At 67.3% G+C, this 44,807-nt stretch carries 41 protein-coding genes and 1 riboswitch; of the genes, 20 read left to right on the forward strand and 21 right to left on the reverse strand.

The annotated features are described in order from the left end of the window. On the forward strand, positions 1 to 202 hold a 202-nt coding region (locus VGI62_RS12860; protein WP_331504891.1), incomplete at its 5' end, for a hypothetical protein. A 69-nt stretch (positions 203 to 271) separates the two neighbouring features. Here VGI62_RS12860 and VGI62_RS12865 read toward each other — a convergent pair. From VGI62_RS12865 to VGI62_RS12880, 4 genes are all read right to left on the reverse strand, one after another. Then, positions 272 to 910 (reverse strand): SCE4755 family polysaccharide monooxygenase-like protein, encoded by a 639-nt coding sequence (locus tag VGI62_RS12865; RefSeq protein ID WP_331504892.1) that lies wholly within the window; start codon positions 908 to 910, stop codon positions 272 to 274. 103 nt (positions 911 to 1,013) lie between these two features. Beyond that, on the reverse strand, positions 1,014 to 2,897 hold the full coding sequence (uvrC, locus tag VGI62_RS12870; protein WP_331504893.1) for an excinuclease ABC subunit UvrC: 1,884 nt from the start codon (positions 2,895 to 2,897) through the stop codon (positions 1,014 to 1,016). Positions 2,898 to 2,970: 73 nt separating this feature from the next. After that, positions 2,971 to 4,278, reverse strand: a complete 1,308-nt coding sequence (locus VGI62_RS12875; RefSeq protein ID WP_331504894.1) for an amidohydrolase — start codon at positions 4,276 to 4,278, stop codon at positions 2,971 to 2,973. Positions 4,279 to 4,297: 19 nt separating this feature from the next. Continuing rightward, positions 4,298 to 6,085, reverse strand: a complete 1,788-nt coding sequence (locus VGI62_RS12880; protein ID WP_331504895.1) for a long-chain-acyl-CoA synthetase — start codon at positions 6,083 to 6,085, stop codon at positions 4,298 to 4,300. Between the two features lie 657 nt (positions 6,086 to 6,742). Here VGI62_RS12880 and VGI62_RS12885 point away from each other — a divergent pair. Both VGI62_RS12885 and VGI62_RS12890 read left to right on the forward strand, forming a co-directional pair. Further along, entirely contained in the window at positions 6,743 to 7,591 is an 849-nt protein-coding gene (locus VGI62_RS12885) for a hypothetical protein (RefSeq protein WP_331504896.1), read from the forward strand. A gap of 174 nt (positions 7,592 to 7,765) precedes the next feature. Next, the gene (locus VGI62_RS12890) at positions 7,766 to 9,292 is read left to right on the forward strand and encodes a sensor histidine kinase (protein ID WP_331504897.1); all 1,527 of its coding nucleotides are present in this window, start codon (positions 7,766 to 7,768) and stop codon (positions 9,290 to 9,292) included. On the opposite strand, the gene VGI62_RS12895 is transcribed toward VGI62_RS12890, so the two are convergent. Beyond that, positions 9,267 to 11,300, reverse strand: coding sequence for a winged helix-turn-helix domain-containing tetratricopeptide repeat protein (locus VGI62_RS12895; protein WP_331504898.1), 2,034 nt, complete (start codon positions 11,298 to 11,300; stop codon positions 9,267 to 9,269). The genes VGI62_RS12890 and VGI62_RS12895 overlap by 26 nt on opposite strands. Before the next feature lie 205 nt (positions 11,301 to 11,505). Between VGI62_RS12895 and VGI62_RS12900 the strand changes: the two genes are divergently transcribed. After that, positions 11,506 to 11,946, forward strand: a complete 441-nt coding sequence (locus VGI62_RS12900) for a hypothetical protein (protein WP_331504899.1) — start codon at positions 11,506 to 11,508, stop codon at positions 11,944 to 11,946. Positions 11,947 to 12,027: 81 nt separating this feature from the next. Here the strand turns inward: VGI62_RS12900 and VGI62_RS12905 are convergent, their stop codons facing one another. Then, complete coding sequence (locus tag VGI62_RS12905; protein ID WP_331504900.1) at positions 12,028 to 12,438, reverse strand: hypothetical protein; 411 nt, start codon at positions 12,436 to 12,438, stop codon at positions 12,028 to 12,030. 37 nt (positions 12,439 to 12,475) lie between these two features. After that, positions 12,476 to 12,709 carry a hypothetical protein gene (locus VGI62_RS12910; RefSeq protein ID WP_331504901.1) on the reverse strand — a complete coding sequence of 78 codons (234 nt, stop codon included), beginning with the start codon at positions 12,707 to 12,709 and terminating at the stop codon, positions 12,476 to 12,478. Positions 12,710 to 13,017: 308 nt separating this feature from the next. Here VGI62_RS12910 and VGI62_RS12915 point away from each other — a divergent pair, with 308 nt between their 5' ends. Next, positions 13,018 to 13,230 (forward strand): hypothetical protein, encoded by a 213-nt coding sequence (locus VGI62_RS12915; protein WP_331504902.1) that lies wholly within the window; start codon positions 13,018 to 13,020, stop codon positions 13,228 to 13,230. 18 nt (positions 13,231 to 13,248) lie between these two features. Here VGI62_RS12915 and VGI62_RS12920 read toward each other — a convergent pair whose 3' ends face one another. Continuing rightward, positions 13,249 to 14,667 (reverse strand): M20/M25/M40 family metallo-hydrolase, encoded by a 1,419-nt coding sequence (locus VGI62_RS12920; protein WP_331504903.1) that lies wholly within the window; start codon positions 14,665 to 14,667, stop codon positions 13,249 to 13,251. 138 nt (positions 14,668 to 14,805) lie between these two features. On the opposite strand from VGI62_RS12920, the gene VGI62_RS12925 reads away from it, so the two are divergent. After that, positions 14,806 to 15,003 carry a hypothetical protein gene (locus tag VGI62_RS12925; RefSeq protein ID WP_331504904.1) on the forward strand — a complete coding sequence of 66 codons (198 nt, stop codon included), beginning with the start codon at positions 14,806 to 14,808 and terminating at the stop codon, positions 15,001 to 15,003. Here the strand turns inward: VGI62_RS12925 and VGI62_RS12930 are convergent. The 4 genes from VGI62_RS12930 to VGI62_RS12945 form a co-directional block, all read right to left on the reverse strand. Continuing rightward, a complete protein-coding gene (locus VGI62_RS12930) occupies positions 15,000 to 15,746 on the reverse strand; it encodes a pentapeptide repeat-containing protein (protein ID WP_331504905.1) in 747 nt (248 codons plus the stop codon). The genes VGI62_RS12925 and VGI62_RS12930 overlap by 4 nt on opposite strands. A 139-nt stretch (positions 15,747 to 15,885) precedes the next feature. Further along, on the reverse strand, positions 15,886 to 17,721 hold the full coding sequence (gene thiC, locus VGI62_RS12935) for a phosphomethylpyrimidine synthase ThiC (protein ID WP_331504906.1): 1,836 nt from the start codon (positions 17,719 to 17,721) through the stop codon (positions 15,886 to 15,888). 40 nt (positions 17,722 to 17,761) lie between these two features. After that, positions 17,762 to 17,868, reverse strand: a riboswitch (TPP riboswitch). A 53-nt stretch (positions 17,869 to 17,921) separates the two neighbouring features. Beyond that, a complete protein-coding gene (locus tag VGI62_RS12940; RefSeq protein WP_331504907.1) occupies positions 17,922 to 18,200 on the reverse strand; it encodes a hypothetical protein in 279 nt (92 codons plus the stop codon). 110 nt (positions 18,201 to 18,310) lie between these two features. Then, complete coding sequence (locus VGI62_RS12945; RefSeq protein WP_331504908.1) at positions 18,311 to 19,066, reverse strand: VOC family protein; 756 nt, start codon at positions 19,064 to 19,066, stop codon at positions 18,311 to 18,313. Positions 19,067 to 19,157: 91 nt separating this feature from the next. Between VGI62_RS12945 and VGI62_RS12950 the strand changes: the two genes are divergently transcribed. The 6 genes from VGI62_RS12950 (at position 19,158) to VGI62_RS12975 (ending at position 23,932) form a co-directional block, all read left to right on the forward strand. Beyond that, positions 19,158 to 19,979: an enoyl-CoA hydratase-related protein gene (locus VGI62_RS12950; RefSeq protein WP_331504909.1), complete on the forward strand. Its 822-nt coding sequence runs from the start codon at positions 19,158 to 19,160 to the stop codon at positions 19,977 to 19,979. Positions 19,980 to 20,283: 304 nt separating this feature from the next. Then, complete coding sequence (locus VGI62_RS12955) at positions 20,284 to 20,982, forward strand: Crp/Fnr family transcriptional regulator (protein WP_331504910.1); 699 nt, start codon at positions 20,284 to 20,286, stop codon at positions 20,980 to 20,982. An 81-nt stretch (positions 20,983 to 21,063) separates the two neighbouring features. Further along, positions 21,064 to 21,432 (forward strand): hypothetical protein, encoded by a 369-nt coding sequence (locus VGI62_RS12960; RefSeq protein ID WP_331504911.1) that lies wholly within the window; start codon positions 21,064 to 21,066, stop codon positions 21,430 to 21,432. A gap of 39 nt (positions 21,433 to 21,471) precedes the next feature. Beyond that, a complete protein-coding gene (locus tag VGI62_RS12965; RefSeq protein WP_331504912.1) occupies positions 21,472 to 22,473 on the forward strand; it encodes a D-cysteine desulfhydrase in 1,002 nt (333 codons plus the stop codon). After that, a complete protein-coding gene (locus VGI62_RS12970; RefSeq protein ID WP_331504913.1) occupies positions 22,473 to 23,192 on the forward strand; it encodes an aspartate/glutamate racemase family protein in 720 nt (239 codons plus the stop codon). Before VGI62_RS12965 ends, VGI62_RS12970 begins: the two co-directional genes overlap by 1 nt. A 2-nt stretch (positions 23,193 to 23,194) precedes the next feature. Beyond that, positions 23,195 to 23,932, forward strand: a complete 738-nt coding sequence (locus VGI62_RS12975; protein WP_331504914.1) for an EF-hand domain-containing protein — start codon at positions 23,195 to 23,197, stop codon at positions 23,930 to 23,932. On the opposite strand, the gene ypfJ is transcribed toward VGI62_RS12975, so the two are convergent. The 7 genes from ypfJ to VGI62_RS13010 form a co-directional block, all read right to left on the reverse strand. Beyond that, positions 23,933 to 24,793, reverse strand: coding sequence for a KPN_02809 family neutral zinc metallopeptidase (gene ypfJ / locus VGI62_RS12980; protein WP_331504915.1), 861 nt, complete (start codon positions 24,791 to 24,793; stop codon positions 23,933 to 23,935). Between the two features lie 64 nt (positions 24,794 to 24,857). Next, positions 24,858 to 25,214 carry a hypothetical protein gene (locus tag VGI62_RS12985; RefSeq protein WP_331504916.1) on the reverse strand — a complete coding sequence of 119 codons (357 nt, stop codon included), beginning with the start codon at positions 25,212 to 25,214 and terminating at the stop codon, positions 24,858 to 24,860. A 42-nt stretch (positions 25,215 to 25,256) separates the two neighbouring features. Then, on the reverse strand, positions 25,257 to 25,814 hold the full coding sequence (locus tag VGI62_RS12990) for a tetratricopeptide repeat protein (protein ID WP_331504917.1): 558 nt from the start codon (positions 25,812 to 25,814) through the stop codon (positions 25,257 to 25,259). 122 nt (positions 25,815 to 25,936) lie between these two features. After that, positions 25,937 to 26,848, reverse strand: coding sequence for a DMT family transporter (locus VGI62_RS12995; RefSeq protein ID WP_331504918.1), 912 nt, complete (start codon positions 26,846 to 26,848; stop codon positions 25,937 to 25,939). Positions 26,849 to 26,879: 31 nt separating this feature from the next. Next, complete coding sequence (locus VGI62_RS13000) at positions 26,880 to 27,389, reverse strand: GNAT family N-acetyltransferase (RefSeq protein ID WP_331504919.1); 510 nt, start codon at positions 27,387 to 27,389, stop codon at positions 26,880 to 26,882. A gap of 10 nt (positions 27,390 to 27,399) precedes the next feature. Next, positions 27,400 to 27,852, reverse strand: a complete 453-nt coding sequence (locus tag VGI62_RS13005; protein ID WP_331504920.1) for a cupin domain-containing protein — start codon at positions 27,850 to 27,852, stop codon at positions 27,400 to 27,402. Further along, positions 27,849 to 28,358: an RNA polymerase sigma factor gene (locus VGI62_RS13010; protein WP_331504921.1), complete on the reverse strand. Its 510-nt coding sequence runs from the start codon at positions 28,356 to 28,358 to the stop codon at positions 27,849 to 27,851. Before VGI62_RS13010 ends, VGI62_RS13005 begins: the two co-directional genes overlap by 4 nt. Positions 28,359 to 28,562: 204 nt before the next feature. Between VGI62_RS13010 and VGI62_RS13015 the strand changes: the two genes are divergently transcribed. The 3 genes from VGI62_RS13015 to VGI62_RS13025 all read left to right on the forward strand — a co-directional run bounded on the left by VGI62_RS13015 (position 28,563) and on the right by VGI62_RS13025 (position 30,637). Further along, the gene (locus VGI62_RS13015) at positions 28,563 to 28,946 is read left to right on the forward strand and encodes a YciI family protein (RefSeq protein ID WP_331504922.1); all 384 of its coding nucleotides are present in this window, start codon (positions 28,563 to 28,565) and stop codon (positions 28,944 to 28,946) included. After that, positions 28,943 to 30,193, forward strand: coding sequence for an RNA polymerase sigma factor (locus VGI62_RS13020; RefSeq protein ID WP_331504923.1), 1,251 nt, complete (start codon positions 28,943 to 28,945; stop codon positions 30,191 to 30,193). Before VGI62_RS13015 ends, VGI62_RS13020 begins: the two co-directional genes overlap by 4 nt. A 69-nt stretch (positions 30,194 to 30,262) precedes the next feature. After that, positions 30,263 to 30,637: a hypothetical protein gene (locus VGI62_RS13025; RefSeq protein WP_331504924.1), complete on the forward strand. Its 375-nt coding sequence runs from the start codon at positions 30,263 to 30,265 to the stop codon at positions 30,635 to 30,637. A 2-nt stretch (positions 30,638 to 30,639) separates the two neighbouring features. Here VGI62_RS13025 and VGI62_RS13030 read toward each other — a convergent pair whose 3' ends face one another. Next, positions 30,640 to 32,607 (reverse strand): CocE/NonD family hydrolase, encoded by a 1,968-nt coding sequence (locus VGI62_RS13030; RefSeq protein WP_331504925.1) that lies wholly within the window; start codon positions 32,605 to 32,607, stop codon positions 30,640 to 30,642. A gap of 74 nt (positions 32,608 to 32,681) precedes the next feature. Here VGI62_RS13030 and VGI62_RS13035 point away from each other — a divergent pair, with 74 nt between their 5' ends. The 5 genes from VGI62_RS13035 to VGI62_RS13055 are packed head-to-tail and all read left to right on the forward strand — an operon-like array spanning position 32,682 to position 43,280. Beyond that, positions 32,682 to 33,434 carry a VOC family protein gene (locus VGI62_RS13035; RefSeq protein WP_331504926.1) on the forward strand — a complete coding sequence of 251 codons (753 nt, stop codon included), beginning with the start codon at positions 32,682 to 32,684 and terminating at the stop codon, positions 33,432 to 33,434. Beyond that, complete coding sequence (locus tag VGI62_RS13040; RefSeq protein ID WP_331504927.1) at positions 33,388 to 35,325, forward strand: efflux RND transporter periplasmic adaptor subunit; 1,938 nt, start codon at positions 33,388 to 33,390, stop codon at positions 35,323 to 35,325. Before VGI62_RS13035 ends, VGI62_RS13040 begins: the two co-directional genes overlap by 47 nt. A 52-nt stretch (positions 35,326 to 35,377) precedes the next feature. Further along, positions 35,378 to 38,500, forward strand: a complete 3,123-nt coding sequence (locus tag VGI62_RS13045; RefSeq protein ID WP_331504928.1) for an efflux RND transporter permease subunit — start codon at positions 35,378 to 35,380, stop codon at positions 38,498 to 38,500. Next, positions 38,497 to 41,829 carry an efflux RND transporter permease subunit gene (locus VGI62_RS13050; RefSeq protein WP_331504929.1) on the forward strand — a complete coding sequence of 1,111 codons (3,333 nt, stop codon included), beginning with the start codon at positions 38,497 to 38,499 and terminating at the stop codon, positions 41,827 to 41,829. Before VGI62_RS13045 ends, VGI62_RS13050 begins: the two co-directional genes overlap by 4 nt. After that, positions 41,826 to 43,280 carry an efflux transporter outer membrane subunit gene (locus VGI62_RS13055; RefSeq protein ID WP_331504930.1) on the forward strand — a complete coding sequence of 485 codons (1,455 nt, stop codon included), beginning with the start codon at positions 41,826 to 41,828 and terminating at the stop codon, positions 43,278 to 43,280. Before VGI62_RS13050 ends, VGI62_RS13055 begins: the two co-directional genes overlap by 4 nt. A gap of 159 nt (positions 43,281 to 43,439) precedes the next feature. Here the strand turns inward: VGI62_RS13055 and VGI62_RS13060 are convergent. Next, on the reverse strand, positions 43,440 to 44,807 hold a 1,368-nt coding region (locus tag VGI62_RS13060; RefSeq protein WP_331504931.1), incomplete at its 5' end, for a PQQ-binding-like beta-propeller repeat protein.

The following is a 44,807-nucleotide window of genomic DNA, read 5'->3' on the forward strand; positions in this document are numbered from 1 at the left end:
CAAGGGCGACCTGGAGCTGGCCCTGGCCGACTATGCAACCGCCCTTCGCCTACGCCCACAGCTAGCCACCGCCCGCTTCGGCCAGGGCCTGGCGGAGCTGCGCCTCGGCCGCGAGGCCGCGGGGCGCTCGGATATGGCGACCGCTGAGGCCGCCCAACCAAAGGTCGCCGCCGCCTTCGCGAAGTACGGCTTGGCTCCTTAGGGCCGGCTTGGCGCCCTCCCCCGCCACTGGAGGGAAGACCGACGGGGATGCGCCCTCGGCGCGGTTCCCCTAGCGCTTCTTCGACTTCTTGGCCTTGCTCTGCCCGGGCCAGCCGGCGTCGATCGGCAGTTTCGGGTTGGCGGTGATCTTGAGGTCCGCGCAATGGTGGTAGGTGAATCTGCCATCGGGGTTGATCGGGTGCTCCTCCATGAACTGGATCACCTGCAGGGAGCAGTGGTCGCAATTGATGTTCGGGACCTTCACATCGGTCTCGAATTCCTGCCCGGCCTGACGCACGTGGTGGTCCCAAAGTCCATCCACCAGGACAGGGGGTTTGGGGGCGGGGTCGATCTTGGCGGAAACCGACAGGGGCCCGCGCGGCCCATCGCGCGTGATGTCTTCCGGGTCAGCCGGCAACTCGGAGCGATCCAGGACCGAAAGCGCCAGACGGAAATGCCCGGGATGATAGATGGTCTCGTGGACCTTGACGTGCAGGAGCTCACCGCCAGTGACAGGGGTGACGACGCCGGTGGGCGTGCCGGCGCTGGCGCTCGTGCCGCCGCAGGGCCCGAGCTTTTGCGGATCGCCCAGCTGGTTCTCCTCGATCGCCGAGTTTGGCTGCATGAGGATGAAATGGGCGGATCCGGTCGCAGGCGCGGCCAGGATCACGACGCCCGCCGCCAGGCCCGCAAGAACCCGTCGCTTCATTTTAGGAATCCCCCCGATTGTCCGAGCAGGCTAGTGCGAACCGCGCCCTTCGAGGAACCTTAAAATCTGCGCCCGCGAACGTGGCTGATGCGCAGCGCCGGCCTCACCCCTTGCGGAAGAAGCCATAGATTCGTTCTGCGAGGGGCGCGCTGACACCTTCCACCTTCAGCAGGTCCTCAACGCTCGCCCGGCTCACGCCCCGAGCGGACCCGAACGCGTGCAGCAACGCCCTCTTGCGGCCGGGGCCGACGCCCTCGATCTCGTCGAGCGGATTCTTCTTCATTTCCATGCTGCGGCGCGTGCGGTGGGTTCCGATTGCAAAGCGGTGGGCTTCGTCGCGCAGGCGCTGGAGGTAGTAGAGAACCGGACTCTTGGGTTCGAGCATGAAGTAGGGCTTGCCGGGGATAAAGAACCGCTCAAGGCCCGCGTCCCGGTCGGGACCCTTTGCGACGCCGACCACGGGGATGTCGTCGACACCGAGGTCGGCCATAACCTCCATCACCGCGGAAATCTGGCCGGCGCCGCCGTCGATGAGCACCAGGTCGGGGCGCGGCGGAGCCTCGCCGGCCTCCTCCTCCTTGACCAGGCGGCCGAAACGGCGACGCAGCACCTCCTTCATCATCCCGAAGTCGTCGCCCGGCGTGATGTCGGTCCCCTTGATGTTGAACTTGCGGTACTGCGACTTCTGGAAGCCGTCGGGGCCGGCCACGATCATGCCGCCCACCGCGTTCGTCCCCATGATGTGGGAGTTGTCGTAGACCTCGATCCGCTCGGGGTTGGCTTCCAGGCCGAAGGCTTCGCAGACGCCGGCCAGCAGTTTGGTCTGGGCCGAGCTCTCGGCCATTTTTCGTCCCAGCGCCTCGCGGGCGTTGGTGAAGGCATGCTCGACCAGGCGGCATTTCTCACCGCGCTGCGGTCGGCTGATCTCGACCTTGCGGCCGCCCTTAAGGCAGAAGGCCTCAGCGAGCAGCTCCTTCTCGGCCGGCTCGACGTTGGTGAGGATCAGCTTGGGGATGGGCTTGTCGTCGTAGAACTGACCCAGGAAGGCGGCCATCACCTCCGGGTCCTCGTCTGACCTGTCGGCGCCCATTTGCGGCATTTTGGGGAAGTAGGCGCGATTGCCCCAGTTCTGGCCCGCGCGGAAGAAGAACACTTGCACGCAGGCCTGACCGCCCTCGGCGTGGAGAGCGAACACGTCGGCCTCGCTAACCGTCTCGGGATTTATCTGCTGTTCCTGGGCGATGGACGCCAGCGCACGGATGCGGTCGCGCAGCCGCGCCGCGCGCTCGAACTCCATCTCGTCGGAGGCGGCCTGCATCTCGCCGGCGATCTTGGCCATGACGGCCCGGGACTTGCCGCGCAGGAAGTCGCCGGCCTCATCCACCAGGGCGTTGTAGTCCTCCAGACTGACCAGCCCGGTGCACGGCGCCGAGCAGCGGTGGATCTGGTGCAGCATGCACGGGCGCGTGCGGCTCTCGTAGACGCTGTCCGAACAGGACCGGAGGAGGAAGGCCTTCTGAAGCGTGTTCAGCGTGCGGTTCACCGCATTGGCGCTGGCGAAGGGCCCAAAATAGTCGCCCTTGATCGTGCGCGCGCCACGGTGCTTGCGAAGCTGGGCGGCGGCATGCTCGCGGCGAATGACGATCTCGGGGAACGATTTGTCGTCACGCAGCAGGACGTTGAAGCGGGGTTTCAGCTGCTTGATCAGATTGATCTCAAGCAGCAAGGCGTCGGTCTCGGTGCGGGTGGTGACGAACTCCATCGCCCGCGTCAGGTCGACCATGTGGGCGATGCGCTGGGTGTGAAACCGGCCCTGCGCGTACTGGACGACGCGCTTCTTCAGAGACCGCGCCTTGCCGACGTAGAGCACCTCGCCCTCGTCGCCGATCATGCGGTAGACACCCGGCCGATCCGGCAGGCGCTTGACCTCGTCCTTGATAAGCGCTGCGCCCTTCAGCGCAGGCGGGGCGGCGATGTCGTCGGGCATCGGGCGAATATAGGCGAGTCCGACGAAGCGTGCAGGGTTGCCTGCTCCGCGTCGTCAGCGCTTTGGGAGGCGCTCAGCTCTTCATCGCGTCGAGGACGGCCAGGGTCATCGCCTCGACGGCGAAGCGGATGGTGGGCTCGGGGGTCGGCGCGAACTGCGGGGTGTGGTTGGCCGGGACGGGAACGCCCTTGGACTTGGCCTCGGCGATGACCGCCGGGTCCAGCCCGCCGAAGCTCCAGAACAGCGACGGCACGCCGGCGACGATGAATTCGGAATAGTCCTCCGAGGGATTGCCCGGCGCGGGCTCGTAGCGAGCGCGATCGCCGAACGCGGCCTTGAACACCTTCTCGGCCTTGGCGGTGACCGCCGCATCGTTGACCAGCAGCTTGCCGCCCGGGATCAACCGCACATCGGGCTCCGGCGCGCCGGACATCATGGCGACGGCGTCGGCCGTGCGGCGGATGCCTTCCAGCAGCTTCTGCCGCACCGCCTCATCGCGAGTGCGGATCGTGCCGCGGACCAAGGCCTGGTCCGGAATGATGTTGGGCGCGCTGCCGGCCTGGATCGAGCCGATCGAGATGACCCCGAAGGCATTGGGGTCCTTCTCGCGGCTGATCACCGTCTGCACCGCCTCCACGAACCGAGCGGCCTCGACCACCGGGTCGATGGAGACGTTTGGCATCGAGCCGTGGGCGCCGCGGCCCTTGAAGGTGATCTCCAGCGAGTCCGAGGCGGTATTGTAGATGCCTGCGCGGTAGCTGAGCGTACCGTAGGGTTCTGGGCCAACATGCTGCGCGAAGCCGATATCCGGCTTGCCGAAGCGACGGAAGAGCCCGTCGTCAAGCATCGCCCTGGCGCCTTGGGTGGTCTCCTCGGCCGGCTGAGCAATGAACATCAGCGTGCCATGCCACCGGCTCTTCATGGCTACCAGTTGCTGCGCGGCGCCCACCCAGGCGGCCATGTGAATATCGTGACCGCAGGAGTGATCAACAGGCGTCGGCTTGCCACGGTAGTCGGCGACGACGTGACTGGCGTAGGGCAAGCCGGTCTTCTCTTCCATCGGCAGGGCGTCGAGTTCGGTGCGCACCATCACCATCGGGCCGGGGCCGTTCTTGTAGATCGCCACGACACCGGTCTTGCCGACGTGCTCGGTGACCTCGAAGCCAAGCGCGCGCATCTCCTCGGCGAGCAGGGCCGCGGTGCGGGTCTCCTGAAGCGCGAGTTCGGGATGAGCGTGGATGTCCTTGTAGAGCGCGTCGAGGTGGCCGTAGGCCTTGTCGAGCCCCGCCTGGATCTGGGCCTCTTCTTTGACCAGGTCACGGGCTTCCGCGGCGGACGCAAGGACCAGCGACGCGGTGAGCGCGGTCAGAAATTTCAGCATTTTTGCCCCCTAGGCGGTCTCAGAGCTTCACGGCGCCGGCGGCGATCTTCTCGTGGACGCCCTTGGTCACCTTCACATAGCCGCGTTTGAGGTCGTTGAAATAGATCGGACCCTTGATTTTCGCCGGATCGTAGCCGTCGGAGATCAGGTCCATCTTGCGAACCTTGAAGGTGCCGGTGGTGGCGATGACGGGCAGGATGCGGACGAACAGGGGCTGAGCGTAGTGCGGCAGCACGCGGGCCACCTCCTCGCCGAACGCCTTGATGTCGAACTCCGGGCTGACGACCAGGCCCGCCATGCCTGCGCGTCCTTCTGCGCCTTCGACGGTGACGCCGTAAACATTGGCCTCCAGCACGCCCGGAAGGGTCTGCAGGCGTTCGGCCACCTCGTTGGTGGAGACGTTCTCGCCCTTCCAGCGGAAGGTGTCGCCGATCCTGTCGACGAAGAAGAAGTAGCCGTCAGCGTCGGTCTTCATCAGGTCGCCGGTCGCGAACCAGGCGTCGCCCTTTTCGAAAACGTCGTGCAGGACCTTTTTCTCCGAGGCCGCCTTGTCGACGTAGCCGGTGTATTCGGAACGGGCGTCCGCGCCGATCTGACCGATGCATTCGCCGATCTGTCCCGGACCGGCCTCGATGCACAGGCCGCCCGGTCCCCGGATCGGCTCCTCCTTCTCGACGTCGAACAGCACCAGGCGGATGTTGAAGCGGTTGCGCAGCCACTTGGGCGCACGGCCGATGGCGCCATCGCGGCCATCGAAGTTGAACATCGAGACATTGCCTTCGGTCGAGCCGTAGAACTCGAGGATCTCCGGGATGTGGAAACGCTGCCGCATCATCGGCCAGATATCGGGGCGCAGGCCGTTGCCGAACGCCAGGCGGATCCTGTGCCGGGCTTCGTCCTCGATTGGCGGTTGGTTGACCAGGTATCGGCAGAGCTCGCCGATGTAGACGAACATCGTGCAGCCCTCGTCGGCCGCCTCTCCCCAGAAGTGGCTGGCCGAGAATCGTCGGCGGAGAAAAACTGACCCGCCGGTCAGCAAGGCGGCGCCGAGAGCGCAGAGACCGCCGGTCGCGTGGTAGAGCGGCAAGGCCACGTAGATGCGGTCGGACTCCTTGGCGTCGGTCGCGCCGGCGAAACCGCGCATGTAGAGCTGCGCCCGAACGTGGGTGATGCGCGCGGCCTTCGGCATGCCCGTGGTGCCGGAGGTGAAGATCAAAAGGGCAGTTTCGCGCGCAAGGATACCTTCGCGGACGGCCTTGTCCGGCGGCAGCTGACTGCAGCTCTTCAGCGCCTGGACGAGGTCGCGCTGATCGCCGTGAGCGGGGCCAAGCACCCACTGCGGCAGCGGCTTGTCGAGCAGCGGGCGAGCGGCCTCGAAGACGGGCGATGTCTCGGCGTCAACGATGACGCAGGTTGCGGCGGAGATATTCAGGCAGTGGGCCAGCGCCAGGTCGGCGAGCTGGTTGTTGATCAGGGCGGTGACCACGCCAATCTTCGAGAGGCCATACCAGATCGTGAAGTATTCCAGCCGGTTGGGCATGAAGAGGGCCACAGTCTGGCCGCGGCGCAGGTTCAGGCCCTTGCCCCAGTGGGCGATACGGTTGGCCATGGCGTCGAGCTCGCCATAGGTCACCGTGCGGCCCTCGAAGGTCATGGCGACGTTGTCGCGCCACTCTTCGACAGCGGCCTGGATGTCGTCGCAGACCAGGTTGGCGCTGTCGGGCGCGATCGACTTCACCGCCTTGAGCGTCCGATTTAGCCCGCGCAGGAAACGCCACTCGCGCTGGAGCTTGGCCTTGAGCGGCATCCGTACCTCCGACTACGCCGCAACTAGCGGATGCGCCGCGCGACCGGTCAAGTTCTTGGCGCGCACACAGGACTCAGCGCTCCGAGGGGCTGCACGACCTGAGGCGCCCACGCCACAAATCCTTAATCAAACCTTTACGAAAACCGTTCCCAGGCCGCCTGGCGCGAGTTGGCCAACGCAAGACCGATGTCGGCACAGCTGACCTCGCGGCGGCGCAGTTCATCGACCACCCACGCAACTGGGTGCGCTTGCCACGCCACCAGGCCGGGGCCGGCTATCAGCTTCTCCCATCTCGTGCTGAGACTTGATGCAGAACGAGCATTAGAAGGTGGCCGGAGCCTTCTCACCAAACGGGCTAACGTAGGGCCCACGCTTGGCGGCCTTGGGCCATGAAGAGCTCCTGTCGGACCAGGCCGAGCGAGAGCAATAGATCCATCCCCCACCCCGGCCAACCAGACCGGTCTCGCTCGGTATTAGAATAACCCCCCCGAATCGCGCTATGCTTGTGTAATCGCATAATATCGTCTCGATGAATGGATAGTCGACAGGCGGCTCAACGAGCCCCAATGGTCAAGCTGAGCTTTCCCTGACTTCGGAACCGACACGGCCCGTCGTCGTTCGGTCAGTCTGACACTATCCCCATGAAGGGACCTGACAATGAGTACCAATTTCTCCGCAACTCCCGACGACAAGCCGAACAACAGCGAGGCGGACAGCCCGATGTTCGCGCCGGTCCCTGCTTGGGAACGGGGTAAGAAACGCCGCGGCTTGGGGGGCGGTCGCACGGGCCGTGTGGCCGAGGAGCCGAGAAGCTTCGCTTCCGATCCGGATGAGCGCCTGGCAGCGCGCGAGAGCATGGTCCGCGAGCCCACATGGCCGGCGCCCGACGCCATCGCCCCTGACGGCATCGTCTACGAGCGGCTGGAAGAACCCGCCGATGGAGTCTTCGCCGGTACGCCGGTCTACGCCGACGCTGCGTCGCGCAAGGGCGGCATCGCACCGGTCGCGATCGCCGCGGGGATCATCATGCTGGGCGGCGTGGCCGCGGCGGGCTGGTACTTCACTCAGTCGCATAACACAGGCTTGGCCCAACTTACCCCTGGCCAGGCCGTGACCACGACCACGACAATCGCCCCGGCCCCGACAGCTCCGGCCGCGAGCGCCTCCTTGGCAGCCACGCCTGAAGTGGCTCCGACGACGCCGAGCGCGCCGGCCGCCGCGGCTGCCTCACCGACCAACCCGACGGCCGCGACAGCGCACGAATCAGCCGCCACTCCGCCCCATCATGCGCTCGCGCCTCGCGCCGCCCCTGTCAGTCGCAGCGCCGGCGATACGGCCACCGACGCGAGCGCGACCTTGCCGGCCGCGCCGCAGCCCTACCAGGGGCAAGCGACCTCGCCGGCGCCAACCGCCGCGCCGGCCACGACGCCGGAACCGGCGACCAGCACGCCCGCGCCGTCGACAAGCACGACGCCTCCGCAGGCGTCGCAACCCCCGCCGCAATAGCGATATTTCCGTTGGGGAGGGGGCCGCTCCTGGGGAAGGAGCGGTCCTCTCTTTTTTTGCGCGCCTGGGGACAGGGCGGCCGCTGAGTGCCCGACACAAGGCGCCGATTGCTGACGACAATCGGTGGTCGGGCGCCTAATCATCCGGCCAGGGTGGTGCTTTCGGGGGGCGCGCGTGGCCGATCTGACATTCCTGGACGGCGGCGGCGAAATGGGCGCTTACCTGCGCGCCCACGACTGGGGGGCGACCAGTCTGGGGCCGCCGGAGAACTGGCCGCAGGGCCTGCGGACCGCGGTCCGCCTGCTGCTGAACACCGGCCACCCGATGTACATCTTCTGGGGGCCGGACGGGGCGTGCCTCTACAACGACGCCTACAGCCTCTCGATCGGGCCGGAACGGCACCCCGGATCAATCGGCCGCCCGGCGCGGGAGATATGGGACGAGATCTGGCACATCATCGGCCCGCAAATCGCCCAGGTGATGGCCGGTAAGGGCGCCACCTGGCACGAAAACCAATTGGTCCCGATCACCCGGCGCGGGCGGCGCGAGGAGGTCTACTGGACCTACAGCTACGGTCCCATCGACGATGGCGGCGCGCCAAACGGCGTGGGCGGAGTGCTGGTTGTGTGCACCGAGACCACCGCCCAGGTGCTGAACGAGCAGCGGCTGGAGACCGAACTCGAACGCCAGCGAAGCCTGCTGCAACAGATGCCGGGTTTCGTGGCGGTGCTGAACGGCCCCGATCATGTCTTCAGCTACGTCAACGAGGCCGCTAGCCGGCTGGGCGGGGCAAGAAGGTTCCTGGGGCGCACGCTGCGCGAGGCCTTCCCGGACCTCGAAGGCCAGGGCTTCTTCGAACTCCTCGACCGGGTCTATGTGAGTGGTGAACGCTTCGCCGCCGGCCCCATCCCGGCGAACCTTGAGGGCGAGACCGCGCAGCGGTTCATCGACCTCCTCTGCGAGCCGATCCGCAACGCCGCGGGCACGGTCACGGGAGTCTTCGTTGGCGGCTACGACGTCACCGAGCACGAAAGGACGCGAAGCCGCCAGCGGCTGCTGATCGAAGAACTGAACCACCGAGTGAAGAACACGCTGGCCACCGTTCAGTCGATCGTCGCCCAGACCTTCCGCGCCCGGGCGCTGCCGGCCCGCGCCCGCGAAGACGTTGAAGAGCGTCTGATGGCGCTGGCCCGCGCCCATGATCTCTTGACCCAGGAAAACTGGGAAGGCGCGGACATCGCCGATGTGGTCGCCCAGGCGGTGACGCCGTTTGCTTCATCCGGCGCCGGCGGCTTCGACATTTCCGGGCCTAGCTTGCGGCTGACGCCGCATCGCGCGCTGGCCATCGCCATGGCGCTGCAGGAGCTGACGACCAATGCGGTGAAGTATGGCGCCCTGTCGCATCCGGAAGGACGGGTCTGCATCCGCTGGTCACTGCATCCAAGCGCCGACGAGCCCGACGAAACGGTGCGCGTGTTGCGCCTCAACTGGATCGAGACAGGCGGGCCGCCCGTCGTCCCGCCCACCCGGCGGGGTTTTGGTCTACGCCTCCTGCAGCAGGGTCTCTCACATGAGCTCGATGGGCGGGCGACCGTGACCTTCGGGCCGGCAGGCCTGGAGTGCGAGATCGTTTCCCACCTGACCACGATCGGATCCGGCTCACCCCCGGCAGCGCTCATCCCCAATCCGGATCCCGTTTGAAGGCCCCGGTCGTCTGGCCGGCGGCGCGGCAGGCGCGGCGCGACTTGATGAGTTCGGCTAGACGTGCGTCGCTCCGCCAAAGCGCGATGTAACGAGGATCGCTGCGCATCGGCTCCGGAAACTCAGTCGGGCCGTAGGGCAAGGACCCAACCCAATAGAGCGAGCGAGCGGCGAGCGCGCGGGCCAGGAGATCGAGGGCGCGATCCGTCGCGCCAGACCAGGCGTATTCCATTGCGTAGATGAACAACAGGTCGACGCTCGCCCGGCCCTGCTGGGTCGCAGCGGCGCTTTTTCCGCCGCCGTCGAAGGCCGCAACGTCCGCGTCAACGAGGGCCAGAAGCGCGGCGGGCGCACCGCGCAAGGCGGCGAGTGCTGCGTCCGTCCGCGTGACGAGGGCGGCGATCGCGGGAGGCATCCTGCGGCCCCGCCAGAGTTGGTCGGTCACCTTGGCCTTTAGGCCACGCAACGCCCCGAGGTTCTCCTCGGCGAGATGCATCAGATAAACCTCGCGGATCAGGAAGGCGTTGGCCGGGCCGGCCGCCAGCTCGACATCGTAGCGCTTGAGCGCGGCGTCCCGCTCGCCCGCAAGGTACAAAAGCCGCGGTAGCGCCACCCGGTGATAGGGGTTCTCGGGGTCGAGCCGAAAGACCTCGCGAGCATGGACCAGGCCTTCGCGCGCCCGCCCGAGTTCGGCCAGTTCATAGCCAAAGGCCCAGTGGGCTTCCGTCAGGTTGGGATTGGCGGCGAGCGCGCGGCGGAAGAGGTTCTCGGTCTCGGCCCAGCGCCACTCGAAGCGGCGGTAGTAGTCGCCAAGCGCGGTCAGCGCAGCGGGGTCGTTGGGATCGGAGACGAGCGCGCGGCGGATGATGTCGGCCGCTGCCGCCGCACGTTCGGCGGCGGTGACCGGTTTGGCGGCGAGCGCGCGAGTCCAGCCGTTGCGGGTGAGATTGGCGACGATGAGCATGGCGCCGACGTCGCCCGGATCGGTCCGCAGCGCCGCCTGCGCCAGATCCCACGCATGGTCCGCCGCATCGAGCCCCTCGGCGTCGCGGCCGACCATCCGCGACGTGCGGCTACGCTCCAGAAGATCCTCGGCCTGCATCACGTTGCGGAAGACCCGCGGATCGCGCGCGCGCAGGGCCGGCGGCGCGCGCAGGCGGTCAGGGCCGATGCGGCCCGAAAGCGCCTCGAGCGCGGCGGCCGACGCGGCGTCCAGCAGATGGAAAAGATCGTCCACCCTGCCGTCCTGGGTCTGGCTCCAGACCTCCACGCCGGCTTTGGGGTCGACGAGTTCCAGGCTGATCCGCACCAGGTCAGCGCTCTCGGTCACCGCGCCGCTCAGTAGCAAGTCTGCGCCGAGCCGCGAGGCGATCTCCGCCCCACTCAGCTTCTCTTCGGACAAGGATGAGGACGAGGTGTCGGCGATGATCCGAAGGCCGCCGACCCGGCAAAGCGCATCGCGCACGGCCCGGCTGGCGCCCATCGAGAGATAGGCGGCCTGGGGGTCGCCGCTCAGGTTGGTGAACGGCAGGACCGCCAGCGTCAACGGTTCGTGCGGCGCTGGGCGCTTTCCGCCGCGCAGCAGCACCGCGGCGCCGCCCGCGAGCACTGTGACAAGGGCGCTCCCCGCCAGCACCGTGCGTCGGCCAATGCGAAGCGGCTTGCGCCGGCCTTCCACCACGACACCCGCCTTGGCCGGCGTCAGCCGATATCCCACGCGCGGAATGGTCTCGAGCTCGTAGGCGAGACCATCCAGGCGATTGGCGAGCCGCCGCAGCTGGACCATCACCCGGGTGATGGCGTCATCGCCAACGAAGCGGCCGTCCCAGCACTCAAGGATCAGCGCTTCACGCGAAACGACCGCGCCCTGCGCTTTGGCGAGAACCACCAGCACCTGCATGACGCGCGGCTGCAGAACCTGGCGGTCCCCCGGCCACGCCGCCATACAGGCCGGCGGAAACACTTCGAGCACCCCAAGATGGAACGTCGCTTCGGCAGCGAGATCCATTACGCCTTCCCCCACACAAGCCGTGCCACGCTAGCACAGCGCACGGGGACCGCCAGCGCCTCGTCGAACCTCGTTCGGCGCCCAGATCGGTGACAGATCGGCATGCGATCGGCGATAGATCGTCCCGCGGCCCTTTCGCGTCACCGATCCTCGTGTCCCCGTGCCGGCGCCGGTTCGACCGGCTGAAAACATTGGGGAAACGATGATGAAACGCTTCGCTGCAGCCCTGCTGCTGTTGTGCGCACCGGCCGCAGCCCACGCCGCCGACAACTTCACTTTCTCGGGCATGACCAAGGGTATCGACGGCGTGCGCGCGCCGGCGCAGGGGCCCCAGTTCCTGGGCGCTCAGGTGTTCAGCTACAGCACCGACGTTGTCTACGCCAACGGTCAGAAGGAGACGATAACCGGCAAGTGCGGTGGCTGGAAGAACCCGCCCGGCGCGCAGTTCGACCAGTCGGGCGTCTGCAATTCTCCCGGCAACTACACGATGCAATACAGCTGCCAGCCCGAGACCGGGAAGCCCGGAGCGAACTGCTGGGGTTACCTGGTCGGGGCGCCGGAAGGCCGCTACAAGGGCCGCACCGGCCTCGTCACCTACCGTAACGCCGACGGCGGAAACGTCGGGGTCGGGCGCTGGAACGATTGAGGCGAGGCGACCCCGGGCGGCTGAACCGCCCGGGGTTGCTCCACGGCCTCGCCTGACCGACCGGGGACTGCGACGGGCGTCCTAGAAAAATGCGCTGAGGAACGCCGCCGCCTGGTCGGAGACGCCGATGATCTTGTTGGTGGCCTGGCGATAGAATTTGAAGTTGAGCTCGGAGCCGGGCTGGCCGTCGTTCCAGTCGGTGAGAGGCTTCAGTTCACTTCGCCCCAGCGGTCGCAGGGCGAGCGCGGTGCGACGGACGGTGACGCTCACGCGCGGCGTTTGCCGGGTCAAGCCGGGCGTCCGTGCAATCGCTTCGGCAGATGTTACGACGCCGCGTGCGACGAGGCCACTTCCGCCCTCATTCTCGCTCGCGAATAGGAAAACAGTATCGCCAACAGCGATGCGCTTGCCGCCGTACATCGTCTTCTGCGCGATAAACGTGAAAGACGCAGCCTCGGGATCCCTGACTTCGGCCTTGACGGCGAACGCCATGGTTCGCTTCCCGCCGGCGTCGCTTTCGACCACCTGCCTAACGCCCGATAAGCCCAAGCTCGGGGACGCTGACATAGCGGCCGGCGAGGCTGCCGTCGCGGAGGTAAACTTCAATCTCGGTGGCCTGGCCAACGTCGGAATAGCGCTGGGCAAGTGCGCGGGCCGCGTTTTCGGCTTCCGCGCCACTCAAGAACATCATGCCGTTCTCGAGGGTGTCGCCCTGAACGCTCCAACCGGCCTGTGCGGCCCGGATGGAGATTGTGAAGCTCATCGTCGCGCTCCCTGGTGAGGGCGCCTAATAGGACGCGGACGTGTCGGGTTGATGACGGGATCGGGCCGACTTTGGGTGGAAGCGGCGCCGCGACAGGCCGCCGTTTTGGCAGGACGCGGCGTGCGCCTTTGAGGGTTTACCCCGATCTTCAGACTCGGGGCTCCCGGCGTAACGTGCCGGCCGGGCAACCTGGGAGGTGTCTGCGTGAGACTTCCTGTGTCAACCAGCCTCGGCGCCGGCAGTGATGAAGCGTTTTGCGCCGGGGTGTTTTTGCGGGTCAAGTGACGAATGCTCTAGCCGGTCCAAACATGGCGCGGACCCTCGGCCTGCTGCTGATCGCCGCCGGCGTCGTCTGCGTCGCAGCCTTCACCTGGGACTACCACCGGTCCATCACCTACATGCAGAAGGATTTCGCCGCCATCGCCATGACCGGCAGGGTGCGGACGTCGAGTTACGCGATAGCCTTCGTGGTGATGCTGATCGGCGTCGCGGCCTTTGCGTCGGTCTTCGTTCGATTTTAGACCGGCGACAGCACCTCGCTAACGAGGCCGCTTGGCGTGATCGGCGAGGATCAGCGCGGCGGCGGCTGTGACCTTCTGGCCGGTGGGCAGGTGGATGAATTCGTTGGGGCCGTGGGCGTTGGAATGGGGTCCAAGGACGCCGGTTATCACGAACTGCGCGTTCGGGAACTTCTCGCCCAGCATGCCGATGAAGGGGATGGTGCCGCCTTCGCCCATCAGCGCCGCTTCACGGCCGAACGTCGCTAGTGACGCGCGTTGGACGGCGGCCTCCAGCCACGGCGCGAGCGGCGGGGCGTTCCAGCCGGGGCTGGCCTGAGTCTCCTCGAAGGTTACCTTGGCGCCCTGTGGCGGGTCGATGGTGAAGGTGTCGGCAAGCGCGCGGGCGCAGGCGTTCGGGTCGGCGGTAGGCGCCAGCCGCACGCTGAGCTTGAGCGTCGTGCTTGGGCGCAGAACGTTGCCGGCGCTCATCGGCGCAGGCAGGCCGTCGGCGCCAACCACGGCGAGCTGCGGACGCCAGGTGCGGTTCAGGACAAGCTCAGCGCCGTCACTGACGATCGGTGCGGTCGCCCCGGCAAAGGGAAACTTCCGCCAGACCTCCTCGCCCAGCGCCTTGGCCGCGACCTCGGCCTGGGCCACCCGCTCGGCCGGTATATCAACGTTGAACACCGATGGCAGGATCCGGCCTGTGGCGGAATCCTCCAGGCGGTCGAGCAGGGCGCGGGCGAGGCGGAAGCTGTCGGGCGCGACGCCCGAGGCGTCACCGGAATGGACGCCCTCCTCCAGCACCTGGACGCTCAGCAGGCCGCCGGCCAAACCGCGCAGCGAGGTTGTGAGCCAGAGCTGATCGTAGTTCCCGCACCCCGAGTCGAGGCAGATCACCAGCGAGGGCGAGCCGATGCGCATAGCCAAGTGCTCGACGTAGAATGGCAGGTCGAAGCTGCCACTCTCCTCGCAGGCCTCGATCAGCACCACGCAGCGGCCGCGCCTTACGTCCTGGCGTGCGAGGCCGACCAGCGCGGCCACCGAGGCGTAGATCGCATAGCCGTCGTCGGCTCCGCCGCGGCCGTAGAGGCGCTCACCCCGGATCACAGGCGCCCAGGGTCCAAGGCCTTCCGACCAGCCGCTCATCTCCGGTTGCTTGTCGAGGTGACCATAAAGCAGGACGGTGTCGTCGATCTCCCCCGGCGCTTCGATCAGGATCACCGGGGTGCGGCCGGGCAGACGGACGATCTCCAGGGTGGCGCCCGGAAGCTCGGTCAGTTTTTCCCGCGCCCAGCCGGCCATATGTTCGACCGCTGCGTCGATATGGCCGTGCGCGGCCCAGTCGGGGTCGAAGTCCGGCGATTTGGCGGGGATGCGGATGTAGTCCACCAGGGCCGGCGTTATCTCGTCGCGCCAGAGGTCGGCGGTGAACTGGTTAAGCGCTTGGGCGTCCATGGCGGCCTCTCGTTGCTGTCGTCCGAGGGCCCCCGTGCGCCCCGATGCCGCATCGCAGCATTGCGCAGGGGTTCGGTAAGACTTCTACGGCTTCAGTTCGCGTGTCGCATTAGCATCCAAGCCTGTCCGGGAACCACAATGATCACGTCGAAGGAACTCATCGATTGGGCGACGGCCTCGCTGGTCGTGATAAGCGGCGGGCTGGCCGGTCACTATGCGGCCATAGGCATGAACCCCGTGCAGTGGGCGGGCGCGGCCACGGCGGTGCTGGGCTCGGTGACGGTGGCCGTGGCGGTGCGCATCTGGACGCCTGCGAAAGCCAAGGCGCAGGACTAATCGGCGTAAACGTCGAGGCCCATCGCAGAGAGCAAGGTGTGCTGCTGGGCGAGCGTGATCTTCAGGCCTTCGTAGGACCCGAGCGCGGCCAGGCTGAGGCCTGAGACCTCCGCACCACGCAGATCCGCTCCGGCCAGCTTGGCGCCGGCGGTGAGCGCCTGGAAGAAATCGCATCTCGTAAGATCGACGCCTTCGAGGTTCGCCTCGGTCAGGTCGGCTTCGCGCAGGCTGGAGCCCGATAGGTCGCAGGTGGCCAAATGCGCTTCAGACAGGTCGGCCAGCTCCAGGTTGCAGGCCGCAAAGGTCGCCGCCGTGCGGACCACTTTGGCCCCAAAGGCGCGGGAGAAATCCGCGCGGTGGAAGCGCGAGCCCCTGAGGTTCGTGGCGGCGAAGATCACCGCCCAGAGGCTTGTCCGGTCGATGTCGGCGAAGGAGAGGTCGCAGGCCTCGAACCTTGCCTGGTCGAGCTGCGAGAAAACGACCTGGACGCCTGAGTGGCTTTCGGGGTCGGCGAAATTGCACCGGGTGAAGGTCGCTTCCCTGAGATCGGCGTGGGCGAAACGACAACGGGTGATGCGGCAGTCGGTGAAACGCGCGCCCTGCAGGATCACCGCCGAGAGCTGCGTGTCGACAAGAGTGCAATCGGTGAGCGCAAGGTCAGTGAGGTCGCGCTCGGCGAAGTCGTACGCCGAAAGGTCCAGGCCCTCGTAGACGCCGCCGGCAGAGAGGTCGGGGAGGTCCATCGGCAAACCCTCGGTGTCGTCCCGTTAGCCGCGCCAGCGACGTTCCAGGAGGCATGAACGCTGGCCGCCGGCCGATCAAGCGCAAGCGTGAACGCAGCGTTCAGAACGCGACGCGTCGTCATCTTCGGCGCCGGACACCCTACCCGGGGGGCGCTACCGGCACCTGGATCTCGCCGCCGAGGTCGTGGAACTTCTGGGCCATCTGTTCCAGCCCGGCGTCGACCTCATTCTGGGCGCGGGCTGCGTCGCGGATGTCCTGGCTGATCTTCATGGAGCAGAACTTCGGGCCGCACATCGAGCAGAAGTGGGCGGTCTTGAAGGCCTCCTTGGGCAGGCTCTCGTCGTGGTATTCGCGGGCCGTCTCTGGATCGAGGCCGAGGTTGAACTGGTCCTCCCAACGGAACTCGAAACGGCTGCGGGAGAGCGCGTCGTCCCAGGCCCTGGCGGTCGGGTGGCCCTTGGCGAGATCGGCGGCGTGGGCGGCGATCTTATATGCGATGACCCCTTGCTTGACGTCCTCGCGATCGGGGAGGCCCAGGTGCTCCTTGGGCGTGACGTAGCAGAGCATGGCGGTGCCGAACCACCCGATCATCGCCGCGCCGATGGCGCTGGTGATGTGGTCGTAGCCGGGAGCGATATCGGTGGTGAGCGGGCCGAGCGTGTAGAACGGCGCCTCGTGGCAGTGCTTCAGCTGCTCGTCCATGTTGGCCTTGATCTTGTGCATCGGCACATGGCCGGGGCCTTCGATCATTGTCTGGACGTTGTGCTTCCAGGCGATCTTGGTGAGCTCGCCCAGCGTACGCAGCTCGGCGAACTGGGCCTCGTCGTTGGCGTCGGCGATCGAGCCGGGCCGCAGACCATCGCCCAGGCTGAACGAGACGTCGTAGGCCTTCATGATCTCGCAGATCTCTTCGAACCGCTCGTAGAGGAAATTCTCGCGATGGTGGGCCAAGCACCACTTGGCCATGATCGAGCCGCCGCGCGAGACGATGCCCGTGACCCGTTTTGCGGTGAGCGGGATGAACGGCAGCCTGACGCCGGCGTGGATGGTGAAGTAGTCGACGCCCTGTTCGGCCTGCTCGATGAGGGTGTCGCGAAACACCTCCCAGTTCAGGTCTTCGGCGACGCCGTTGACCTTTTCCAGCGCCTGGTAGATCGGCACCGTACCGATTGGGACCGGGGAGTTCCTGACGATCCAGTCGCGGATGTTGTGGATGTTGCGGCCGGTCGAGAGGTCCATGACCGTGTCGCCGCCCCAGCGGATCGCCCAGACCATCTTGTCCACCTCGTCGGCGACAGTGGAGAGGACGGCGGAGTTTCCGATGTTGGCGTTGATCTTGACCAGGAAGTTTCGGCCGATCGCCATCGGCTCGAGCTCGGTGTGGTTGATGTTGGCCGGGATGATGGCGCGGCCGGAAGCCACCTCGTCGCGGACGAACTGCGGCGTGCAAAGGTCGGGAATCACCGCGCCATAAGGCTCGCCGTCGCGGATGGTCGGGTCGCCTTGCCGGCGGCGCAGATTTTCGCGGATGGCGACAAATTCCATTTCAGGGGTGATCACCCCCCGACGGGCGTATTCGAGCTGGGTGACGTTGGCGCCCGCTCGGGCGCGGTAGACGCGCCGCGGCGCGGAAAATTGCGGGGCCAGGTGCTCGCCCTTCGCAAAGCCGTTGTCCTCGGGCTTCACCTGGCGGGGGTGCTCGACGATCTCCACGTCGCCGCGGGAGACGACCCAGGGCTCGCGGGTCTTCGACAGTCCCTTCTCAATATCGATGGTCGTGGTCGGGTCGGTGTAGGGGCCGGATGGGTCATAGAGGGTGAGCGCCGGCTCGTCGGCCGAGGGATGGACGGCCACCTCGCGGAACGGAACGCGGATGTCGGGCCACAGCTGCCCGGGCTGGTAGACTTTGCGCGACCCAGGACGCTCACCGGTTGGAATCTGGGCAGGCTCAAGTTGTCCGGTAGGCTTGTTCATCGCTCGCGGCCTCGTTCATGTGAACGGACCATGCGCGTCAGGTCGGAACCTCTTCCTTCCCTTCGCCGGCATGACCCGGATCAGGTTCGACGGGTCGCGGGATCACCCGCCTCTCAGCCGCTTTGCGCGGCCCCCCGAGGAGGTTCGGAGATTAGGCCCTATGCGGTTCCAACGAAAGACCCCATCCCCTCAAGATCACATTACGACAGCTGGAAGGCGTCCTGATCGTCGGCAAGGATCTCCTCGGCTATCATGCCGATCCCGGCGGGACCGGCGGCGGGCAGGTTGATCAACCTGCCGTTTCGGTCCTGGACCACGACCTCGCAGGCGTCGCCGCACGCCAGGTGCGCGCGAACCAGAATATCGGTCGCGGCGAGCGCATCGGTCAGAGCTATGAAGTCCAGCTGGGTGCTGTCGTTGCTGGACAGGCGCCAGCGCCGGCCGATGCGGAAGATGCCATAGCGCTGCACACTGGCCATTACGCGTATCCTCCCAAGAACGGCCAGCTTATGCGCACCTCGGCCCGACACAGTCTGTCGGTTTCCCGAAGTTACGGCGATATTTCTTCGCCTGCCCGAGGGTCCGAGAATCAAGCCTGCACAAGATTTACTCTGGCTCCGGATAGGGTGATCACGCCATCTGCGCCGGCCAGCCCGCGCGCCCCGGCGCTCGCAGCGACTGCGGCTGGATCGCGTACGGCGACGTCGAAGCCGCCGAGGCCCTCGCCGCGCCCGTCGCGAACGGCGACGAAGCGGATCTCCCCGCCGTCCAGCGCGATCCGCCAACCCTCCCCTGCTTGCGCGGGCTTTCGGCCCAGCACCTCTCCCCAGCGCCGCGCCATGCCTCCAGGATCGTCGGCTTGCAGCTCGGCGCCGATAAGCCCCACGGACGTGTCGGTGCGGACGTGGTCGCGCCAGCCCGGTCCGCCCCACTCCCAGCGATCCCAGGGATCCATGTAATCCAAGGAAAGGATCGCCCCGCCGATGTCGCGCGGATGCACATGGCTCATCGCAACCTTGCCGTCCTGGAAGTCGGCCTGCTCGACGACACGGGCGTTGGCGGCCGCGATGCGGGCGCGCGCCTCGGCGATATCCGGCACCTGGAGGATGACCATGTAGCCGCCGTCGCCGCCGCGCTTCTCCAGCAGCCGACCCGCAGTTGTGCCCTCCTGCTTGGGTGAGACGACCTCCAGAAAACTTTCGCCGACCGGGAACACCGCGTTCTTCAGGCCGAACTTGCCCACGCCTGGATCGTCATAGGCGTAGTCGAGACCCAGAACCGCCCGGATATCGTTCTCGGCCGCGGCAAGGTCCTTGGCCACCAGGGCGATCTGTCGAAGGCGCATAGGTCGAGCTCCCCAAGGTTGGGCGAAGCCTCAGGCTTCCGTTCCATCAGCGTCAAGGCCTAGTGTCCGAAAACCCACGGGAGGAACCGCCATGGCTCAACGCGACACCGGAACACCCGACCTGCTGGCCGATCTGGCCGATGGCGTACTGACGCTGACCCTCAACCGCCCGGCGGCCCGCAACGCGATGAGCGACGACATGAACCAGGCGCTCGCCCGCCAGCTCGCCGCGGCGGAGCTCGACGGCGACGTGCGTTGCGTTGTGCTGACCGGCGCCGGCCAGGGCTTCTGCGCCGGCGGCGACGTGAAGGGCATGGCCGATCGCAACGCCGCCGGCGGCGCGGGCGCCAGTATCGACCACGCGATCCATCGCCAGCGGGTCAACCAACGAGGGACGGCGGGGAAGCTGTTCTCGATGCCCAAGCCGACAATCGCGGCTTTGCCGGGCGCCGCGGCCGGGGCGGGCCTGTCGCTGGCGCTCGCCTGCGACCTGCGGATCATGGCCAAAACCGCATTCCTCACCACCGCCTTCGCCCGCGTCGGCTTGGCCGGCGACTATGGCGGCACCTACTTCCTGACCCAGCTGGTGGGCTCGGCCAAGGCGCGGGAGCTCTACTTCCTCTCCGAGCGGGTCAGCGCCGATGAGGCCCTGCGGCTGGGCCTGGCCAACTGGGTCGTGGAACCCGACGAGCTGGTCTCCAGGACCCGCGAAATCGCCAAGCGCCTGGCCGCCGGGCCCGCGGTCTGCTTCCGCTACATGAAGGAGAACCTAAACCGCGCCATGGGCGGCGATCCGGACGAGTGCCTGGACATGGAAGTCACTCACCATGTCCACTCCGCCCAGACCGCCGACCACCGCGAGGCGGCCAAGGCCTTCGTCGACAAGCGCGAGCCGGTGTTCACCGGGCGCTAGTCGCAGCGCTCCGAATCCGCGGCTGGTGAAAATCGACCTCCCCATCGACAGGGGAGATCAGCGGAGCTTGGTGATCGCCCCGGCGGTCCAAGTCTTTCAGCGAAGACGGCGCTTCGCCGACATCAATCAATGTCTACTGGCGAACGTTATGAATATCCGACATTTATTTCCCAGTTCCCGCGTTCACTTTCTCGGTCACACAAAGAAAATGGCCTAATTCCTATATTTTGCCTTGGGATTCTTCCGACAATTGGCGCACAAGTCCCGCCAGAACGCCGCGCGCCCTTCGCGGTGAGGGGCGGAGATGCACTTCCGGAATTTCCTCCTTCGCGCTCTCGACGACAACGACGCTGCCTTCATTAGGCCCCAGCTCAGGGAAGCGAGCCTTTCTCGAGGGCAGCCGCTCTATGAGCCGGGCGATCACGTAGACACCCTTTATTTTCCGAGCAGCGCCTGCGTCTCTGTGGTGACGGTGATGCGTGACGGCAAGGCCGTGGAGACGGCCAGTGTGGGCCGCGAGAGCGTACCGGCCCTGCTCGACGCTCTCACCGACCGCCCCACCACCTCACGGATATTCGTTCAGGTGGGCGGGGCGGCGCTGACATTGTCGTCCGCGGTCTATCGCAGCCGCCTGACCCTCAGCCCCTCGCTGGTCGGGCTGAGCCTGCTGCACGCCCGTGGCCTTGCCCAACAGGCGGAACTGGGCGTGGGATGCAATATCTCCCACCCGGCGGAGGGACGACTGGCGCGCTGGCTCCTGATGACCCAGGACCGCATAGGCGGGGACGTGCTGCCCCTGACGCAGGACTATCTGGCGGTGATGACCGGCGTGCAGCGTACGACCATCAGCTTGATGGCCGCCGCGCTGAAGGAGGCGCGGATCATCACCTACTCCCGGGGCCAGGTGACCATCCTCCACCGAGCGGCGCTGATCGCGCACGCTTGCGAATGCTACGAATTGAGCGAGCGGCAATTCGAGGAATTGCGGGGCGTCGAACCCTGAGGTCCGACCGAAGTCCGTTCAGCGACGGTTCACCGGGACAAGCGCAGGCGTGATAGATTATCGGCCGCCAGGAGGTGTCCTATGAAGATCGCCCTAGCCCTGATCGGTTCGGCCTTCGCGCTGGCCCTCGCCCTGCCTGCGCAGGCGGCGGATCCTGGCGGCTCCTGCATCAACATGCGCAGCATCCGCAACCATACGACGGACGGGAACAACACCCTCTACTTCGACGTCTCGGGCCGATCGGTCTATCGCGCGACCATGCACAACAACTGCTTCGTGGCCACGACGTCGTCGGACCCGATCGTGCTGCGCGATCGCCCGAGCACGGGACGCATCTGCACTGCGCTGGACCTCGACGTCACCACGTTGAGCAGCCGCTGCATTGTCGACAGCCTGACCCGGCTGACGCCTGAAGAGGTGGCGGCCATGCCGAGGCGTCTGAGGCCTTAGGGACTGTCCCTTCGCCGAGGTTCGATGTAGGGCCAAGGCATGCATCTCGCCCGCTTCAATCCCGTCCGCTTCGCCCACCTGCCCACTCCGCTGGAGCCCCTGCCCAGGTTGACCGAGGCCCTGCCGGGCCCCGACCTCTGGATCAAGCGCGACGACTGCACCGGACTGGCCGGGGGCGGCAACAAGACCCGCAAACTCGAGTACCTGCTGGGTGACGCGCTGGCCAACGACGCCACGACGCTGGTGACCCAGGGCGCGGTGCAATCGAACCACGTGCGACAGACCGCGGCCGCCGCGGCCCGCTTCGGCCTGGACTGCGAGATCATCCTGGAGGAGCGCACCGGCTCCAACGCCGTCGACTACACCCAGAACGGCAACGTGCTGCTTGACGAGCTGATGGGGGCCCACATCCGCCGCGCGCCGGGCGGAACCGACATGAACGCCGCGCTCGCCGAGGTCGCCGCCGAGGTCGCTGAGCGGGGCGGGCGGCCCTATGTGATCCCGGGGGGCGGCTCGAACGTGATCGGGGCCCTGGGCTATGTCGAATGCGCCATGGAGATCGTCAGTCAGGCCAACGAGCTGGGATTGGAGATCGACCGGATCGTCACCGCCACCGGCAGCGCCGGCACCCACGCGGGTCTTGTGGCCGGCATCGCGGTGATGGGCGCCGACATCCCGGTGCTGGGCATCGGCGTGCGCGCGCCGAAGGCGGCGCAGGAAGACAATGTCTTCAAACTGGCGGTCGAGACGGCCGACCTGCTCGGCCACCGCGACCGGGTGACCCGCGATATGGTGATCGCCGATTGCGACTACGTCGGCGACGGCTATGGCCTGGTGGACGAGGCGGTGATCGAGGCCCTGAAGCTGGCGGCGCGGACCGATGCGATCCTGCTGGACCCGGTCTATACCGGCAAGGCGATGAAAGGGCTGATCGCGCTCTCCAAGGCGGGCGCCTTCGACGGTGAGACCGTGGTCTTCCTGCATACCGGCGGTGCGCAGGGGCTGTTTGGCTACCAGTCGGTGCTGGAGGGGCGCCTCTGATGGCCGAAGGCTCGAGCGACACCTCGCTGGCGCTGGGCGTGCTGGGCGGGATGGGGCCTGCCGCGACCCTGGACTTCCTGACCAAGCTGCAGTCGTTCACGCCCGCCAAAACCGACCAGGACCACATCCGCGTGTTGGTGGACATCAACCCGAAGGTCCCGGACCGCAACCTCGCCGGATCGGGCGCAGGGCCCGTGCTGGCGGAGATGGCCGGCGCGCTCGCCGGAGCCGGCGCCGACGTGCTGGCGATCGCCTGCAACACCGCCCACGCCCATGCCGACCTGATCCAGCGGGCGAGTGGCCTGCCGCTGATCGACATGATCGAGACCGCCTCCAGCGCCGCCCGCGACAGGGGCGCGCGGCGGGTGGGCGTGCTCGGGACCAAAGTTGCGCTGCGGCTCTATCGCGAATACCTGGCGGCCCAGGCGATGGGGCTGGTCACCCTCGAGCCCCGGCGGCAGGACGAATTCATGGCGACGATCTACAAGATCAAGGCTGGCGACACCGGACCTGGCGTGCGGCGCGAAATGGCAGACTATGCCGCCGACCTGGTCGCCGGTGGCGCAGACGCGCTGATCGCCGGCTGCACCGAGGCGCCCCTCGCCATGGGGCCGAAGGACGTGCGCGTGGCGTTCATCGACCCCGGCGAACTCCTGGCGCGGCGTTGCGTGGCGGTGTGCCTGGGGCTCGAACCGGCGCCGGCGGCATTGGGAGCATAAGGATGGCGCGGAAAACACTGGCGATCGCGGGCATTGCGGCGAGTGTCGCGACGGGACTGGCTGTCGCCCAGCCGGCCCCCGGCGGCGCCAATCTGGTCGGCGGCTTCACCCAGCTCTTCATCAGCCCTTGTGGCGAGCCTTATCGCGGTCGGCCTGGAGAACCCTATCCGGTGGCCCTGTGGTTCAAACAGGCCGACCTCAATCACGACGGGGTCATAGACAAGGCCGAGTTCCGCGCCGATCACGCGGGGTTCTTCGATGCGCTGGACTCCGACGGCAATGGCGTCCTCGACGGGACGGAAATCGGCTTTTACGAGCACAAAGTCGTTCCCGACGTCTTCGGGCGCGAGGAGCCGCGGCTGGGCGCGCTCAGCCCCGCAGGGAGGGATGGCGCGCAGCTCATCCTGGCGCAAATTAACGGCCAGCCGCACGGGGACCTGAGCGGGATCCCCAGCGGAGCGGGGGCCCAGGGGCCGATAAGCGGCTTGAACTCGCAGCGCCGGCAGCACGAGGTCATGGAGGGCGCAGCCGCCTACACGCTGCTGAGGGAAGCCGAACCTCTGATGGCGGCCGACACCGACCTGGACGGACGCATCACGAAGGAGGAGTTCCTCGCCGCCGCCGACCGGCGCTTTGCGCGCCTGGACAAGAGAGGCGACGGCAAACTGACCCTCGACGAATTGCCCAGGACGGTCGCCCAGGTCGAGCTGGAAGACCGGGCGCGTCGCGCCAAGCGGTGACTATAGCTTCGCGGCGCTGAAGGTGTCGCAGGCGGCGGGGTCGCCGGTGGTCAGGCCGACGTTGAACCAGTGCATCCGTTGGGCGGAGGTCCCGTGGGTGAAGCTGTCGGGGACGACCTGGCCGGTGGTCTCGCGCTGCAGGGTGTCGTCGCCGACGGCGGCCGCCGCGCGCAGGCCATCCTGGATATCCTTGGGATCGAGCGCCACCTTGCCGCCGGAGACCTCGGCGGCGTGGGCGGCCCAGACGCCGGCGAAGCAGTCGGCCTGAAGCTCCAGCCGCACCGAGCCCGAGCTCTCGCCCCGGGCGCCGAGCCGGCCGACTTGGCGGTCGGTCCCCAGCAGGGTCTGTACGTGATGGCCCATCTCGTGGGCGATGACATAGGCCCGCGCCGCCTCCCCCGACGCGCCGAAGCGTTGGTTGAGCTCCTGCCAGAAGGCGAGGTCGAGGTAGACCTTGTGGTCCTGCGGACAATAGAACGGCCCCATGGCCGACTGGCCGAGGCCGCAGCCGGTGACGGTCGAGCGGTCGTAGAGCACCTCGGCGGCCGGCGGTCGGTAAGTGCTGCCATTCTGGCGGAAGATCTGGGTCCAGACCTCGTCGACCGAAGTAGCGACGACGTCGACGAAGCGGCCCTCCTCGTCGGTGGGCGCGCCGCGGACACCGGCCTGCTGCTGCTGGACCGCGCTTTCAGGGCCCGCGCCACTGACGGCGTCGAGCGTCTGCTGGGGGCTGACGCCGAACACGAAGTAGCCGATGAGCGCCAGGACCACGCCGCCGATGCCGAGACCGCCGACACCGACCGGCCCAAGTCCGCGTCGATCCTCGATGTTGCCGGACTCGTCGCCTTCTTCCCACTTCATCGGATCACCTTCGCTTTCCGGGCCTCAACGGTAACGCGATCTTTGGCGAGATGCTCCGCCGCAGTCAGCGCCGATTGTCGGCGGCCGCGCGGACCCGGGCGTTGGAGGCGGCGAGCGTCGCGTCGGGGATCATCGCAAGCTGGCTGATATCGATGACTGGCGCCGGCCCGCCGGAGGGCGCCCCCACGGTGGGCAAGGGCGGCGCGGCGCGCAGCGCGGCGATGTCGCTGAGCGCCTGGTTGGTCTGCGTGCGCGACTGCAGTGCGGATAGCTCGTTGGTAATCACGATGTCGCGGCTTCGCGCCGCTTGGATCTCGGCGGTCAGTTCCGCGTCGCGGGCCAGAGATATCGCGCGGTGGTCCTGGGCGCCGGCCGCCGCCGCCCAGCTGAGCGCCACCAGCAAGACCAGGCCGCCACGCATATTCAACTCCTCTGCCCCGGACGGGCGGCCGGAAGGGCTCGGCTAGTCCTTCCGCTCCACGTGGAAGCGGGTGAGTTCCTGTTTCGGCGCGGCCCAGTCAGGGCTGAGCTCGACCGCCTTCTGGTAGTCGAAGTAGGCCGATTTGATATCGTCCAGGCCCTCGTAGGCCAGGGCGCGGTTGTAGTAGGCCTTGGCGGGCTCGTCACAGCCGAACTGGATGCCCTTGTTGAGATCGGTCAGGCCGTCGGCATAGCGATGCTCGCCGATCGAGGCTGCGCCGCGGTTGACATAGGCCTCACCCAGGTCAGGCTTCGTTCGCACGGCCTGGTCGAAGTCCTTGGTGGCGGCGGCGAAGTCCATGCGGCGCATCTTCAGGACGCCGCGGTTCACATATGTGCCGGCGCGGTCGCGGGCGTCGAGCGTCTCTTCCTCAAGCGCCTTTGTGCAGATGTTTTCAAACCGGATCTCGGAACGGCCGCTGAGCGCCGCCCTGGAACAGGCTTCGGCCTGCCCGCCGCCGATCACTGTCACCGCCGCCCTGGCTCCGGTGGCGGTCGCCAGCGCGGCAAACGCCACCGCGCATAGAATGAGCCGATTCATCAGCTTCGCTCCTTGCACGCCGGCGCGCAGATCACGCGCCGCGTACCGGCGTTCCGCTCAAGAATCCTCCCACAACAGACGGCTGTCAACGCGAAGCTGACGCTAGGTCAAGGCGGCTTGGGTCACACCACCGCGACGCTCGCCGATCGCCGGCGGACCAGTTCACGATGCAGGATGTAGACGCCGCTCGCGGCGACCACGAGGGCGCCGACCACGGTGGCGGCGCGGGGGAGTTCGCCCCAGACCAGGAACCCGATGGCCGTGGCCCAGATCAGCTGCGTGTAGTCGAAGGGCGCTACGACACCGACTGGCGCGAGACGGATCGCCTCGGTGAGCAGGAGCTGCCCGACCCCGCCGATCAACCCGCCCAGCACCAGGAGCGCGAAGGTCAGCGGGTCCGGCGTCACCCAGTTGAAGGCCGAGCCGACGAGACCCAGGACAGCGCCGGCGGCGGTGAAGTAAAAGACGATGGTCGGGCCCTTCTCGGTCGCGGCGATCTGGCGGATGGCCACCATGGCGCCGGCCGCCCCCACTGCGCTCCCGAGCGCCAGCGACACGCCCACCAGGTTCATGTGCCCCGGTTGCGGCCGCACCATGATCAGCACGCCCAGGAAACCGACGATCACGGCCCCCCACCGGTGCCGCCCGATCGGCTCGCGCAGGACCAGCGCGGAAAGGGCGGTCATGAACAGCGGCGAGGCGAAGTTGAAGGCGGTCGCCTCGGTGAGCGGCAGGTGTTGCACGGCCGAGAAGCCGCAGACCATGCCGAAAAGACCGATCGCACTGCGAGTCAGGTGGCCGATCGGGCGGCGGGTCCGAAGCACCGAGAAATGCGTTGTGCGCCAGATGTAGAGGCCGAGCGGGACGAAGGCGAAGAGGTTGCGGAAGAAGATGATCTCGAAGACCGGCACACCGCGCTGGCCGGTCCACTTCACGATCGCCGAAAGGCAGGCCATGCAAGCCATGGCCATGACCCGATAGGCGATGCCGACGCCGTTGTGCTGGTGCGGGAGCTGGACAGTCGGGGGGGCCACCGCGGCGGTTTGCGGGGCAGGGGCGCAGCGGTCAACCCTCAGCCGCGGGCCTTGGCAGCGCGAGGTAGACACTGTCGCACCACTCGTCCCCGACGAGCCAGGTCCGCGCTGCGCGGTGCGTCTCCCGGAAGCCCAGCCGCGCCAGAAGGTCCAGGCAGGCGGAGTTGCGCGGATCGACATCGGCGATCACGGCTGGAATCGGGAAGCGCGCGAACACCCGCGGGATGACGGCGCCCAACGCCTCGGCAGCGAGCCCGCGGCCCCAGTGGTCCGGCGCAAGGATGAAACCGATCTCGGGAATCCGCCAGCAACCCGCCTTACCAATCACCGTGCCTCTGTGCTCGATTACGAAATCCTCGCTCTCGTCCGGAGAGGCCCCGATCATCGCCTTGAGCACGGTGCGGGTCTGTTCCAGATCCCCGTGCGGCGGGCGCGACCAGTAACGCATCGCGCGGGGATCGCTGAACACGGCATGCAGGTCTGCGAGATCCTCCGCCCGTGCGCGCCGAAGCCTGAGGCGAGCGGTATGGAGCTCCTCCACGCGCCGCCCGTCAGGCCTCGTACTGGATCAGTACGAGGCAGCCGGTGCGGGTGGTCCAGGCGCCGTGCATCGAGCCGCCGGGCATGCCCATGTAGTCGCCGGACTGAAAGTCGCCCTCGTCACTGGTCACGTCGCCGGAGAGGACAAGTGAATGCTCGAAGGTGCGATGGCGATGGGCCGGGACGACCGCACCGGGCTCACATTCAAAGAGCAGGGTGCGCTTGCCCCAAAGACGCTTCATGCGCACACCCGGCGACAGTGTGCGCCAGACGCCACCTTCGTAGCGATCGACCGCCATGGCCGCGGCGCCCTGCGGGCGCCCCACGGCCAGTTCCGCCTTTATCCGCGCCCATAACCCGGGCGGGGGGGCAAGCGGCGGCAGCGCCATATCGAGACTGGCGAGCGCCAGCTCGGCGGGGGTGGGCTCGATCCACGCCGCATCGCGTGCGGCCTTGGGGCTCATCGCTCCAGCTTCCCTTTCAGGGCGGCGCTCGCCCGGCGGACCCAGCTTTTCACTGTGCCCAGCGGCGCGTTCATGGCCGCCGCCAGTTCCGAATGGCTCAATCCGTAGACATACATGAGGACGAGGGCTTTCCGATGCAGGTCCGGCAATTCAGCCAGGCTTTCCCTCAACCTTGGATGAACATAGTCAGGATCGACGCTGGGAGCCTCGAGTTCGGGGAGCGCTACGGCCGCCGCTCGGGGCCGCCGATCGAGGGCCACGCGGCGGCCGATCACCGACATCCAGGCCGAGGCGGCGCCCTTGCCGGCGTCAAAGCGCCACGCGTTGCGCCAGATCTTGAGGAACGCCTCCTGGACGGCATCTTCCGCAAGTCCGGGATCGCGCAGGATTCGCTGGGCCTGACCGTGTAGGCGCCCGCCGATCAGCCCATACAGTTCGCCTGCAGCCGCGCCATCGCCGCCGGCGATAGCGCTCAGCAATTCGGCCAATCGGCTTTCGTCGAGCATCTGTCCCCCAATTGACCGCAGCATAAGCGGATTGTTGCGTGAGCGAATAGCGCCGGTCTGCGAACGCGTTATTTTTTCGGGCTTTTCGCCTCTCGGGGCACGTGGATTCGCTTGCCGAGCGAATCCGCCGCCTAATTTTTGCGGATCGCTGTCGGGGAAGATTAGGCTGACCCGTCCTAAGCGCATCGAGGAAGCCGGCCCGTCATGCTCTACGCCCTGCTCTGCTACAATTCCGAGGACATGGTCTTCTCCTGGTCGAAGGCCGAGGACGAAGCGGTCATGGCCAAGCTCGGCGTTGTGCAGGAGCGGCTGGCGGCGAACGGAAAGCTCGGGCCGTCCTTGCGGCTATTGCCGACGACCGCGGCGACCACGCTGCGCAAAAGTGACCCGCCGATGGTGATCGACGGCCCGTTCGCCGAGACCAAGGAGCAGCTGCTGGGTCTGTACGTCCTCGACTGCGACGACCTGGATGAGGCGCTGGAAATCGCCGGAGAGCTTGGCCGCGCCAATCCCGGCGGCGCCTATGAAATCCGGCCGCTCCTGCTTTACCTGCCGGGGACCCTGCCGGTGAAAGCCGCCTCAGGATGAATGATATCGCCTGGATCGATGCGGCCCTGACGTCGGCTCGTCCCCAGGCGATGGGCGCGCTGCTTCGCTATTTCCGCGACCTCGACACCGCCGAAGAGGCTTACCAGGAGGCCTGCCTGCGGGCGCTCCGGACCTGGCCTGAGAAGGGGCCGCCGCGCGACGCGGCCTCCTGGCTGATCATGGTCGGGCGCAACGCGGCGCTGGACGGGGTGCGACGGCGTAGCCGCCAAGCCGAGTTGCCGCCGGAAGACCAGATCTCCGACGTGGATGACGTCGAGACACCGATGGCCGAGCGGCTCGACGGGGCGCACTACCGTGACGATATCCTGCGGCTGATGTTCATCTGCTGTCACCCGGACCTGCCGGCGACCCAACAGATCGCGCTGGCGCTGCGGATCGTCTCGGGCCTTTCGGTCAAGCAGATCGCCAGGGCCTTCTTGGTCGGCGAAGCGGCGATGGAGCAGCGGATCACTCGCGCCAAAGCCAGGATCGCCAAGGCCGAGACGCCTTTCGAGACGCCCGGTCCGGCAGAGCGGGCCGAGCGGCTCGCAGCGGTCGCCGCCATGGTCTACCTGGTCTTCAATGAGGGCTATTCCGCCGGGGCGGAGGCGGCCGAGATCCGCGCGCGGCTGAGCGAAGAGGCGATCCGTCTTGCTCGCCTGCTGCAGAGGCTGTTCCAGGCCGAGCCCGAGATCATGGGCCTGACGGCGCTCATGCTCCTGCAACACGCCCGCAGCCCGGCGCGGTTCGACGCCGACGGCGCCATTGTGCTGCTGGAAGACCAGGATCGCTTGCTGTGGAACCGCGATCTCATCGCCGAGGGACTGGCCCTGATCGACAAGGCCATGCGGCACCGCCGGGCAGGACCCTACCAGGTGCAGGCAGCGATCTCGGCGCTGCACGCCCGCGCCGCCCGGCCGCAAGACACCGATTGGGTGGCCATCGAGGCGCTCTACGCTGCGCTCGAGATCATGACGCCCTCTCCTGTGGTGACGCTGAACCGGGCGGTGGCGGTGAGCAAGGCGCGCGGGCCCGCCGAGGCGCTGGCGATGATCGAGCCGCTGGAGGCCGCGCTCGGCGGATATTTCTACTTCTTCGGCGCGCAGGGCTCATTCCTCCTGCAGCTCGGCCGCGGCGCCGAGGCCAAGCAGGCGTTCGACCGCGCGGTCTCGCTGGCCAACACCGCCGCCGAAGCGGCCCATATCCGCCGGCAGATCGACCGGCTGACGACGGACGCAACCGGCTGAGCTCTCGCAACGGCGGGCTGGGCGTGGTCTAACAAGGGATCCGGAACGCGAAATCTGGAGCGCTGACCGATGAACCGCCGCTTAGCAGGCCTGATCTCAGCCTCGGTGATCCTCATAGCCGCGGGCGCTGCGAAGGCGCAGACCGCGCCGCAGACGGAGGCGCCGGCGAAGGCGGACTTCGCAGCGAGCCGGTCTGGCGTTGACCTTGCCAATCCCCTTGATCCGCTGGCGCCGATGACCATCCAGGCCAGGCCGATGGAGACAGCGGTCTTTGCCCACACGGCGCTCGATCACCGCTTCTCGAGCCGAGACGACGTCACCGGTTCGCTGGGCTTCCTCTGCGGCCTGCAACCCGGCCACACCGAGAGCGGCGGCGCGGCGGCCTATGGCTCCGATCCGCATGGCCGGTTCCTGGGCGCCAAGCTCAGCTTTGCGTTCAGATAGCCTCAGCCGCGCCGCGGGATCACTGGCAGGACGACATGGCTTGGCCGGCCACTATCGACGTAGAGCGTATTCCGCGCCACCCGCCGGGTGAGGCCACGCCCCTCTGGCGCGCCAGTGTTGGGGTTGACGTCGAAGTGGGGGAAATTGCTGGAGGAGACGTCCAGCCGGATGCGGTGGCCGGCCTTGAACAGGTTGGAGGTCGGGAAGGCCCTGACTCTGATCTGATAGACCCTGCCCGGCGTCATCAGGCTCGGCTTTTCCCAACTGTCGCGGTAGCGGCACCTGAGTATCCCGTCCGTCAGGTTGAGGGCGTAGCCCGCGGGATAGTCCTCGCTGGGCGGGTAGACGTCGATCAGCTTGATGGTGAAGTCGGTGTCCGGCCCGTCGGTGGCGACCCATAGATTGGCTTCGACGGCGCCGGTGACCTCGATGTCCTCGGCGAGCGGCGTAGTCTGGAAGACCAGCACATCGGGCCGGGCGGACAGGGGCCGATAGGGCTGGCGTGAGCCATAGACGGTGGGGCCTTCGCGCTGGTCGTAGCCGCCGCCGCGCATCAATGGTTCGCCGGAGGTGATCGTCCCCCCGATGCTGGGAACCGGACGGGCGGGATCGAAATCGTAGCTCAGGGGCCTGGCCGCGCGGTCTTGTCCCGATAGCGATAGGCGGCCGTCGCCGTGCAGCGCGTAGGGCGCGTAGATCGTCGTCGCGATCGGCCATTCGCTCTCGGCGCGCCAGGCGCCGCCGTGCATCATCCGACCCTCCGACGTCTTCCCGGCCACGCCACGGCCGTCCTGGCCGCCGCCCATGACGAAGATCCGCACCGGCGGGTCGGGATCGGTCTTGCTGGAACCTTTCAGGTGCCGATCGAACCAGGCCAGCCGCTGAGCGTCGTAGTCCCCGTGGCCGAGCGCATCCAGAGTCGATCCCGGCCCGAACTCGATGTCGCCGGAGTAGGTGGTCGAGCGCGCGCCGTGGGTCCAGGGCCCCATGATCAGCCGCACCGGCCCGGTTTTCTTCTTCGACAGCGCCACATAGTTGTCTGTCGTCGAGCGCGAATAGGCGTCGTACCAGCCGCTCATGTGGATCATGGCCGCGTCGGCGTAGCGGTCGTAGGAGCCCTCGGCATAGATACCGACCTGCTTCCAGTAGGCGTCAAAGGCGCCGTGCCGCCACTGGTCGAGGACATAGGCCTCATAGTCGGGAAGCAGCGACAGCGGGGTATGGCCGGGCTTCCAGGGCATGGAAGCAAACCAGGCCTTTAGGTCCACGCCCTTCAGGGCGGCCATCAAGCGGGGATCCTTCTGAGCCGCGGGACTCTCCAGGCCCAGGTTGTAGGCCCAGGTCACCTGTTTCAGCTCGAAGGCGCCGCCCTGGCGGATGCCGTCCTGGTAGGCGTTGGCGAACCCCCCGCAGTCGAGGATCATCGCCTTCAGGCCGGGCGGATCGAGGCAGGCGAGCGCAGCTTGCGTATGGGCGGCGTAGGAGAGGCCCATGGTCCCGATGCTGCCGTCGCTCCAAGGCTGGGCGGCCAGCCAGCGGCAGGTGTCGAAGCCATCGGCGCCCTCGCTCAGGTATTTGACGAACTCGCCTTCGGACTCATAGCGGCCTCGGCAGTCCTGGAAGACCACGATGTAGCCCTGGGCGACGTAGCCCGCGGCGACCTGGGCGCGCGTCTTGGGCGTCTTCGGATCCGCCTGGGTGATATCGCGGAAGCTGGTGACATTGCGGCCATAGGGCGTGCGTTCGAGGATCACCGGGAAGCGGCCAGGGACCGGCTTGCCGGCCCGCGCCGGGCGGTACAAATCCGTGGCGAGCCTCACGCCGTCGCGCATGGGCACGCGGACGTTGCTTTCGAGGAGCACTTCGTAGGGTTGGACGGGTTCGGCCCTGGCGCGCAGCGTCCCGGCGAGCGTGAAACCGGCGACGAGACGCGAAAGCCCGCGGCGCGTGAGGCGACCTTGGTGATTCATCCGAAAGAAGTCGCACGCCCTGTAGTGCGCGCCTAGCGTCGAGCGTCCCGGGACCGACCGCCAAGGAGGACGCCATGAGCGAAAACAGGATGCCGCAGATCGAGCCGGGATCGCTGCCCCGGCCAAAGGGCGGCATCGTCAGTTACCTGCAGCTCAGCGATGCATCGGCTGCCTCGGAGTTCTACCAGAAGGCTTTCGGGGCGCAGGAAGTGAACCGGATGATGCACCCGGACGGCAAGCGGATCATCCACTGCCATCTCTACCTGAACGACGGCTCGATCATGTTGAACGACGCCTTCCCCGACCAGGGCATGCCTTTGGAAGCCCCGCAGGCCTTCACGCTCACCCTGATGGTCGACGACATCGACGCCTGGTTCAAACGTGCGGAGGAGGCAGGCTGCACGGTGGTCACGCCGGTGGCGACCATGTTCTGGCGCGACCGCTACGCCGCCCTGAAAGATCCCTTCGGGGTGAGCTGGGCGATGAACAGGGGGCGCAGATGGTCGCAGCCATGGCGACCCACGCGCGCGGGAAACCGGCCCCGCGCCTCGGCCTCATTGCGGGACCGTCACGCAGTTGCAGAGCGGGAAGGTTCGGATGCAGGTCTGAAAGACGCCTGTCATGGGGAAGCCCTAGTTAAAGCTATGGTTGCGGCTCCAACGCCACCGCTCCTGCGGCTGACGTTGGAACAGCGTGACCGACAAACCGTTATGGCGGAGCTTGCAGGGCGGGCGCCAAATCACCGAGCGTCACCGCCCAGCAGGTCATCCCGGAGGAATGATGGACAACCGCACGCAGGCCAGAAGCTTCAAGGCGAAGGTCGATAGCCGCCGGGGCTGGCGCGTGGGGATCGCCCTCGTCATCCTGGTCGCGCTGGCCGGGCTGATCTGGCTGGCGATCTCGCTGGCTCAGGGCAGCAAGACCGCAACGCCTGGGGGGGCCGGCGGGTTCGGCGGGTTCGGTGGGGGCGGAGCGCGCCGCCCCTCGACGACCGTGGGCGTGGCCACGGCCACGACGTCAGACGTGCCGATCACCCTCGATGCGCTGGGCACGGTGACGCCCGCCGCGACGGTGACGGTGACGCCGCAGGTCTCCGGCGTGATCACCGAGATCCTCTTCAAGGAGGGCCAGATGGTCAAAAAGGGCCAGGCGCTGGTGGTGATCGACCCCAGGCCGTTGCAGATGGCGCTGCTGCAGGCGCAGGGCAACCAGACCCGTGACGAGGCGCAGCTCGCTAACGCGAAGGTCTTGCTGGAGCGCGACCGCACGTTGCTGGCGCAGGATTCCATCGCCCACCAGGACGTCGACACCCAGGCCGCGCTCGTCAAGCAGCTCGAAGGCACGGTGATGACCGACAAGGCCGCAGTCGGCACCGCCAAGCTCAACCTCGGTTACAGCCGGGTCGTCTCACCGGTCTCCGGCCGCATCGGCCTGCGCGCAGTTGATCTCGGAAACTACATCCAGGCCGGTAGCACGACGGGCCTGGCGGTGGTGACCGAGGTTACGCCGATCGACGTCGAGTTCACCATTCCGCAGGACCATGTCCCGCAGCTCGACGGTCAAGCCAGCCAGGGCCGCCTGCCGGTCACGGCCTATGACCGGACCAAGACCACGGTGCTGGATCAGGGCGTTTTCTCGACTCTGGACAACCAGGTCGACCCCACGACAGGCACGGTGAAGGCAAAGGCCCGCTTCCCTAACACGAAGGGGACGCTGTTCCCCAGCCAGTTCGTCAATGTGCGGATCGCTCTTCAGACCCTGCACAACGTGGTCGTCGTGCCGGTGACCGCCGTTCGCACGGGGCCTGACGGTGACTTCGTCTGGGTGCTGCGCCCGGACAAGACGGTGACCAAACGCAACGTGAAGCGCGGTCCCGGCACGCCGACCGTGACCAGCCTGACCCAGGGGTTGAACCCTGGCGAGCGGGTGATCACCGAAGGCGGAGACCGCCTGACCGAGGGCGCGAAGGTGACCCTGCCGGGCGACCGGCCGAGCGCGATGATGGCCTGCATGGCCGATGTGAAGAAGCTATGTGACGGCAAGCAGGGCCGCGAGGCGTTCATGTGCCTGCGCCAGAACCAGGCCAAGGCCAGCCCGGGCTGCAAGGCGGCGCTGGCCGCTGGTCCTGGCGGCGGCTCAGGTGGGAGCTCAGGCGCAAGCGCGGGCGGCTACGGCGGCGGCGCGGGCGGCTACGGGGCCGGCGGAGCGGGCGCGGTCAGCCAGGGCGCCGGCGGCGGCTTCGCGCCCTCGCCGGAACTCCAGGCGGCCCGCGAAGCCATGCACAAGGCTTGCGACCCCGACATGAAGAAGCTCTGCCCGGGCCAGGAGGGCCGCGAGGCCTTCATGTGCCTGCGCGAGAACGAGGCCAAGGCCAGCGCGACCTGCAAGGACGCCATGGCCAAGATGCGGCCCGGGCAACCTGCGGGCGGCGGCGGAGCCCAAGCGGCGGTCGCCCCGCCGGCCGGCGGCGGATTCAGCGGCGGCCAGGGCGCGCCCGGCGGGACCGCGGGCGCCGGCGGCTTCACGCCTTCGCCGGAATTCATGGCGGCGCGCGAAGCCATGCGCAAAGCCTGCGAGCCGGACATGAAAAAACTGTGCCCGGGCCAGGAAGGCCGCGAAGCCTTCATGTGCCTGCGCCAGAACACCGACAAAGCCAGCGGCGCCTGCAAGGACGCCATGGCCAAGATGCCCCGCCGGCCGCAGCCGGCGGGCGGCTGAGGTTAGAGTTCGAGCTGGTCCTTAGCGGATGAACCCCTCACGCCCCTTCATCATGCGACCCGTCGCGACCGCGCTCCTGATGGTGGCGATCGTGCTGGCGGGCCTCGTGGGCTTCAAGCTCCTGCCGCTCTCGGCCCTGCCCGAGGTGGATTACCCGACCATCCAGGTTCAGACCCTTTATCCAGGGGCGAGCCCCGAGGTCATGGCCCAGACGGTGACGGCGCCGCTCGAGCGCCAGTTCGGCCAGATGTCGGGCCTGGATCGGATGACCTCGGTCAGTTCGGCGGGCGCCTCTATCGTCACCTTGCAGTTCGCCTTGGCCGAAAAGCTGGACGTCGCCGAGCAGGAGGTGCAGGCCGCGATCAACGCCGGTGGCAACCTGCTGCCGGCCGACCTCCCTGCGCCGCCGGTCTACGCCAAGGTCAACCCCGCCGACGCGCCGGTGCTGACGCTCGCGGTGACGTCCGACTCACTGCCCCTGACCGAGGTGCAGAACCTCGTCGACACGCGCCTCGCCCAGAAGATCAGCCAGGTCTCGGGCGTTGGCCTGGTGACGCTCTCCGGCGGTCAGCGGCCGGCGATCCGCATCCAGGCGGACACCCAGTCGCTGGCCTCTTTCGGCCTGACGCTGACCTCGGTGCGCAATGCGATCAGCGCCGCCAACGCCAACACCGCGAAGGGCAGTTTCGAAGGCCCGACGCGCAGCTATTCGATCAACGCCAACGACCAGCTGCTGACCGCCGACGACTACAAGAACCTGATCATCGCCAGTCGCAACGGCGGCTCGGTGCGGCTGTCGGATGTGGCGACTGTGACCCAAGGGGCGGAGAACGTCCGGCTGGGCGCCTGGTCGGGCAAGACTCCGGCGATCGTGGTCAACGTTCAGCGCCAGCCCGGCGCCAACGTCATCAACACGGTCGACGCCATCAAGGCCCAGCTGCCGGCGCTGACCGCCTCCCTGCCCCCGGCGGTGAAGGTGAGCGTTCTCGCCGACCGCACCACCGGAATTCGGGCCTCGGTGCACGACGTTGAGATGGAGCTCCTGCTCGCCGTCGTCCTGGTGGTGCTGGTGATCTTTTTCTTCCTGCACAGCCTGAGAGCCACGGTGATCGCGGGCCTGGCCGTGCCGATCTCGCTGATCGGAACGTGTGGGATCACCTACCTGCTGGGCTTCAGTCTCAACAACCTGAGCCTCATGGCGCTGACCATCGCCACCGGCTTCGTGGTCGACGACGCCATCGTCATGCTGGAGAACATCTCGCGGCATATCGAAGAGGGCGAAGCCCCGTTCGAGGCGGCGCTGAAGGGCGCTCGGCAGATCGGCTTCACGATCATTTCGCTGACCGTCTCACTGATCGCGGTGCTGATCCCACTGCTGTTCATGGGCGACGTGGTCGGCCGCCTCTTCCGCGAGTTCGCGATCACCCTGGCGGTGACCATCCTGATCTCGGCGGTGGTTTCGCTGACGCTCACGCCGATGATGGCCGCGCGCTGGATGCGCAGCCACGAGGGGGTGACGCCCGGCAGCTTCGGTGAGCGGGTGCAAAATCAGTTCGACCGCCTCGTCGCACGTTACGACCGGGCGCTGACCTGGGTGCTGGACCGCCAGAAGGCGACGCTGATCTTGTCCGCCGCCACCTTCGCGCTCACGGTCCTGCTCTACATCATTATCCCCAAGGGGCTGTTCCCGGTGCAGGACACAGCCCAACTGCAGGCCCGGGTCCAGGCGCCGCAGACCGTCTCCTACCCGCGGATGGTGCAGCTGCAGCAGCAGGTGGTGGACGCGATCCTGGCCGATCCCGCGGTGGAGAACCTCTCGTCGTTCGTCGGTGTCGACGGGGCCAACAATTCGACGATCAACAGCGGCGAACTGCTGATCAACCTCAAGCCACACCATGGCTCGCAGGCCAAGCTGATGCAGCGGCTGCGCGACCGGGCGGCGCACGTCGCCGGCGTCCAGCTCTTCCTGCAACCGACCCAGGACCTGACCGTCGACGCCGAATCCGGCCCGACCCAGTATCGCGTCTCCGTGGAAGGCTCGGACACCCAGCAGGTCAAGACCTGGGCGGTGAAGCTGGCCGACGCGATGGCTCAGGAACGGAAGCTGCAGAACGTCACGACAGACGCGGCCGACCAGGGCCTTTCGGCGTTCGTGGACATCGATCGCGACACGGCCGCCAGACTGGCGATCACACCGGCGGCGGTGGACGATGCGCTCTATTCTGCGTTCGGCCAGAGGATCGTCTCGACGATCTTCACCGAGACTAACCAGTACCGGGTAATCCTGGAATCGCGGCCGTCCGAGGCGACGCCGACCGGCCTTAGCCAGGTGCAGTTGCAGTCGACCGGCGGGTCCACGCCTCTCTCGGCGGTCGCAGCTATCAAGGAGCAGAGCGCGCCGCTCGCCGTGCGCCACGTGGCCCAGTTCCCGGCGGCGGCCGTCGGCTTCGACACCGGCCCGGGCGTGTCGCTCGGCGGGGCGGTCAGCGACATCCGCAAGGTCGCCGACAGGATCGGCAAGCCGGCCGGCCTGACGCTAACCTTCCTTGGCGCAGCGGGAGCCTACGAGCGAAGCCTGAACAATGAACTGTGGCTGATCCTGGCCGCGGTGGTCTGCGTGTACATCGTGCTGGGCGTGCTCTACGAGAGCTACATCCACCCGCTGACCATCCTGTCGACCCTGCCCTCGGCAGGCGTCGGCGCCCTGCTTGCCCTGTTGTTGACCGGCAACGACCTGGGGGTGATCGGGATCATCGGCATCATCCTGCTGATCGGCATCGTCAAGAAGAACGCGATCATGATGATCGACTTCGCGCTCGACGCAGAGCGCACGCAGGGCAAGAGCCCGCGCGAGGCGATCCATCAGGCGGCGCTGCTGCGCTTCCGGCCGATCCTGATGACCACCATGGCTGCGATGTTCGCGGCGATCCCGCTGATGCTGAGCATCGGCCAGGGCGCGGAACTTCGCCGCCCGCTGGGTCTGGCGATCTTCGGCGGGCTGATCGTCAGTCAGCTCCTGACGATCTTCACGACGCCGGTGGTCTACCTTGCCTTCGACCGTCTGGTCCCAAAGAAGCGTCAGGGCGAAACGGTCGAGCGAGAGCCGGAGCCCGGTCCGAAACCCGCCCCGAAGCCCGCCGCGCCCGTCGAGCCTGATCGGGAGGGCGTGCGGTGAACCTCTCGGCGCCGTTTATTCGCCGGCCGATCGCCACGGTGCTCCTGACCATCGGCCTGGCCCTGGCCGGGATCGCAGCCTTCCTGGTGCTGCCGGTGGCGCCGCTGCCGATGGTCGATTTTCCAGCGGTCTCGGTCCAGGCGACCCTGCCGGGTGCGAGCCCGCAGACCATGGCTTCAAGTGTGGCCACACCGCTGGAGCGCAGGCTGGGGACCATTGCCGGCGTCAACGAGATCACCTCGTCCAGCTCCAACGGTTCGACACGGATCTCGCTGCAGTTCGACCTTTCCAAGAACATCGACGCAGCGGCCCGCGAGGTGCAGGCCGGTATCAACGCCGCCCGCGCCGACCTGCCGGCGACGCTGCACAGCAATCCCACCTACCGCAAGATCAACCCATCGGCGGCGCCAGTGCTCATCCTGGCGCTCACCTCCGACACCAAGACGCCCGGCCAGATCTACGACAGCGTCAACAACATCGTGCAGCAGCGTCTCTCGCAGGTGACGGGTGTCGGCGACGTGGAGATTGGCGGGGGCTCCCAGCCGGCGGTGCGCGTCGAGCTCGCGCCCTTCGCCCTCAACCGCTTCGGCGTAAGCCTGGAAGACGTGCGTGCGGCGATCCAGTCGGCCAACGCCAACCGGCCGAAGGGGGTCGTCGAGGACGCCGGCGGCCGGCGACTGCAGATCTACACCAACACCGGCGGCACCAAGGCGGCCGACTACCGGGACCTGATCGTCGCCTATCGCAACAGTGCGCCGGTCCGCCTGTCGGACGTCGCCAGCGTCATCGACAGCGTGCAGGACACGCGCACCATCGGCCTCTTCAACGGCAAGCCGGCGATCGTCGTCCTGATCACCCAGCAGCCGGGCGCCAATGTCATCCAGACCGTGAACAAGGTTCGCGCGAGCCTGCCGCTATTGGCCGCGCAGCTGCCCAGCGACGTGAAGCTTCAGGTGGCGTCGGACTCCACGACCAGCATCCGCTCGTCGCTGCGCGAGATCGAGATCACGCTGCTCATCGCCACGATCCTGGTCGTGCTGGTGGTGAGCGCATTCCTGCGCAGCTTCCAGGCGACGGTGATCCCGGCGGTGGCGACGGTCGTCTCGCTGCTCGGCACCTTCGGGGCGATGTACCTTCTGGGTTTCAGCCTCAACAACCTGTCCCTGATGGCGTTGACGGTGGCGGCGGGCTTTGTGGTCGACGACGCCATTGTGGTGTTGGAGAACACCAGCCGGCACCTCGAGGCCGGCATGGGGCGCTTCCAGGCGGCGCTCGCCGGCGCGCGTGAGGTTGGCTTCACCGTCCTGTCGATGAGCACGTCCCTGGTGGCGGTGTTCATCCCGTTGCTGTTCATGGGCGGCCAAGTCGGCCGACTGTTCCGCGAATTCGCGGTGACGCTGTCAGCGGCGGTGATGATCTCGCTGGTTTTGTCGCTCACCACGACGCCGATGATGTGCGCATATCTGCTGCGCTCGCGGGACGAACAGCAGAAGACGCCGGGCCGTATCTCCCGCTACTTCGCCGCCGGCTTCGACGCGCTGCAGCGCAGCTATGAGCGGAGTCTCGACTTCGCGCTCTCGCTCAAGCCGATGATGATGCTGGTTCTGATCACGGTGATCGGACTCAACGTCTATCTCTACACCGCCATCCCCAAGGGCTTCTTTCCGACCCAGGATTCCGGCCGTCTGAACGGAGGCCTTCGCGCCGACCAATCGATCTCCTCCGAGGAGATGGGCCGCAAGATGCGCCAGCTGGTGGCGATCTTGATGAAGGACCCAGCCGTGGCGACGGTGGTGGGCTTCACCGGCGGCGGGCGCAGTGGCGGGGGCTTCCTTTCGGTGGACCTGAAGCCGCGGTCCGAACGAAAGGACGGGGGCCAGGCGGTGATCATGCGGCTTCGACCCCAGCTTACCAAGGTGACCGGCATCCAGCTGTTCCTCAATCCGCAACAGGACGTGCGAATGGGCGGGCGGCAGTCCAACGCCACCTATCAATACACCCTGAAAGCCGACAACGCGCAGGACCTGAAGACCTGGGCCCAGAAGCTCAACGACGCGATGGCCACCCAGGACAGGGTGCTGACCGACGTCAACACCGACCAGCAGGACAACGGCGTGGAGGCCTATGTCGACGTCGACCGCGACAGCGCCGCGCGGCTCGGCGTCAACCTGCGCGACGTCGACAATGCCCTCTACGACAGCTTTGGCCAGCGGCAGGTGGCCAACATCTACGAGGACCTAAACCAGTACACCGTGGTGATGGAGACCGCGCCCGAGTACAGCCGCGGTCCCGACTCGCTGACCAACGTCTATGTGCCGGCCAGCGGCACCAGCATGGCCACGAAAACGACCATGCCGAAGACTACGGCGCCGCAGACCGCGAGTGCGGTGGCCGCCGCCAACGCCGCCGCAAGCCAAGCCAGTGGCTCTGTCGCCACGCCTCAGGCCGCCGGCGGAGCCACGTCCGCCAGCGGAGCGGCCGCTGCGCCTTCCGCTAATCCCGGCTCGCGTGATCCCGCGACCGGCAGCGCCATCAACACTGCGGTGCGTCGGATGATCCCGATCAGCGCCATAGCCCGGTTCTACAATCGCGCGACGCCCGCGGCGGTGAACCACCAGGACACCGAGCTTGCGACCACGGTTTCGTTCAATCTTGCGCCGGGGAAGTCACTCAGCGACGCACAAGTGGCGATCACCCAGGCCGAAGCTGACATCGGCATGCCGAACAATGTCCGCGGCAGCTTCCAAGGCACGGCCAAGAGCTTCACCGATTCCCTAAAGCAGGAGCCGATGCTTATCGTCGCCGCCCTGGTCGCCATCTACATCGTGCTGGGCGTGCTCTATGAGAGCCTGATCCACCCGATCACCGTGCTCTCCACCCTCCCCTCGGCAGGGGTCGGCGCCTTGTTGGCGCTGATGATCTTCAAGATGGAATTTTCGATCATCGCCCTGATCGGGATTTTCCTACTCATCGGCCTGGTGAAGAAAAACGCCATCCTGATCATCGACTTCGCCCTCGAAGCCCAGCGCAGTCGCGATCTCACCGCCCAGGAGGCGGTGCGCGAGGCCTGCCTGCTGCGCTTCCGACCGATCCTGATGACCACCATGGCCGCGGGCCTCGGCGCCCTGCCCCTGGCGATCGGCTTTGGCGAGGGCTCGGAACTTCGCCAGCCGCTGGGGGTCGCGATCATCGGCGGCCTGATCGCCAGCCAGCTCTTGACGCTCCTCACCACCCCCGTCGTCTACGTCTACATCGACCGGCTTCGCCGCCGAAAAGATGAGCGCTACCTCAGCCGCCACGGCGCCGAAGGCCAGGTCCAGTCCGCATGAAGCACACGCCTTATAGTTTCGCCTCCATGGCGGTCCTGGCTACGGCCATCTGCGGCTGCGCAGTCGGGCCCAACTATGTGCGCCCGACGTCTCCAATCTCGCCGACCTTCAAGGAAGCGGCGGGCTGGTCGCCGGCTGCGCCGGCCGACACCCTCGACCGCGGCGACTGGTGGACGCTTTTCAACGATCCGACGCTGAACGCACTGGCGGCCAAGGTGGAGGTCTCCAACCAGAACATCGTCGCCGCCGAGGCCGCGTATCGCGAAGCGCGCGCGGTGGTCAGCGAGCAGCGCGCGGCGCTGTTCCCGACCGTCGACCTGACCGGCAGCAGCACCCAATCGGGTGGTGGCAGCGGCACGCGCGGCAGCGTGGTCTCAGGGGGCGGCAGCTCGGTCATCACCGGCGTCGGCGGCGGGGGCGCAAATCGCACGACCGAGTACCGCGTCAGCATGGGAGCGAGTTGGGAGCCGGACATATGGGGCCGCATCCGCCGCACCATCGAAGGCGCCGCGGCTCAGGCCGATGCGAGCGCCGCGGACCTTGCGGCGGCCAAGCTGTCAGCGCAGGGCGAACTCGCCACCAGCTACTTCGGCCTGCGCGGGGCCGACGCCCAGATCGCTGTCGACCGAACGACGGTCGAAGCCTACCAGCGCTCGCTGACCATCGCCCAGAACCGGTACAAGGCCGGCGTCGCGCCGAAGAGCGACGTGCTGCAGGCCCAGACCCAGCTCTTCAACGCCCAGGCCGACTTGGCCGGGCTTGACCAGCAGCGCGCCAACTTCGAGCACGCCATCGCCGTCCTGATCGGCGAGGCGCCGGGAAACTTCTCGCTGGCGCCCGCACCCTGGACGTGGACGGTCCCGAACCTGCCGCCGGGCGTGCCCTCGACCTTGCTGCAGCGCCGGCCGGACGTCGCCGCCGCCGAGCGGCGCGTCCACAGCGCCAACGCCCAGATCGGCGTCCAGACCGCCGCCTATTTCCCCGACCTTACGCTAACCGGCTCCTACGGTTTCGCGGCTGCCGAGCTCGGCAGCCTGTTCTCCAGCCCCAATGCGCTGTGGAGCTATGGGGCTTCGATCGCCGAGACGATCTTCGACGCCGGCGCACGCCACGCGCGGGTCGCCGAGGCCAGGGCCACCCACGAGCAGGCCGTGGCGCAGTACCGCGAGGTGGCGCTCCAGGCGCTGCAGAGCGTCGAAGACAACCTTGCCGCCACCAGGGTTCTCGCCCAGCAGAGCGACCTGCGCCGCGAGGCCTCGACTGCCGCCGACGAGGCGGAGCAGATCGTCAACAACCAGTACAAGGCCGGGACCGTGGACTTCACGGCGGTGGTGACCGCCCAGACCGCCGCCGCCCAAGCCCGCAGCGCCGTGGTCCAAATCGCCGCTCAGCGTCAGACCACCGCCGTGGCCCTGATCCAGTCGCTGGGCGGCGGCTGGAAGTCGCCCTAGATTATAGGCGGGTTATTCGATTTCAGCGCCTTTGAAGGCCCCTTCCCGCCCCTTATCGGGAAGTGGAATGCGATGGGAGCTCTAGGGAATTTCGCTTAACGCAGGAGGGCCGAGCTCGCCCTCCCCCCGAGGGGAGAGGGCCTAGCTTAGCTCGAGGCTCTACTTCCCATCGACCGAGTAGGCCAGCAGGACGTTGACGCCGTTGGAGCCGACGCGGGCGGCGCCGTTGTTGCCGCTGGCGACGAACACCATGCCGTCGGCGATCGTGGCGCCCATGCCATCGATGCCGCCGCCGGGTTGTCCCTTGATCCCGTTGACCGTGTCGTATGTGCGCGCGGTCGTGGAGTCCTCCCAGACGATCTTGCCGGTCTTGGCGTCATAGGCGCGGAACCAGCCGTCGAGACCGCCCTGGAAGACCACGCCGGGCATCATGGACGGCGCGGCAGGCTGAGCGCGGGCGCAATGGCTGGGCTTGCCCTTGTCGCTGGCGTAGACACAAGGCGCCTCAGGCGCGGGCGCCGACCAGGCGACAGCGCCCGTCGCAGGATCCAGGGCATAGACGCCGGGCTTGCCGGGAACGGCGCCGGGACGGCCCGCCGAGAACAGGCGCGCCAGATCGGAGATCGGCACGATGACGTGGGTGTCGTTGGCCCCGATGCCCCACTCGACACCGCCAAGCGCGGAGCCTGCGCCAACCACCCTCGTCCAGAGCAGCTTGCCGGTGTCCGGATCGACGCCGTAGACGGCGCCCGACTTCTGGCCGGCCACCAGCACCTGCTTGCCGTTCTTCAGGGTCATCAACACCGGGGTCGCGCCGAAGTCGTAGTCCGGGCCCATCGGTGTCGGGCAGTTTCCGGACTGCGAGGCGGGGCCGCAGCCCATGACGAAATTGTCCTTCTCGGTGACCTGGCGGCGCCACTTCAGGGCGCCGGTCTTGGCGTCCAGCGCGACGATGGCGTCGGCTCCGACGGTGTCGATATCGGTGTAGCTGTCGCCGGTGACGGCGTAGACGAGACCGCGTTTCTTATCGACCATCGGCGCCGCCCAGACGGCCGCGCCGGCCGGCCCCTGAACCTTTACGCCAGTGTCCTTCTCGCGGATCACCTTCATCGGCCCGTCGATCATCGGGGTCTTCCAGAGCAGCTTGCCGGTCTTCAGGTCGAGCGCCGCCACTGAGCCGCGGAAGGTGCAGCAGGAATAGGATTTGCTCATCGCCGCCGCCTCCTCGATCGAGGAAATAGGCACGATCAGCCGATCGCCCATCACCACCGGCGAGCCGGTGAGGACGGAAACCGGATGGGGTTCGAGAACGGGGCTCTTCCAGAGCTCCTTGCCGGTCTGGGCGTCGTAGGCGCGCATGATGCGGTCGGTGCCGCCAGCGAAGATCGCCCAGCCGCTGGGCGAGATCGACGACTTCACGACTGGCGGGGTGTGGCGTGAAACCAGGTCGTCGACGACCCAGTGGACACAGCCGGTCTTGGTGTCGAGGGCATAGAACTTGCCCGAGCGGTTGGTGACGAAGAGCCA

Source organism: Phenylobacterium sp., from assembly GCF_036495085.1.
Classification (GTDB): domain Bacteria; phylum Pseudomonadota; class Alphaproteobacteria; order Caulobacterales; family Caulobacteraceae; genus Phenylobacterium.

Excerpts from the sequence above, each read along its gene's own strand:
- VGI62_RS12865 (WP_331504892.1), bottom strand. The coding sequence starts at position 910 with ATGAAGCGACGGGTTCTTGCGGGCCTGGCGGCGGGCGTCGTGATCCTG.
- uvrC (WP_331504893.1), bottom strand. The coding sequence starts at position 2,897 with ATGCCCGACGACATCGCCGCCCCGCCTGCGCTGAAGGGCGCAGCGCTT.
- VGI62_RS12875 (WP_331504894.1), bottom strand. The coding sequence starts at position 4,278 with ATGCTGAAATTTCTGACCGCGCTCACCGCGTCGCTGGTCCTTGCGTCC.
- VGI62_RS12880 (WP_331504895.1), bottom strand. The coding sequence starts at position 6,085 with ATGCCGCTCAAGGCCAAGCTCCAGCGCGAGTGGCGTTTCCTGCGCGGG.
- VGI62_RS12885 (WP_331504896.1), top strand. The coding sequence starts at position 6,743 with ATGAGTACCAATTTCTCCGCAACTCCCGACGACAAGCCGAACAACAGC.
- VGI62_RS12895 (WP_331504898.1), bottom strand. The coding sequence starts at position 11,300 with ATGGATCTCGCTGCCGAAGCGACGTTCCATCTTGGGGTGCTCGAAGTG.
- VGI62_RS12900 (WP_331504899.1), top strand. The coding sequence starts at position 11,506 with ATGAAACGCTTCGCTGCAGCCCTGCTGCTGTTGTGCGCACCGGCCGCA.
- VGI62_RS12905 (WP_331504900.1), bottom strand. The coding sequence starts at position 12,438 with ATGGCGTTCGCCGTCAAGGCCGAAGTCAGGGATCCCGAGGCTGCGTCT.
- VGI62_RS12910 (WP_331504901.1), bottom strand. The coding sequence starts at position 12,709 with ATGAGCTTCACAATCTCCATCCGGGCCGCACAGGCCGGTTGGAGCGTT.
- VGI62_RS12915 (WP_331504902.1), top strand. The coding sequence starts at position 13,018 with ATGGCGCGGACCCTCGGCCTGCTGCTGATCGCCGCCGGCGTCGTCTGC.
- VGI62_RS12920 (WP_331504903.1), bottom strand. The coding sequence starts at position 14,667 with ATGGACGCCCAAGCGCTTAACCAGTTCACCGCCGACCTCTGGCGCGAC.
- VGI62_RS12925 (WP_331504904.1), top strand. The coding sequence starts at position 14,806 with ATGATCACGTCGAAGGAACTCATCGATTGGGCGACGGCCTCGCTGGTC.
- VGI62_RS12930 (WP_331504905.1), bottom strand. The coding sequence starts at position 15,746 with ATGGACCTCCCCGACCTCTCTGCCGGCGGCGTCTACGAGGGCCTGGAC.
- thiC (WP_331504906.1), bottom strand. The coding sequence starts at position 17,721 with ATGAACAAGCCTACCGGACAACTTGAGCCTGCCCAGATTCCAACCGGT.
- VGI62_RS12940 (WP_331504907.1), bottom strand. The coding sequence starts at position 18,200 with ATGGCCAGTGTGCAGCGCTATGGCATCTTCCGCATCGGCCGGCGCTGG.
- VGI62_RS12945 (WP_331504908.1), bottom strand. The coding sequence starts at position 19,066 with ATGCGCCTTCGACAGATCGCCCTGGTGGCCAAGGACCTTGCCGCGGCC.
- VGI62_RS12950 (WP_331504909.1), top strand. The coding sequence starts at position 19,158 with ATGGCTCAACGCGACACCGGAACACCCGACCTGCTGGCCGATCTGGCC.
- VGI62_RS12955 (WP_331504910.1), top strand. The coding sequence starts at position 20,284 with ATGCACTTCCGGAATTTCCTCCTTCGCGCTCTCGACGACAACGACGCT.
- VGI62_RS12960 (WP_331504911.1), top strand. The coding sequence starts at position 21,064 with ATGAAGATCGCCCTAGCCCTGATCGGTTCGGCCTTCGCGCTGGCCCTC.
- VGI62_RS12965 (WP_331504912.1), top strand. The coding sequence starts at position 21,472 with ATGCATCTCGCCCGCTTCAATCCCGTCCGCTTCGCCCACCTGCCCACT.
- VGI62_RS12970 (WP_331504913.1), top strand. The coding sequence starts at position 22,473 with ATGGCCGAAGGCTCGAGCGACACCTCGCTGGCGCTGGGCGTGCTGGGC.
- VGI62_RS12975 (WP_331504914.1), top strand. The coding sequence starts at position 23,195 with ATGGCGCGGAAAACACTGGCGATCGCGGGCATTGCGGCGAGTGTCGCG.
- ypfJ (WP_331504915.1), bottom strand. The coding sequence starts at position 24,793 with ATGAAGTGGGAAGAAGGCGACGAGTCCGGCAACATCGAGGATCGACGC.
- VGI62_RS12985 (WP_331504916.1), bottom strand. The coding sequence starts at position 25,214 with ATGCGTGGCGGCCTGGTCTTGCTGGTGGCGCTCAGCTGGGCGGCGGCG.
- VGI62_RS12990 (WP_331504917.1), bottom strand. The coding sequence starts at position 25,814 with ATGAATCGGCTCATTCTATGCGCGGTGGCGTTTGCCGCGCTGGCGACC.
- VGI62_RS13005 (WP_331504920.1), bottom strand. The coding sequence starts at position 27,852 with ATGAGCCCCAAGGCCGCACGCGATGCGGCGTGGATCGAGCCCACCCCC.
- VGI62_RS13010 (WP_331504921.1), bottom strand. The coding sequence starts at position 28,358 with ATGCTCGACGAAAGCCGATTGGCCGAATTGCTGAGCGCTATCGCCGGC.
- VGI62_RS13015 (WP_331504922.1), top strand. The coding sequence starts at position 28,563 with ATGCTCTACGCCCTGCTCTGCTACAATTCCGAGGACATGGTCTTCTCC.
- VGI62_RS13020 (WP_331504923.1), top strand. The coding sequence starts at position 28,943 with ATGAATGATATCGCCTGGATCGATGCGGCCCTGACGTCGGCTCGTCCC.
- VGI62_RS13025 (WP_331504924.1), top strand. The coding sequence starts at position 30,263 with ATGAACCGCCGCTTAGCAGGCCTGATCTCAGCCTCGGTGATCCTCATA.
- VGI62_RS13030 (WP_331504925.1), bottom strand. The coding sequence starts at position 32,607 with ATGAATCACCAAGGTCGCCTCACGCGCCGCGGGCTTTCGCGTCTCGTC.
- VGI62_RS13035 (WP_331504926.1), top strand. The coding sequence starts at position 32,682 with ATGAGCGAAAACAGGATGCCGCAGATCGAGCCGGGATCGCTGCCCCGG.
- VGI62_RS13040 (WP_331504927.1), top strand. The coding sequence starts at position 33,388 with ATGGACAACCGCACGCAGGCCAGAAGCTTCAAGGCGAAGGTCGATAGC.
- VGI62_RS13045 (WP_331504928.1), top strand. The coding sequence starts at position 35,378 with ATGCGACCCGTCGCGACCGCGCTCCTGATGGTGGCGATCGTGCTGGCG.
- VGI62_RS13055 (WP_331504930.1), top strand. The coding sequence starts at position 41,826 with ATGAAGCACACGCCTTATAGTTTCGCCTCCATGGCGGTCCTGGCTACG.